At 62.8% G+C, this 57,671-nt stretch carries 47 protein-coding genes and 1 tRNA gene (2 of these 48 cut by a window edge); 11 read left to right on the top strand and 37 right to left on the bottom strand.

Features of this window, described 5'->3' with window-relative positions; genetic code table 11:
• From fliD to HU751_RS25195, 4 genes are all read right to left on the bottom strand, one after another.
• Window positions 1–156, bottom strand: the beginning of a protein-coding gene (fliD, locus tag HU751_RS25210; RefSeq protein ID WP_186734752.1) for a flagellar filament capping protein FliD. The gene continues 1,248 nt to the left of window position 1, outside the view; 156 of the gene's 1,404 nt are visible here — the first part of the coding sequence; its start codon is at window positions 154–156; the stop codon falls past the left edge of the window.
• A 78-nt stretch (window positions 157–234) separates the two neighbouring features.
• A complete protein-coding gene (locus tag HU751_RS25205) occupies window positions 235–612 on the bottom strand; it encodes a flagellar protein FlaG (RefSeq protein ID WP_139673317.1) in 378 nt (125 codons plus the stop codon).
• A gap of 72 nt (window positions 613–684) precedes the next feature.
• Complete coding sequence (locus tag HU751_RS25200) at window positions 685–1,545, bottom strand: flagellin domain-containing protein (RefSeq protein ID WP_186734753.1); 861 nt, start codon at window positions 1,543–1,545, stop codon at window positions 685–687.
• A 250-nt stretch (window positions 1,546–1,795) separates the two neighbouring features.
• Entirely contained in the window at window positions 1,796–2,731 is a 936-nt protein-coding gene (locus tag HU751_RS25195) for a ketoacyl-ACP synthase III (protein WP_186734768.1), read from the bottom strand.
• A gap of 299 nt (window positions 2,732–3,030) precedes the next feature.
• Here HU751_RS25195 and HU751_RS25190 point away from each other — a divergent pair, with 299 nt between their 5' ends.
• Window positions 3,031–3,810, top strand: coding sequence for a class I SAM-dependent methyltransferase (locus HU751_RS25190; protein WP_094012439.1), 780 nt, complete (start codon window positions 3,031–3,033; stop codon window positions 3,808–3,810).
• Window positions 3,811–3,904: 94 nt separating this feature from the next.
• Here HU751_RS25190 and HU751_RS25185 read toward each other — a convergent pair whose 3' ends face one another.
• From HU751_RS25185 to HU751_RS25060, 26 genes are all read right to left on the bottom strand, one after another.
• Entirely contained in the window at window positions 3,905–7,372 is a 3,468-nt protein-coding gene (locus HU751_RS25185; RefSeq protein WP_186734754.1) for a glycosyltransferase, read from the bottom strand.
• Between the two features lie 88 nt (window positions 7,373–7,460).
• Window positions 7,461–8,615, bottom strand: a complete 1,155-nt coding sequence (gene rffA, locus HU751_RS25180; protein ID WP_217862554.1) for a dTDP-4-amino-4,6-dideoxygalactose transaminase — start codon at window positions 8,613–8,615, stop codon at window positions 7,461–7,463.
• A gap of 24 nt (window positions 8,616–8,639) precedes the next feature.
• On the bottom strand, window positions 8,640–10,019 hold the full coding sequence (locus HU751_RS25175) for an NAD(P)/FAD-dependent oxidoreductase (protein ID WP_186734756.1): 1,380 nt from the start codon (window positions 10,017–10,019) through the stop codon (window positions 8,640–8,642).
• 10 nt (window positions 10,020–10,029) lie between these two features.
• The gene (locus HU751_RS25170) at window positions 10,030–10,797 is read right to left on the bottom strand and encodes a hypothetical protein (RefSeq protein WP_186734757.1); all 768 of its coding nucleotides are present in this window, start codon (window positions 10,795–10,797) and stop codon (window positions 10,030–10,032) included.
• 36 nt (window positions 10,798–10,833) lie between these two features.
• Entirely contained in the window at window positions 10,834–11,469 is a 636-nt protein-coding gene (locus HU751_RS25165; protein WP_186734758.1) for a class I SAM-dependent methyltransferase, read from the bottom strand.
• Window positions 11,466–12,167, bottom strand: a complete 702-nt coding sequence (locus HU751_RS25160) for a WbqC family protein (protein ID WP_186734759.1) — start codon at window positions 12,165–12,167, stop codon at window positions 11,466–11,468. Before HU751_RS25160 ends, HU751_RS25165 begins: the two co-directional genes overlap by 4 nt.
• A gap of 373 nt (window positions 12,168–12,540) precedes the next feature.
• Entirely contained in the window at window positions 12,541–12,966 is a 426-nt protein-coding gene (locus HU751_RS25155; protein ID WP_186734760.1) for a hypothetical protein, read from the bottom strand.
• 354 nt (window positions 12,967–13,320) lie between these two features.
• Complete coding sequence (locus HU751_RS25150) at window positions 13,321–16,059, bottom strand: glycosyltransferase (protein WP_186734761.1); 2,739 nt, start codon at window positions 16,057–16,059, stop codon at window positions 13,321–13,323.
• Window positions 16,060–16,109: 50 nt separating this feature from the next.
• Entirely contained in the window at window positions 16,110–19,685 is a 3,576-nt protein-coding gene (locus HU751_RS25145) for a glycosyltransferase (protein WP_186734762.1), read from the bottom strand.
• Between the two features lie 126 nt (window positions 19,686–19,811).
• Window positions 19,812–21,380 carry a flagellar hook-associated protein 3 gene (locus HU751_RS25140; RefSeq protein ID WP_186734763.1) on the bottom strand — a complete coding sequence of 523 codons (1,569 nt, stop codon included), beginning with the start codon at window positions 21,378–21,380 and terminating at the stop codon, window positions 19,812–19,814.
• Window positions 21,381–21,393: 13 nt separating this feature from the next.
• Window positions 21,394–23,442, bottom strand: coding sequence for a flagellar hook-associated protein FlgK (gene flgK, locus HU751_RS25135; protein WP_186734764.1), 2,049 nt, complete (start codon window positions 23,440–23,442; stop codon window positions 21,394–21,396).
• A gap of 12 nt (window positions 23,443–23,454) precedes the next feature.
• Entirely contained in the window at window positions 23,455–24,648 is a 1,194-nt protein-coding gene (flgJ, locus tag HU751_RS25130) for a flagellar assembly peptidoglycan hydrolase FlgJ (RefSeq protein WP_186734766.1), read from the bottom strand.
• An 11-nt stretch (window positions 24,649–24,659) separates the two neighbouring features.
• Window positions 24,660–25,769: a flagellar basal body P-ring protein FlgI gene (locus HU751_RS25125; RefSeq protein WP_028691033.1), complete on the bottom strand. Its 1,110-nt coding sequence runs from the start codon at window positions 25,767–25,769 to the stop codon at window positions 24,660–24,662.
• Window positions 25,770–25,781: 12 nt separating this feature from the next.
• Window positions 25,782–26,477, bottom strand: coding sequence for a flagellar basal body L-ring protein FlgH (flgH, locus tag HU751_RS25120; protein ID WP_050706703.1), 696 nt, complete (start codon window positions 26,475–26,477; stop codon window positions 25,782–25,784).
• A 79-nt stretch (window positions 26,478–26,556) separates the two neighbouring features.
• On the bottom strand, window positions 26,557–27,342 hold the full coding sequence (gene flgG, locus HU751_RS25115; RefSeq protein WP_050706704.1) for a flagellar basal-body rod protein FlgG: 786 nt from the start codon (window positions 27,340–27,342) through the stop codon (window positions 26,557–26,559).
• Between the two features lie 48 nt (window positions 27,343–27,390).
• A complete protein-coding gene (locus HU751_RS25110) occupies window positions 27,391–28,131 on the bottom strand; it encodes a flagellar basal body rod protein FlgF (RefSeq protein WP_186714861.1) in 741 nt (246 codons plus the stop codon).
• 217 nt (window positions 28,132–28,348) lie between these two features.
• Window positions 28,349–32,752, bottom strand: coding sequence for a beta strand repeat-containing protein (locus tag HU751_RS25105; protein WP_217862553.1), 4,404 nt, complete (start codon window positions 32,750–32,752; stop codon window positions 28,349–28,351).
• 66 nt (window positions 32,753–32,818) lie between these two features.
• Complete coding sequence (locus HU751_RS25100; protein WP_186735509.1) at window positions 32,819–34,132, bottom strand: HlyD family type I secretion periplasmic adaptor subunit; 1,314 nt, start codon at window positions 34,130–34,132, stop codon at window positions 32,819–32,821.
• Window positions 34,129–35,859, bottom strand: a complete 1,731-nt coding sequence (locus tag HU751_RS25095; RefSeq protein WP_186735511.1) for a type I secretion system permease/ATPase — start codon at window positions 35,857–35,859, stop codon at window positions 34,129–34,131. The genes HU751_RS25100 and HU751_RS25095 overlap by 4 nt, the downstream gene beginning before the upstream one ends.
• Before the next feature lie 118 nt (window positions 35,860–35,977).
• Window positions 35,978–36,163, bottom strand: coding sequence for a hypothetical protein (locus HU751_RS25090; RefSeq protein WP_050706708.1), 186 nt, complete (start codon window positions 36,161–36,163; stop codon window positions 35,978–35,980).
• A gap of 72 nt (window positions 36,164–36,235) precedes the next feature.
• Window positions 36,236–37,609 carry a flagellar hook protein FlgE gene (flgE, locus tag HU751_RS25085; RefSeq protein ID WP_186735513.1) on the bottom strand — a complete coding sequence of 458 codons (1,374 nt, stop codon included), beginning with the start codon at window positions 37,607–37,609 and terminating at the stop codon, window positions 36,236–36,238.
• Between the two features lie 30 nt (window positions 37,610–37,639).
• Entirely contained in the window at window positions 37,640–38,338 is a 699-nt protein-coding gene (gene flgD, locus HU751_RS25080) for a flagellar hook assembly protein FlgD (protein ID WP_186735515.1), read from the bottom strand.
• A 15-nt stretch (window positions 38,339–38,353) separates the two neighbouring features.
• The gene (flgC, locus tag HU751_RS25075; protein ID WP_050706711.1) at window positions 38,354–38,797 is read right to left on the bottom strand and encodes a flagellar basal body rod protein FlgC; all 444 of its coding nucleotides are present in this window, start codon (window positions 38,795–38,797) and stop codon (window positions 38,354–38,356) included.
• 2 nt (window positions 38,798–38,799) lie between these two features.
• Entirely contained in the window at window positions 38,800–39,207 is a 408-nt protein-coding gene (gene flgB, locus HU751_RS25070; protein WP_050706712.1) for a flagellar basal body rod protein FlgB, read from the bottom strand.
• 314 nt (window positions 39,208–39,521) lie between these two features.
• The gene (cheR, locus tag HU751_RS25065; protein WP_050706713.1) at window positions 39,522–40,349 is read right to left on the bottom strand and encodes a protein-glutamate O-methyltransferase CheR; all 828 of its coding nucleotides are present in this window, start codon (window positions 40,347–40,349) and stop codon (window positions 39,522–39,524) included.
• 51 nt (window positions 40,350–40,400) lie between these two features.
• A complete protein-coding gene (locus tag HU751_RS25060; RefSeq protein ID WP_050706714.1) occupies window positions 40,401–41,330 on the bottom strand; it encodes a chemotaxis protein CheV in 930 nt (309 codons plus the stop codon).
• 63 nt (window positions 41,331–41,393) lie between these two features.
• On the opposite strand from HU751_RS25060, the gene flgA reads away from it, so the two are divergent.
• The 4 genes from flgA (at window position 41,394) to HU751_RS25040 (ending at window position 43,975) form a co-directional block, all read left to right on the top strand.
• Window positions 41,394–42,143, top strand: a complete 750-nt coding sequence (flgA, locus tag HU751_RS25055; protein ID WP_186735517.1) for a flagellar basal body P-ring formation chaperone FlgA — start codon at window positions 41,394–41,396, stop codon at window positions 42,141–42,143.
• 177 nt (window positions 42,144–42,320) lie between these two features.
• Window positions 42,321–42,635: a flagellar biosynthesis anti-sigma factor FlgM gene (gene flgM / locus HU751_RS25050; protein ID WP_050706715.1), complete on the top strand. Its 315-nt coding sequence runs from the start codon at window positions 42,321–42,323 to the stop codon at window positions 42,633–42,635.
• 47 nt (window positions 42,636–42,682) lie between these two features.
• Complete coding sequence (locus tag HU751_RS25045) at window positions 42,683–43,150, top strand: flagella synthesis protein FlgN (protein WP_186735519.1); 468 nt, start codon at window positions 42,683–42,685, stop codon at window positions 43,148–43,150.
• Between the two features lie 81 nt (window positions 43,151–43,231).
• Window positions 43,232–43,975 carry a flagellar brake protein gene (locus HU751_RS25040; RefSeq protein WP_186735522.1) on the top strand — a complete coding sequence of 248 codons (744 nt, stop codon included), beginning with the start codon at window positions 43,232–43,234 and terminating at the stop codon, window positions 43,973–43,975.
• A gap of 67 nt (window positions 43,976–44,042) precedes the next feature.
• On the opposite strand, the gene HU751_RS25035 is transcribed toward HU751_RS25040, so the two are convergent.
• The 3 genes from HU751_RS25035 to bkdR form a co-directional block, all read right to left on the bottom strand.
• Complete coding sequence (locus HU751_RS25035) at window positions 44,043–45,365, bottom strand: MFS transporter (protein ID WP_186714870.1); 1,323 nt, start codon at window positions 45,363–45,365, stop codon at window positions 44,043–44,045.
• A gap of 129 nt (window positions 45,366–45,494) precedes the next feature.
• On the bottom strand, window positions 45,495–46,736 hold the full coding sequence (locus HU751_RS25030) for a glutamine synthetase family protein (RefSeq protein WP_186735544.1): 1,242 nt from the start codon (window positions 46,734–46,736) through the stop codon (window positions 45,495–45,497).
• 204 nt (window positions 46,737–46,940) lie between these two features.
• Window positions 46,941–47,429, bottom strand: a complete 489-nt coding sequence (gene bkdR, locus HU751_RS25025; RefSeq protein ID WP_028691050.1) for a Bkd operon transcriptional regulator BkdR — start codon at window positions 47,427–47,429, stop codon at window positions 46,941–46,943.
• Window positions 47,430–47,627: 198 nt separating this feature from the next.
• Here bkdR and HU751_RS25020 point away from each other — a divergent pair, with 198 nt between their 5' ends.
• Genes HU751_RS25020 through lpdA form a run of 4 tightly spaced genes read left to right on the top strand, consistent with a single transcriptional unit; the run spans window position 47,628 to window position 52,571 of the window.
• Window positions 47,628–48,860 carry a 3-methyl-2-oxobutanoate dehydrogenase (2-methylpropanoyl-transferring) subunit alpha gene (locus HU751_RS25020; RefSeq protein ID WP_050706720.1) on the top strand — a complete coding sequence of 411 codons (1,233 nt, stop codon included), beginning with the start codon at window positions 47,628–47,630 and terminating at the stop codon, window positions 48,858–48,860.
• Window position 48,861: 1 nt separating this feature from the next.
• A complete protein-coding gene (locus HU751_RS25015; RefSeq protein WP_186714872.1) occupies window positions 48,862–49,920 on the top strand; it encodes an alpha-ketoacid dehydrogenase subunit beta in 1,059 nt (352 codons plus the stop codon).
• Window positions 49,921–51,189 (top strand): dihydrolipoamide acetyltransferase family protein, encoded by a 1,269-nt coding sequence (locus HU751_RS25010; protein WP_186735524.1) that lies wholly within the window; start codon window positions 49,921–49,923, stop codon window positions 51,187–51,189. It abuts the gene before it with no gap.
• Window positions 51,190–51,191: 2 nt separating this feature from the next.
• Window positions 51,192–52,571: a dihydrolipoyl dehydrogenase gene (gene lpdA, locus HU751_RS25005; RefSeq protein WP_186735526.1), complete on the top strand. Its 1,380-nt coding sequence runs from the start codon at window positions 51,192–51,194 to the stop codon at window positions 52,569–52,571.
• Window positions 52,572–52,634: 63 nt separating this feature from the next.
• Here lpdA and HU751_RS25000 read toward each other — a convergent pair whose 3' ends face one another.
• On the bottom strand, window positions 52,635–53,633 hold the full coding sequence (locus HU751_RS25000; RefSeq protein WP_186735534.1) for a diguanylate cyclase domain-containing protein: 999 nt from the start codon (window positions 53,631–53,633) through the stop codon (window positions 52,635–52,637).
• Between the two features lie 219 nt (window positions 53,634–53,852).
• Here HU751_RS25000 and HU751_RS24995 point away from each other — a divergent pair, with 219 nt between their 5' ends.
• The gene (locus HU751_RS24995) at window positions 53,853–54,395 is read left to right on the top strand and encodes a hypothetical protein (protein WP_186735536.1); all 543 of its coding nucleotides are present in this window, start codon (window positions 53,853–53,855) and stop codon (window positions 54,393–54,395) included.
• Window positions 54,396–54,570: 175 nt separating this feature from the next.
• Here HU751_RS24995 and HU751_RS24990 read toward each other — a convergent pair whose 3' ends face one another.
• Window positions 54,571–55,962: an aminotransferase-like domain-containing protein gene (locus HU751_RS24990; protein WP_186735538.1), complete on the bottom strand. Its 1,392-nt coding sequence runs from the start codon at window positions 55,960–55,962 to the stop codon at window positions 54,571–54,573.
• Window positions 55,963–56,149: 187 nt separating this feature from the next.
• Between HU751_RS24990 and HU751_RS24985 the strand changes: the two genes are divergently transcribed.
• Window positions 56,150–57,352 (top strand): benzoate/H(+) symporter BenE family transporter, encoded by a 1,203-nt coding sequence (locus HU751_RS24985; protein ID WP_186735540.1) that lies wholly within the window; start codon window positions 56,150–56,152, stop codon window positions 57,350–57,352.
• A gap of 27 nt (window positions 57,353–57,379) precedes the next feature.
• Here the strand turns inward: HU751_RS24985 and HU751_RS24980 are convergent.
• Together HU751_RS24980 and phnN are read right to left on the bottom strand one after the other, a co-directional pair.
• Window positions 57,380–57,456: transfer RNA gene (locus HU751_RS24980), tRNA-Arg, on the bottom strand.
• Window positions 57,457–57,530: 74 nt separating this feature from the next.
• Window positions 57,531–57,671 carry the end of a phosphonate metabolism protein/1,5-bisphosphokinase (PRPP-forming) PhnN gene (gene phnN / locus HU751_RS24975; protein ID WP_186735542.1) on the bottom strand. It continues 483 nt past the right edge of the window, so 141 of the gene's 624 nt are visible here — the last part of the coding sequence; its start codon lies beyond the right edge, outside the window; the stop codon is at window positions 57,531–57,533.

The following is a 57,671-nucleotide window of genomic DNA, read 5'->3' as shown; positions in this document are numbered from 1 at the left end:
GGAACCGATACCGGAGATCATCGCGGAGTTGTTGCTCGTCTGCCGAGCAATCTGGTTGGCCTTGGCCGAGGTGTCGGCATTCACCAACACGCTGACGATGTTCTTGATATCGAGCCCGTAGCCCGCACCCGTGTTGGTAGTAATCGGGCTTGCCATGCTGTCGCTCCTCTCTTCGATGGGCCAGCCCCGCTCCTGCAAGACTGACTTGAATCACATATTTGCGCTCGCCGCCAATCAGACCTTGGCGTCGAACAGAATACTTTTGACATCGCTCAGGCTATGGGCGATCCGCAGGGCCTCTTCCGAGGGCAACTGACGAATCAACTCACCGGTTTCACTGGCGATGACCTTGACCACGATCTTACCGGACTCTTCGTCTGTGACGAACTCCAGATTGCGTCGTGTTTCCTTCAGGAACTTCTCGATCTCCGAGACAGCGCCTTTGACATCATTTGCAGCCTGCACCTTGTCGGCGCTCTGCACCTTGCCCGGATCCTGCTGCTTCTCGCCGTCACCGGAAGTGCCTGTCGACCGCGCAACCGGTTTTTCAGCAACCTGCTCGGCCGTGCGCGCAGCCGGGTAAGACAGGTTCAGCTTGACGCTCATGTCCATGTCCAGCACCTCACAATGAAAAGGCGGGGAAGCGCCTGGAGAGCACTCCCCCGCCATCAGCTATCAGGCAGATTAGCCCAGCAGCTTCAGGACTGCCGATGGCAGCTGGTTGGCCTGGGCCAGAACCGAGGTCGAAGCTTGCTGCAGGGTCTGCTGCTTGGTCAGCTGGGCAGTTTCAGCAGCGAAGTCGGTGTCCTGTACACGGCCACGGGCGGCTTCGGCGTTCTCGTTGATGTTCTGCAGGTTGTTGATGGTGCTGGTCAGACGGTTCTGCGAAGCACCCAGGTCGGCACGCGAGGTGTTGATTGCCTGCAGGGCGGAGTCGATAGCGCTGACAGCGGCGCTGAAGGTGGCCTGGGCGGAGGTGCTATCGGCACCAGTGATGCTCTTGCCGGCCAGGGCAGTCAGGGCTGCGCCAGCACCAGTGGTTTTCATCGCAGCGCTCAGGCTGATGGTGATCTGGTTGGCAGCACCAACGTTCGAACCAACCTGGAAGACCATCTGGCCACCAGTACCGTCCAGCAGGTTCTTGCCGTTCAGCTGGGTGGAGTCAGCGATACGGTCGATCTCTTGCAGCATCGACTGGAACTCTTTGTCCAGTGCGTCACGGTCTTGCGAGCTGTTCGAGTCGTTACGCGATTGCAGTGCCAGTTCGCGCATACGCTGCAGGATGTTGGTCTGCTCTTGCATCGCGCCTTCAGCGGTCTGGGCGATGGAGATACCGTCGTTGGCGTTTTTGATGGCCATGGTCTGACCACGGATCTGCGAGGTCATGCGGGTAGCGATCTGCAGGCCGGCGGCGTCGTCTTTGGCGCTGTTGATTTTCAGGCCGGAGGACAGACGGGTCATCGAAGTGCTCAGTGCGTCGGAAGCACGGTTCAGGTTCTTCTGAACGCCCAGAGAGGTGGTGTTAGTGTTTACAGTCAAAGCCATGACGAATTCCTCGTTGGATTGGGTACTACGGCTTCCGGCCTTGGCAATTCGCCGGGTAGGTGGCCTAGAGAACCTTCGTAATGTTTATCGTCGCCAGGGCAGTTTGCTTTAGGGCGATTTCCCTTTTTTTTTACTGGCATCCTGCCACCCCAATGAAATCAGGGGTTTGACGCCAAATTACCAACAGCCAAAAAACAAAAAAGCGCTGACCGATAACGGGCAGCGCCTCTTCTATATAGACACGCGGAGCTTAGCCATTGCGCTCGATGATTGCCGAGCCCCATGACAGACCGACGCCGAAACCACTGAGCGCGACACGCCTGCACTGCGAGCCGATCACATGCTTTTCCAATAGCAGCGGAATGCTCGAAGACACGGTATTGCCAGTCTCGACCATGTCCTTGACGAACTTCTCGCGCTGACGCCCCTCGTCGAAGCGCTGCGAAACCGCATCGACGATCGCCGCACTCCCCTGATGCAGGCAGTACAAGTCAATATCCTCAGCCTTCAACTGACTGGCCTCGAGCAACTGCTGCAGGTGCGCCGGCACCTTGACCAGGGCAAAATTATAGACCTGACGACCATTCATGAAGAACGTGCCTTCGGTGGTGCGCAAGTGCTCGGCACCCGCCCCATCACTGCCAAACAGCGACTTGCCCAGCTGCCAGGCAGCGCCCTCTCCCATCCAGGTGGCCGTTGCAGCATCGCCGAACAGCATGGTGGTGTTGCGGTCCTCAGGGTCGACAATCTTCGAATAGGGATCTGCGGTGATCAACAAGCCATTCTTCAGCCCCGCGGCATCCATGAAGCCCTTCATGGCATACAGGCCATAGACATAGCCGGAGCAGCCCAGCGAGATATCGAAGGCAGCGATGGCGGTAGACAAGCCCAGCTTGTTCTGGACGATCGCCGCGGTATGCGGCAGGCCTTCGGCATCGCCGTTCTGGGTAACGACGATCACCACATCGATGGACGCCGGATCTAGCGCCGGGTTGCCAGCAAACAGTGCCCGAGCGGCCTCGACGCACAGGTCGGAGGTTTCCTGGTCGACACCCTTGCGCGGCAGGAAGGTCGAACCGATCTTGCCGAAGATGAAATCCTGATCCTTGCCGAATTTCGCACCCTGGGCGTAATTGTCGACACCCTCTACAGGTACGTAACTGGCGATGCTTTTGATGCCAATCATTGTGGCTTCCCGATGGAAATGGCGAAAATTCGCGGGCTTCGCGACCAAGATCATGCACCCTGCCTACCGCATCGACGAGGCTGCCCGCTGACTCAATAGATTAAAGATGCACGTTTCGACTGCCAAGTCACGCAATGATGCATTTCTCCCACCTATACAGCCACATGGAAGGCACGCCAGCGGCACATATCTTGCGTTAGCTAACCCAGATCCAGAATGCCGGGGCGAGCCGAAGCGAATTGAACCTGTGCGGATTCGGCCTCTGCAAGCAAGACCACCCAACGATAAAGGACAGCGCAATGAAGGTCTGCCACACCCATCGGGAAAATCTGTACACGCTGCTGGGCGCACTTTTCCAAATAATGGAAAAGCGTCCGATCGTCGCCGAGCTTGGGGTTCTGCGCGGAGAAAACGCACTTAAAATCCACTCGGCGCTGTCGCCGGAAAAGATGGTTCTCATCGACAGCTGGAGCAAGGCGGCCAACGATGCGTACAGCCCTTTCGATCAACTGCCGCCCTGGGTCGCTCCCGTCGATACCTACGCCTATTACTACGGGGGCTCCCTTCACGACCAGCAGACCTGGGACAAACTGTACGAAGAATGCCGGGAACGCTTCACCCACCTGCCGGAAGTGACAATTATCCGTTCCGAGACCATCGGCGCCATCGAAAAAATCCGACAGGAAACCGACATCAGCAAGTTCGACCTGGTGTACATCGATGCCAACCACCAGTACGAATATATCCTGCGCGACCTGATGTACTACCAGGACCTGGTCGCCGAAGACGGCTTCATCATGCTCAATGACTGCTGCCACAGCCCGAATGGCACCAAACAGAACCTGGGCGTGCTCGAAGCACTGGGTAGCTTCATCAAACGCTCTGATTTCATCCCGGTCGCCATGACCAATACCGACTGGTCGGATGTAATCCTGGTCAGGAAGAACTCCATGCTCGTTCAACTGATGGATATGGCCCTGACCAACTCCGACGTCCCCTACGTCGAAATCCCCTACCAATTGATCACCGCAGCGCGTGTGGTTTACGGAAGCCAGCAGCACAATATCAGTTTCTGCTGACACCTCCCCGCATGGGTCACTCCAGCCCATGCGGGCCCATACAAACAACAAGGGCGCCACTCCTGGCGCCCTTGTTGTGAATTCACCGACTCGATCAACCCGCGAGCACGGCGCGCCGCCAGGCTTCCAGCCTCTGCCCCTCGAGCAGCCAATCACTGCGCACCATCGCCTGCTGGGCGCTGCCAAGGGCCGCAGATGCATCACGATCTTCAAGATGCAGACGTATCGCCCGAATCCAGTCGCAGGCCTGGTTGCTCACCCGGGACAATGGCAAGGTATCGCCACCGGCGAAGCCAGCTACCCGACTGCAGATTACCGACTGACCGCACGCCGCATGCTGGAGCACGCGTACATCACCGGAAAATGCGTTGACCTCAGACTCGGCCATCGGCACAAGGGCGATGTCCAGATCCAAGGCAGCCAGGTTGGCGCCAAGGGATTGCGCATCCACAGCATGATGATGCTCTTTGAGATAGGGCAACAAGCTGGCAGGACAATCCCCCAGCACAACCCAGTCGACCTCGCCCGCCAGCACCGGCACTACTTCGGCGAGCAGGTGCGCATCACGACACCCGAGCCATCCCACGCGGGGCTTCTCCCCTGCGCGCCGCCCCCCTTGCAAGCGTCCCCACGAAGCCGGCAGCACATTTTCGAGCACCTGGACATCGTCATGCCAACCCTGCAGCCTCTCGGCTGCGGCAGCCGTTGCAACCAGCACCCTGTCAGCCTGCATCACTGCGGGCCGGATACGCCGCTCCAGATCTTCGGCATGAAGCAACTGCGCACCGCCCAGGTCCTGCGGATAACGATCCAGATCGTAGACCTTGAACGCCTGCGAGAAAGCTCGCAGCCTACGCAAGGTCAATAACCCAGCCTCATCCAGCGCCCCCTGCAGGACAACACTTGAGGGATTGAAGCGTTCTATTTCCACGGCAGACAATGTCCCGGCGACCACTGCACCCTCCAGACGACCTGCCTCACGCAAGGACTCCATGGGTTCCAGCAGCCGCGAGGGTACTGCCTGCTCCTGATCGACCACAAAGGCCAGCACGCTTGGCACCACCCCCTGCAACGGTCGCCAACTCATTTCATAGCCCTGGACGGCGAACTCCTCACCGGTACTCAGCGAAAAGTTGACGTTGTACGCCGCATCATGCGCCAACTGCGGCAACCAGCGCGCATATAGCGCTTCCTCCTGCTCGGCACTGGCCGGCGCAGGCGGCGGAGCATCCAGCAATACCCTGGCGTGAGGCGTCCAGACATTCAGATAACCCGCCTGAGCCAACCGCAGGCACAGGTCCACAGCCGCCCAGCGGGAATACAACGGATCGGTATCGAAGCCACCAAGCTCGACAAACAGCGAGCGGCGTACCATGAGACACTCACCACCGACAGCCGAACAATCCTGCTCCAGCCCAAGGCGCCCCATGTAACCCGGATCCTGCACCGACCGCCCCTCGAAGGCACGCCCAACCCCGCCCCCCAACCCCAGCACCAGGGCTGCCTGATGGATAGCACCATCGCGGGACAACAGCTTGCAACCAACCGCCCCCACCTCAGGACGCTGGGCATGATTGAGCAACGTGGGCAGCCAATCATCATCGAGCACCACGCTATCAGCATCCAGCCATAGCAGATAATCGCCACGAGCCTGCTCGGCTGCCGCATTGCACATGGCCGCGCGTGCATGGCCGGGCTCGAAGCGAAGGACCTTGAAGCGCCCCTCCCCCATTTGCCCGACCATCGCCAACCAGTCCAGCAGCACCTCATCGTCGCTGCCCGGCTCAACCAGCAATACTTCGTACCCGACATGAGTCGTCTGCGCCAGCAAGCCCTCCAGACAACGCTGGAAGTTCACCAACTGCCCTTCAAGGAAAATGATGATGCTGACCGAGGCCGACTGTTGATGCGCGTACTCGATTCGATAGCGACCAGGAGCAGTGGTCAATGGCAACGCCCGAGCGCCGAGATATCCTCGCCCCTGCAGGTGCGCCTCAATGACCGCGCAGACGTCTTCACACGGCTGTAGCAGCAACGCATTGCCAATCAGCAACGGCTCACTGACATGACCAACGCATCCCAACCCGTGCTCACTGATCAAACGCAACTGATAATCCAGCTCGAGCGCACGACCAGCAGCCTCGCTGAAACCACCTAGCTGACGCCAGGCATCGCATCGGTACAGCCAATGTCGCGACAGGCTCTCCGGGAAAGCCAGCAACATATCCAGATTCAGATCAGGGCGTAAGGCGGTCTCGACTACGCCCTGCGCCTGACACAAGGCTTCGTCAGCGTAGACAGCCAGGCAGTCCGACGAGACCCGAACCAACTCGAGCGCCGTCACCAGCAAACCACTGGCGGTAAACTCGGTGCCTGCATCGACCAGCATGAACCATTCATCGGAGCTCCCATTCAGGCAGGCATCAATGGCCGTGGCCGACCCCGCCCGGGAACCCTCCCTATCCAACACACAGGTCCGCACCTCCCGATACAGGCCGCGAGCCAGGCTATCCAAGGTAACCGCCAGCGCTGCATCGTCTCCATGGTCCTTTACCAGCACGACAAAGCGCACAGCGGCAGCCCTGGCCAGATGCTCATCAATCACCTGCATCTGCCGCGGCCGGGGATAACGTTGACGCAGCCAGCCACGCCCTCCCAACCTATCACCCACGGCTTCACGACGGGCGGCAGCCTGCGTCTTGGCGATGAACACTTCAAGCTGAGTCCAGAACGGTGCCGTTCGCTCGACATAACGCTGCAAAGCGCCATCCAGGCCGCCACGGGCATGTGCCAACGCATCTTCGCGATCCAGCATGGCGAAGCCGGCACTGCCGACAAAGCTGGCATCAAGGAAGGCCTGGTCGATGCCGTGTCCAGGTATGAAAATGACCGGGCACCCGCAAAGCACCGCGATTACGCAGGTCATCGACCATTCATGGGTATACATCACCTCCGCCCGGCGAAGCAGCTGCGCCAGCTCCGACAACGTCAGAGCGTTCGCCATGCTCAGTAGGCGGATATCCTCTGGCAGTATCGAATAGTCAATGGCATCGAGCGGATGGCGATTCTGATACAGATACCGGCCTTCACGCCGATCAACTGGCTCTCCGGCACAGAACAGGTCCACATCGATGGTAGGCAGGCACAACAGGTCACCCTCCGGACGACCATGGTCTTGCGCGATCAGCTTGCCTGAGTAGAAACACAGGTCACTGGGAGCCGCCTCCATTCCTCGCCCACTGATGAAACCTTCGAAGTTCAACAGAAAGCGTGCCACGACCGAACAATGGAAGGGATTGCCCACCGTGACCTCGGGGTAGACCGCGATTGGCACCCGCCCAGCAAGCCTGTGACGCTCGCTGGCCTCATCATCGAGCAACGGCGTCTTAAGCTCGGGGTTCACCACTTTGCCGCCCAGGATGTAGGCCTCTCGCCCGTTGAGGTTGAGCAGGTGACAGAGGTAGTGAAGCGAGGCAATCCCCGATGAGGTTTCCCGGTAGTCCGGCGCCATGATGTAGTACGGGTGCTCCGGCCGGGCATACATCAACCGAAGACGCTTCATGGCCTGCTCAAGGCCCGCGCCCACCTGCACGGAATTCGACATGGGAAAAACTCCAGAAATCAGCTGAACAATCGCCGAACCAAGGCCGTTACGCCTTCTGCGTACCTGCGAAGAATTGGAAGATCGCCTCGCACACCTCAGTGACCTGCTCGATGGTCATGTCGGAATAGAGCGGCAGGCGCAGCAGGCTTGCAGAAACTTCCTGAGTGACAGGCAACTGACCGACACTGCGCGCGTAGCGCAGGCCTGCCGGGGAATCATGCAAGGGCACGTAGTGGAACACAGCATGGATACCCCGCTCGCGAAGAAACGCGATCAACTCTCCACGCGCCTCGTTGCTGCGCATCAATACATAGAAGATATGTGCGTTGGCCGGCTTGCCACCCGGCGCGCAAGGCAAGGTCAAGCAACCGTCCGCTTCAAGAGGCTTTAGTTGGCGGTAATAGGACTCGTACAAAGCGCGACGATGTATATTGATGCTCTCTCCCTGCTCTAGTTGGGCATAGAGGAAAGCAGCCGTCAGCTCGCTGGGAAGAAAAGACGACCCCACATCCACCCAGGTGTACTTGCTCACCTCGCCTCGGGAAAAGGCTTTGCGATTGGTACCTTTCTGCCAGATGATTTCAGCCCGCTCAATCAACTTGGGATCGTTGATGAGTAGCGCCCCTCCTTCACCGCTGATCACATTCTTCGTTTCATGAAAACTCAGGCATCCCAGATGCCCAAAGGTCCCCAGTGCACGATCCTTTTCCCGGGCGAGGATCGCCTGGGCGGCATCTTCAATGAGAATCAGACCGTGCTTGTCGCACAGGTGCAGCAAGGCAGCCATATCGCAAGGCTGCCCCGCATAATGCACCGCGACAATCGCCTTGGTCTTCTCGGTGATGGCGGCCTCGATAAGGCGCTCGTCCAGGTTGAGGGTATCCTCGCGCACATCCACGAAAACCGGCACCGCGCCGCGAAGAACGAAAGCGTTGGCAGTGGACACGAAAGTGAACGACGGCATGATGACTTCATCTCCCGGCCCGATATCCGCCAGGATCGCCGCCATCTCGAGGGCCGCCGTGCACGAATGCGTCAGCAGCGCCCTGGGACACCCCAGGTTGACCTCGAGCCATTCCTGGCATAAGCGCGTGAACTGCCCATCGCCGGCTATACCACCATTCATCACCGCCTGGGCGATATAGAACAGCTCTTTGCCAACCACATATGGCTTATTGAAAGGAATGATCTGCTTGTTCACGTTCATGTCTCCGGTATTCACGCTTCAGGCAAAGTCCGACAGGGAAAGGTAGCCACCCAGCAGGGCATCCAGGAAGTCGACCTGAACTGTTCGCTCGAGCTCATGCTTGTCGAAGAAGGCGCGCGCCCGCTGGTAGTAATACTGCTCCAGCGCCTGATCGGCGTCGGTATGCCCCGCATCCAAGCCGTGCTGCGACAGTGCCGAGCACTTGACTGCCGCGTACTTGCGACAGCATGCCTCCACCGACTGGTCGAGCCATGCGCTACGCTGCGGCCGGGTGAATTCGAAGTAGCTGCCGGCCTGCGAGGAAATCGACTTGTCCAGCAGCAAGGCCGCCAGGTTGTCGGCCAACCATGGCGCAAAATGGTAACCATCACGGCGAGTGCCGGAAGCAATGAAGGTGTTGTCGTTAAGCTGGCCGATGACCGGGTAGCCATCGAGACTCAGCGGACGATAGCCAAAGTTGTAACGAATGAAACCACTGGTACGGTGCAGATGGTTGACCTGGTTGATCGCACCGTTTATCAGCGCGGCCACCGACTCTGCGCGAGGGAAGTGCTCGTCGGCGGTGGTCACCAGATTGGTGGCACCGACGACGAACTGATCACCCTGGTAGGGCGCGTGGTAGATTCCGCAAGCACCGCCACGATTTGGCGTGCGCAGGACATAGCGCCCCTGTATTCCCGGGTTCTTCAACACCACCGTGGCGCCGACGCCATTGATCACCCGAATGCAGCCTCCCTCCTCCCAGAGGCGCGTGGCCATGCTGCCGTTGGCCAACACAATCCGCTCGGCGCTAAGCACGCGCCCGTCTTCGAGGGTTACGCCACGGGTACGACCGCTGACCTTGTCGAGCGACTTCACCACGCCATCGACAAAGCGCACACCACGCCTTTCCAGCGTGGCCTGCAGCGCATGGATCACACCATCCGGATTGAGCACGCCCTCGCGCGGCAGGAACAAAGCCTGGCGCGTACGATAGCTCTCACCCGGCACATAGGCGGGTTCCAGCTGCGGATCGACGCGCTCATAAGGCTCGTCGAACTCGTCAAGATAACCGGCGATGGCATCGAATGCGGCATCCTCGAAACGGTTGGATGCGTTGTTGTTTATCAGCACGGTGCCCAGACGGTAGTGTTCAGCAGGAATATCGAATTCTTTTACGAAATCTCCCCACAGACGAGCAGATGCCTGGCTTAACTCGAACTTCAGACGATCACGCGGCTGATCGAGTGCGCCAGGCTCGAGCTCGGCGAAAGAGTTGAGCATTGCCGCAGCCGCCATGGAGGCGCTGTAAGGGCGTGCTGCCGGGCCCACAACCTGAATGCACTCGCCCGGAACACTACGCGACAAACCTGCGGCGATAGCCAGGGCTACCATGCCATTACCAACAATCAGAAACATGGTGACCCCCTTACAGAAGCTTGACGATGCACAGCGACGGATAGGTTTCCGATCGCTTGATCTCGTGGCGCACTTTCCCCAGTACTTCGGCTACATAGGCATAGCCTTCACCCGGCAGGAAATCGCGCTGCAACTGGAAGAACACCAGCAGCGAGCCCGGCAGGCAACGCGGCAGGATCTGCTCGAGGGCAAAGCGTGTCGGCCCTTCAAGGTTCATATCGAAGAAGGCCAGCGCCACCAGCAAGTTCCGCTGTTCTTCGATGAACTGCGGAAGGGTATCCTTGATATCACCCTCTACGACCTGATGACCGCCTGGTACCTGCGGCAGTGCGTTGATGCCTTCATGCAGGCTCAGCAAGTGACGCAGATAGTCGGCGTACCCGTTGCCGGTGGCATAGCAGCCATCCTGGAAATTGACGTTGGCGACCTTGCCGTCGCCGGCATGGGATTGGTAACCCGCAAAAGTGTCGAACGCGGCAATACGTCGCTGCTTGTTGAAGGGCTCGAAGATGGCGCGCAGGTTTTCGCAGAGTACGGCGTTCTGCCCACGCCAGGTGCCAAAGTCGAGCACCGAGCCAGGCAAGCGAACGATGTCCCGGTACAGATCGGAAATTGCCAGCATTCGCGCCAAGGACGCAGAACGAATGAACAAACCAAGATTTCGCTCTTTCTCAGCATCATCAAGAGGTGCGTTCGCGAACGCCTGCCAAAGCTGCTCGCGCGCGTCGAGCTGGCTATCGTTGGATTGGGTGACAGAAGTGGAACCGCTTTTGAGCATGATGTTCTCCAGGCAAAGAGGGATAAGGGCGGCGCGTCAGGAAGACTTGCGCACAAGCAAGGTGAACTCGTACAAGCCGTAGTCATGCAAGAGTGCCACCTCTCTGGAGTAGGTTCTTTTGCACAGATCAAAATAGAAACAAGGATCCCCGTAATACAGGTAATCACGCATGAAGGGCGGGTCCGAGTACGAGGTAAGGCAATTGAAGGCAAAGCCTTTGCGGCTGCAGGCATCCATCGCACGCAATACGTCGGCGATGTACCTTTCCCACGCGTCGCGAGCGGTGTTCTGACAAACGTTGAATATGCCACTGGCCACTGCATAGTCCGCCTGTCGCGACGCACTTTCGGCCACTTCGAAGCGCACTGCGTCATCAGCCGGATGCTGCTGCCTGGCTGCGGCAATCATCTGCTCGGACAGGTCATAACCGTGATAATCCACAGCCATTCCCTGCTCACGCATCCAGGTCAGCAACGCGCCGTAGCCACACCCGACATCGATAAGACTGAAGCCCGCACGCTGCTCTTCGACAGGCACCAGCTTAAGCAACTGGGCAAAACGCTGTTGCTGGGAAGCGCTGCCATTCCAGTCGACCCCTTCTGGAGTTGCGCCATGCGCACGAATACGCGACGAATAGTAATCCGCCACACCCTGCAAGATATCTGTGCTCATGGATGACGCTCCAGAAAGGTGGATGCTTCACTACCGGTATTGAACAGCAGGTCGAGGACACTGACCGCGTGCTCAAACCCACCGAACAACTGCGGATACTCCGGATAGCCGGCATAGCTCATGTACGAGACCTCAAGGCCGCCTGCGGCGAACGCAGCCTCGTCCAGATAGCTGCTGGCTGCCGGTCCCGATAGGTACTCGGTCGCTCCAAGGGCCTGGCAAAGATGTATCAACCGCTCGTTCTTGCCTTCACTGCCACGCCCCAGCTCCTCGGAGCGATACAGCGGCGTATCGATACCGAGCAGAGTGCAAAGGCCGGTGATGAAAAGCTGGTTGATGGAGGACAGACGAGTGACCTCGGAGGCTTGCTCGTAAAGCGTGCGAACTGGGAGCTCCATCTGATCGAAGCAGGCGGCTCGCCGATAGTTCATCTCGATAGTCTTCCAATGCTTGGCCGCCCAATCCGCCTCGCTGACCTCGACTTCGTTGATCAGTTGCTCGTATCGACCGCGGTTCTTTACCGGAACACTGAGCCAGTGCTCACCTTGGGCGGTCTTGATCTTATTGCGATTACGCCAGTCGCGACGCGTATACTGGACATCGTCATACAGAACGAACGCATCGACACTGCGAATCAGGTCGAAGTACCCCTTCCACGGGATGTAGTTCGATTGCACCACCGCCACTTTCTTTTGCATCCCGAACCTCATAGGCACAGCACAGGCACTGCATTCAGCCTGTCAATAAATCGCCGCCAGGCAAGAAAAAGCCGGGCTTGTAGCCCGGCTTTTGCAAATCCCGCGCCAGCTCGTGCCCCGCTGGAAGCAGGGAGCACCTTGCTCCCTTGATGACGCTCATGGAGACAGTCGCGGAATGGATTTCGACAGGGGCCGCAGCCCTCCCGGCCTTACCCGACAGCTATCAAAGCGGTTTCGGACGGATAGCGAAACCCCCGCCGGCCAGCCCCGGGATGCCAGGCATGACCAGACGCACCCAATGCGCCAAGCACTGAAACCCGCGATACTGGTTGGCGCGCTTTCTTGATAGCACCTGGCCTTTACGGATTTCGATTTACAGTTTTGGCGGCGGGCAGTCAGCCTGCTGATAAATCAGCGCATAGGTGTAATGCCTGTCAAAACTGTACGGTGTCGCCCCCGGTGCCGACCACTCGGCATACTTCCCCGACATGCTGGTTGGCGTCGACATCTCACCGATACCAATAGTCGCGACATTGCCGTAATGGGCGAGCGGCACATTGCCATACCACTGGATTTCACTGCCGTTGGCAAACCATGCACCATTCCATTTGGCTTCAGTAGTGGAATACCAGGTCTTGTCGGGCTTGAAACAGACCATTTGAATAGTGGCAACAGCACCGCTGGACACATGATATGTGGTCAGCTTCCAGTATCCCAATGGAGCTTCGCCTGCCTGCACGGTGAGGGCCGCACCAAAAGCAATGGCCAAGATCGAAATCCGGCTCAACATTTTTTTCATCGTTTAATTTCCTTGAGTTTTCTGCGCGAGCTCCGTGCCAATCACAGATGATTGATCGCGCCCCGGCACCCGTAGGTGCCAACCAGGAAATTCTATGCATTTACGCATTCAAAAACAATGCATTTATGCAATTTTAATTCAGCGCACTATTTCTTGGGTATGCACAGCCCCCCCCCAATTCCTGTTACCTGTAATTTGTGCAATGGGCACGGACTCAAGACGCTCCGCCGCCCCTCGAAACGACACATGGCCGCCTTGGAGAACTGCACTCCCCGTAGGCGGCCATGCTTGGCAAGTCGGTTGCCAGGAACAGTCCACAACCATGCATCTACCACTAGATGCAATAGCGTTGAATTATCCCAACTGAGCGATCCAGTTGCTGGACGGTGACGCTTCACCCGCGCCAAGGGAATCCAGTTGCACATCCCCCTGGAAAGCCTCAGGCCAATGCGCCGCCAATTGCGAAGACGCCTCATCACCCAGGACCGGCAGGTCCGTGGCAAGCAACTGCGCGCGAGGCGTCCAGACCACCATCAACCCAACCTGGGCGACCGCCAGGCTCAAGCCGACGCCGACATCCCCTGCGACCGGCAGGCCACCGCAGTGCACGAAGGCTTCACGGTCCACCATCAGGCAACCATCCGAGACTGCGGAACAACTGCGCACCGACAGCGGCCAGCGGGCCTTGGCGGCACCCTCGAGCGACAGTTGCCGCCAGGGGGCATGAACGTTGGGGCCGGCCAGCAGCTGATAGCCTGCGTGCGCCAACGTACCGTCAGCCGCCCACAGGCTGGCACCGACAACCCCTACTTCAGGCCTCTGCGCCTCGTTCAACAGCGATTCGATCCAGGCCGGGGTAATGACCTGGCAATGCGGCGACAGCAACACCAGGTAATCGCCACGTGCCTCGCCGGCCGCCAGGCCGAGCAGTTGCCGATGCGTTGCCCCGACTTCGCCGGTTACGACCCGCAGTCGGCCACCCAATGCCTGGAACGCTTCGACCTGGGCCGCTGAAGGTTGCCCGGGAAGCGCCAGTACCACTTCATAGCGCGGGTAGCGGGTTCGCTGGAAAATGCCGGCCAGCCACGCAGGCTCGACCTCGCCCGCCAGCACGATGCTGACCAGCGGTGTGGCGCTATGGCGGAACTCGATCGCCAGCCCTCCCGCCCCTTGCTCACTGATCTGCGGGCGATAGCCCAGCTGGGTGAGGTGGCGATTGAGGATCTTGCGCGCCTCCTCGGTGGATGCCGAGGAAGGTTGCTGGCTGACCACCAGGTAGTCATCCATATGCGCCAGGCTGGCTGCACCGTGATGCTCGACCAGGCGCAACAGCAAGTCATAATCCAGGGTCTGCGGGTCGGTACCGTTGTAGCCGTCCAGGTCGAGCACGGCCTGGCGACGCACCAGCCAGTGCCGCGCCATGAGCCCCGGTTGGCTACGCAACAGGTCCAGATCGCTGCCAGGCCGGCGCACGGCGAACAGGCGCCCATCACTGTCACGCTGGACTTCGTCGGCGGCGATGGCCTGGCAAGCCGGGGCCTGGGCAAGCTCTACCGCCAGGCGCATGAGCCCGCCAGCAAGAAGCACATCGCCGGCCTCGAGCAACAGCAGCCACTCGCTGGGCAACTGGCGCACCAATTGGTTCAGATGCGAGACCCAGTTGCCCTCTGCGACCTGGATGAAGTGCAAGGTGTCCCGCGCGGTGGTAATCGCCGGCGGCTTGCCGGCCTTGAGCACCACCAGCTTGAAATTGCGCACGCCGCTGGCCAACAGGCTGTCGAAGGTTGCCTGCAAGGCCAGGTCATCGTTGTTCAGGTCAAGCACGACGAAGGCGATCTGCGGCGCCGGGTGTTCGGCCAGATGGGCCAGCACCCGCTTGCGCGCAGCTTCATCCGGAGTGGCCGCATCGATCGCCGCGAGCACCTGCCCCGATGGCGTGTCGAGCAGGGAATGGCGTGTCTCGCTGTCCGGCACCCCGAGCAGCCGCGCCATCCAGTCCCCCATCTCGCGGGCATGGTGCGTGTTGTCCTCACCGGTCAGCACCTGGTTGAGGGAGCGGCACACCTGGACATTGAAAAGGCCCAGGCCCAGCGCCTTCCAGTAACGCTCCTGAAGGCTCTCACGGGTGTCATTGGGGTGCGTCAGCAGCAGGTCGCGCTGACGGACCCAGGCCCCCTCGAGGGCATGCCGATGACTCTTGCCGGTCGGCCAGGCATGACAGAGGAACTCCACCTCGGTCAACCGATCGAACAACGGGCGATTGTAATAAGGCAGTTCCACATGCTGCTCGGGCTCGAACGAACGCACCGGGTCATCGATCACGCTGGTCCAGCGCGAGGTGAAGAGCAGCGGCTGCTCGCCCTGGCACCAGGTTTTGCGCACGAAACGATTGAGCGCCTCGAAGCCGTCATCAGCGGACAGGACGCTCGCGTCATGCCCGCCGCCCCACTGACGCAAAGCCCGCACAGTCTGGACCATACGCTCCTCGCGCACGGCAGAGGACAGTTTCTCAGGCTGCGATTCGCAGATCACATCGGTCTGCTCCAGATGGGCGACTGCCACGCGCAGCAGGATTGCGCAGGACAAAGCCACCCGCCAGCCTGCAGCATCGAGCCCTTCCGGCAGCGACACCAGTGCGGCCCGTAGCGCCTGCGTACGAATTACCGCACGCCAGGCTTGCTGTTCGGCGTCCGCGTAGTGTCGCAAGCGATCCAGCACACTCTCCCCGGGATGTGCAGCGAAAGCTTCCCCCACCTTGTGGTAGGTCAGCTGGCTATTACCGGGCGCATAGGCCAGGGCGTGGCCTTGCACGGCCATTACCTCCGGCTGGGCACGCAGGTACCGCACCGCATTGTCCAGCGCGGCACCCAGGACGAAATCGGCATCCAGCGCCAGGCAAACGAACGGCGTCGCCACCTGTGCCAGCAATTCTCCCAGGGCGGCAGCATCGACCACCGCTGCCGGCGTCAGGCCCTGGCACGGCACGCCAGCCCGCTGATAGTAGTGCGCCGCACGAGCACGGTGATCCGCCTGCTCATGCCCGAGCAGGACGACGGTCACTTCATCACGCGATCCGAGTGTTGTTTCGTTCATAGGGCACCTGTTCAAGGGGTTCGGCACCTGGCTTGGCCAGGCGCCAGGATTCAGTCAGCCAGCCAGGCGTTGGCCCAGTGCTGCAGATGGTGTTCGTTCAGTACGTAGTCTCGCAGGACCGCCTCGCGCAACGCATCGCCCTGGCGGTAGCTGGCCATCGGGTCGGCAAGGTGCATGCGGATCGCGTCCAGCCACTGCTCGGTGGTGTTCTCGCGGACCCTCGTGCAGGGAAGGTAGCCTGCGTATGCCTTGGTATCGGTGCAGATGACCGGGAAGCCGCAAGCGCCATATTCCAGCAGACGCAGGTTGCTCTTGCAGTCGTTGAACAGGTTCTGCTCCAACGGCGCCACCGCCAGGTCCAGGTTGAGACTGGCCAGCTTGCGTGGATAGTCCGCGAACGAGATCCCCGGGTGAAACTCCTTGACATAGGGCAGCAGCGCCTCTGGACACATGCCGAAGAACACCCAGTCGACTTCGCTGGCCAAGGTCTTGATTACATCCAGCATCAACTCCAGATCACCGCGGTGACTGGTACCCCCTGCCCACCCCACACGCGGGCGCACGCTGGTCTGGCGCTGACTGGTCAGCTCGCTCCACAGCGATGCGGCGAGCATGTTGGGGACGACACGGATGTCCTGGTGCATGCTGGACAGCGCATCGGCCAATGGCTCGGTGGAGACCACCACCCGGTCGCACAGGGAAATCGCCTTGCTGACCAGCTCGCGCATGTTGCTCGGCATGTTGCGCGCATGGTCGTTCTTCTTCGGTGGATCAATGATGTAGTCGTCCAGCTCGTAGATCCGCCGCGCACCGGAAAAGCGCTTGTACTGTTCGATATCCCGGACATTCGCCGGCAGGTAGCGGCACTGCAGGATCACCACATCGGGCTTTTCCCGCTCAAGGTCGATCAGCCCCGGCGCGCTGTAGTCGATACGTCCCTGGATCCAGCCAGACTGCTCCAGCTCATTGAACGGCTGGACCACCCGATAGTGTCCGATCGCCGAGGTACTGCTCGGCAGCGCCAGGACAGACGGCATGGCCCGCGCGATGAACGGATCCCACCCGCCCCGCAATCCGGGGTCGAAGTTGAAGTTCGGCAACTTGAGGCTGAGGTTGCGGTTGTAGGCCGGATCATTCGCCACCCAGGCCAGCCAGCGCGCATACAAGGCATCGCGATCATCCTGCCAGCTTCGTGGCGAGCTTTCCTCGACCGCCTGGGCGCCCAGCTTGGCCACCCGCGCGAACGGCGTCCACACCGACAGATAACCCGCGGCCCGCGCCCGCAGGCACAGGTCGGCGTCGTGCAGCGATACCTGCAGCGCGGCCGTATCCAGCCCCCCCAGCTCGGCGAACAGCTCACGCCGCACCAACAGGCAGTCCAGGCTCAGCGCGCTCCAGTTCTGTACCAGGCTCAGCCTATTCATGTAGCCGCCTTCGTTCACCGGGCAGCCCAGGAATGGACTGGCCGCCGTGGCCTGCATCCCCAGGACCAGGCCTGCCGAGACCACGGTCCCACTGTTGTCGAACAACTTGGGCCCGACCATCCCCACTTCGGGACGCTGGCCAAGCTGCAAGAGCTCGGACAACCACTGCGGTTCGAACAGCACGCAGCCGGCATCCAGCAGTAGCAGATAGTCGCCCCGAGCGTGCACGCTGCCTTCGTTGAAGCTCTGCGCTCGGCCATGGGCGGCACTCTCGAGCACCCGCAATTGCTCGCTCCCCAGATTCCGCAAACTGTCGAGCCAGGCAAGAACATCGTCCGACGTCCCTGCGCCGGCGACCAGCACCACCTCGAAATCGGGATGCTCGGTACTGGCCAGCACAGACTCGACGCAACGCACCAGTACCGCCAGGTCGCCAACGGCAGGAATGATGATCGAAACGCTCGCAACCTGAGGGTGCAGGTAGGTGACCCGAGTCATCAGGCTGCCAGCAATACCCTGCACCTGCGCCTCCACACCCAGGCGCCGCAGGTGCGCCTCCAGAACCCGCGGCGCCTGGACATGGCCCGCACGATCGGCCAGCCATTCGGCATAGCCGTGTCGGCACTGCACCAACACCTCAGGGATGTGCTCGACCACCTGCAGGCCGTGAGCCTCGATCATTCGCCACAGCAGGTCGTGAGGCGCCAGGGCTTCGAAGCCGGCGTCAAAGCCCCCAAGCTCACGCACCGCCGCAGTATTGAATGCCAACAGGCGCCCGACGTAGGGCAGGCTGCGCATCAGGTCGAGGTTGAAGTCCGGCTTGAAGATTGGTGCCGACGCGGCGAGGCTGTCGTTGGCCCCCTCATCGATGTACAGGCACAGGCTGTCACCACGCAGCGCCATGCGCTCGGCCATGATCACCAGCGCATGGGTATGCAGGCAGTCGCCAGCACGCAGCAGGAACAACCAGTCAAGTGCCGGACCGTCAGCCAGCCAATGGTTGAGCGAGATGAACTCGGCATCGCCGCGCACCAGGTAACGAACACGCTCTTCCACCGGCCGCTCGAAACCCTCAGGCGCCACTACCAGAACTTGTCGGGCCGGGTAGGATTGCTTCCAGAGACTGTCCAGCGTCGCACGCAGCACCTTTTCGTCGCCCGCCTCACAGAACACCACCACCGCGATTCCCGGCTGGCTTGGCCATTGCTCCACACGCTTGGGCAAGAGCCGCTCCTGCCCGGCGGACAGCCGGCGATACTCGAGCCATTCAGCGTACAGCTCGGCAAAACTCAGGCTGTGGGTACCGATCTGCTGGTTGAAGTTGGCCATCTGCGCCCCGAAGAAGCGCCGCAGGTCGAGCTCGTCCCACTTCTGCTGCGGGTTTTCCAGGTAGTCCGCCAACGGCATGTAGCGCACCCAACCGTGGGCAGGCGCCGGCTCGGCATTGCGTTCGGCAAGCATTTGCAGCAGCCACTGGGTTTCGCTCTTGTAGGCCTCGACCATGGTGCCTTGATGGCTAAGACGCCCCGGATGCACCCGCTCCATGCTCAGCACCTGCTCCAGGCTGGCCAGCTGTCCCCGGCGCAGAACGCAAGCGTAGAGCGCCAGGTCCAGGCGAGCGGAAAAACCCTGCCCATCCTGCACCAGGGTGGGCAGATACGCTTCGACCTGGGCACGGCGCAGCAAGGCATGGCTCAAGCCACCGAACAGGTTGGGTGCATCATCGGCGACGCTTTCCAGCAGGTCGGTGCCATGCAGCACTGCACTGTGCATGGAAATAACGAAGTTCAGTGCGCGTGAAGGCAACAGCACGTCATCGGCGGCGCACAACAGGCGCTGGCAAATGACCATGCTGATCTGCTGCGACTCGCCGAGCACACTGGCCTGCTGGCTGATACAGCCGGCAAACAGCGTGTCATCGTCACAGAGGAACTTGATCAGCTCGCCCGAGGCGTGCGTCAGGCAAGCCAGCAGGTTGCGGGCGAAACCAAGGCGCACCGGGTTGCGCACATAACGCAAGGGAGCGGGCGAAGTGACACGCAGCTCATCGCAGATCGCCTCGATCTCGCCCCCGGGGCTGTCGTCGCATACGACGATCTCCAGATTCGGGTAATCCTGGGCGATCGCGCTGGCCAACGTGCTGCGGAAAAACTCAGGATTGAACGCGGGAATGGCAATGCTGACGAGGGGTTGTGCGCTCACGGGGACTCACTCAAGGCAAAGGTTCGCTGACAGGGCTGGATGCCCTGCCGGGCGTCTGGTCAGGCCCATGGCACCTTCGAGGAGCCGCCTCACCCTGCCGAAGGGCGGACGAGACGGCTTCGTGGATCAGATGTAGTTGACCAGCGACAGGCCGGCGATCTTGGCAAAGGACTGCATCGAGGCCTGCAGCATGTTCTTCTGCATTTCAAGGCGCAGCATCACTTCGGCCGGATCGCTCTCGCGGATCGAACTTTGTGTCTTGGTGTTCTCTCCAGCAAGTGCCTCGTTGGTTTCAGCCTGCACGTCCAGCGCCTGGCCACGACCACCGATGGCCGAGATCGACGACGACACCTGGTTCATGCCGCTGGCGATATTGCCCAGCGCCGCGTCCTGCGCGGCGAGGAAGTTCTGCCGCGCCACCGGATCATTGTCCTGCGGGGTGCTCAACGCGGTCCGCAGTTGGCTGATGGTGTTGAGGATGTTCTGGTTCTGATGGGTGTCCGCCTTGACCGCGAACGAGTCGCCGGCATTCGGAGCGCCTGCCAGGTCGAACGTCACACCGGCAGCGGTGGCCGTGGTGCCGCTGAGCGTGCCGCTGGAGATCGGACGGCTGTCGGCGGTCATCGGCGAGGCATACAGCTCGAAATCGGTGGCGCTGGTGAACTTCAGCACCGCGCCGCCACTCGGGAACGCAGCCTTGTAGGCGGTCGGGTCGCTGATGGTCGCATCGGTGATCTGCGCCGACGAGGTATTGCCCGGGCTGCGGGTACCGGCGATCGAATCGGCCTTGGAGCTCAGGTTGAAGCTGTGACCGGCGATGGCCGCATCCGGGTTGGCTTCATCACCCGGCTGGAAGCTGATCTTCAGGCGCAGGTCGACGCCACGGAAGCTGATGGTGGTGTTGGTGCCCTTGGGATCGAACTTGCCGCCCTGACTGGCTTCCAGGGTCACATCGTTGCCGCCGGCATCGAGGATCTTGTACTCGGTGCTGCTGGTGAACTGGACGCTGTAGGGTTCGCCACTGCGGAAGCGGTCGTTGTAGGTGGTGTTGCCGGACACCTGGCCGTTGGACAGGCTGACCCGACCGTCATCGGTGGCCGGAGCGGTCAGGCGGGTCTCGCTGCGGCTGGTGTTGAGCGCCTGCTCGAAGGCGCTGTAGCCAGTCTCGTTGGCAGCCAGGCTGAGCATGTCGCCGACCTGCAGCATCAGGCTGCTCTGGTCGCCCTGGTAGCTGTAGGTGCCGTCGGAGTTGCGCACGTAAGGCTGGGTATCGCCCTTGGAGCCGGAGAACAGGTACTTGCCGTTCTCGTCCTTGCTGTTCATCAACGAGAACAGCTGGTCTTCCAGCGAGGCCAGTTCGGAGGCGTTGGCCTTGCGATCGGCGTCGGTGAAACTGGCGTTGCCGGAGCTGACAGCCAGTTCGTTGACGCGCTGCAGGATCGAGCCGATGGCGTTGAGCGTGCTTTCGCTGCTGCCCAGCGCGTTGCGCACGTTGGTGATGTTGCCCTTGTACTGGTCGAGCATGTTCTGCTGCTGCTCGAGCTGCAGCAGGCGCGCGGCGCCGACCGGATCGTCGGCGGCGGTGCGCACGCGAATGAAGTCGCTGGCTTCCTGCGTCGTCTTGTTGACGTTGCCGAAGGTGCGCTCGTAGTTGGCGCTGCTGCTGTTGTAGAACTGCGGGGTGGAGATGCGCACGGTCTACGGCTCCTTAAAGGCTGTTGATCAAAGTGGCGAAGGTTTCCTGGGCCGCCTTGATGATTTGCGACGACGCGGTGTAGTACTGCTGGAACTTGACCAGGTTGCCGACCTCTTCGTCCACGGACACGCCGGAGCTCGAGTTGCGGCTGGTCAGGGCGGAGGATTGCAGCGCCTGGGTGGCGTTGCTGTCCATCTCGGCCTGGTTGGTCTTGCCACCGACGTTGGACACCAGCTTGGCGTAGGCATCGGTGAAGCTGATGCCCTTGCCGTCGGCACCGGTATCGACGGTGGGCTTGGTCTGCAGGTTGATCACCGACTGGGCGTTGCGGTTGTCGGCCGAGCCGGCACCGGTCAGCGAGACGGTGTAGTTGTCGCCACCCTTCGGGGCGCCGGAGATGCTCATCTCGAAAGTGAACTTCTTCTGCGTGCCGCTGGCGTCGTTGATCGGGTTGCCGCTGCCATCGACCATCGGCACGGACAGCTGCAGCTTGTTCTCCTGGCCGGGGATGATCGTGCCGCTGCCGATGGGGCTGCCCTTGGCATCGAACATGGTGTAGGTCTGCGGCGAGGTCTTCTCGTCACCGAATACCAGCTTGACCGGCGTCGAATACTTGAGCCCCGTCTGCAGGTCGGCGCGCTGGGCGGCATCGTAGATGTCCAGCTCGGAGGTCAGCGTGGGCTGGCCGATCTGCCCGGTGCCCTTGTTGCCCGAGCCGCTGGTAGCGGTCAGCGGGCTGGCCATCGCCAGGCGTTTGGGATCGGTGAGCACCGTCTCGATGCTGGCCGCGGCATTGCGGGTGGGGGTGATCTTGAAGCTGTCACCGGCGATCGGCGCGCCACCGCGCAGGTTGAGGCTGAAGCCATCGATCACCGGTGGTGGATTGGCGGTGATGTCGAACTTGCCCATCTCGGTGTTGTCGGGCAACCGGCGTACGGTGAACTCGTTGGCGCTGGTGAACGTCACCTGGTAGTCGTTGGTGGTCAGCTTGCCGGTGTCCTTGATGTTCACATCGAGGTTGCCGGAGCCAGGGCTGTTGCCCAGCTTGGCCACGCTGCGCCCGGCCATGGCGGCGGCGCTGTTGATGTCGCCGAACAGGATCGCGCCGAACTCGCCGTTTTTGTCGATGCCCTGGGCCAGCTGGCTGTTGATCGCATCGGCCACAGCCAGGGCCACGCGGCCCAGTTCGTTGAGCGCAGGGTCCAGGGTGTCCTTGCGGTAGCGCAGCAGACCGCCCAGCTCGCCGCCGGTGGTGCTGTCGGTGATGTCCATCTTGGTCGAGCCGCGATTGAGCACCAGGTTCATGCGCGACGGGTCGGTCGCCGCGGGCTCCACGCCCAAGGTCTGGGTGGTGTTGCCCAGCACCAGCGACTGGCCGTTCTTCAGGTAGATGTCGTAGTTGCCGTCACGCTCGACCACGTCCACGCCGATCAGCTTGTTCAACTCGCGCACCGCGCCGTCGCGCTGGTCGAGCAGGTCGTTGGGCTTGCCGGTGATGGCGGTCATCTTGACGATCTGCTGGTTGTACTCGGAGATCGTCGCGGTCAGCTTGTTGATCTGGTCGGCCGTCGCCGCCATGTTGCTGTTGATGTTGCTGTTCTGCTGGTTGAACTGCGCCGACAGGCTGTTGAAGCGCTTGGCAAGCGATTGGGCGCTGGTCAGCAGCAATTGCCGCGAGGCATCCTCGGTGGGCTTGGCCGAGGCGTCCTGCATCGCGCTGAAGAAGCTCTTGAGCGCCGCTGTGATACCGGTATCGGCGCTGGACAGGGCATTGTTCAGCGGGCCGATCTGGTTGAGGTAGCTGTTCGCGTCGCTGGACAGCGACGTGGTGGAACGCAGCTGGTTCTCGAGGAAGGCGTTGTACACCCGGCGCACATCGGACAGCGTGGTGCCGGTGCCGATGAACACCTGGCCGACCTGCTGGCCACCCTTGGTCTTCTGGACGATCTGCTGGCGAGAGTAACTTTCCACATCGGCGTTGGCGATGTTGTTACCCAGGGTGTACATCCCGGACTGGGCGGCGCCCAGGCCAGACATACCGATATTGATCAAACTCGCCATGGTTTCCTGCCCTTAAAGTTTCGTGGTGGTACCGAGCATTGCGTAGCTCTGCTGCGACTTCATCTGTTTTGCGATCTGCGAGATCTTGCTGGCGTAGTTGGGGTCGGTGGCGTAACCGGCCTTCTGCAACTCCCGCACAAACTGTTCTGGTTTATCGGCCGCCCGCACCGCATCTTGATAGCGCGAATTGTTCTGCAACAGGCTCACCAGGTCGTGGAAGCTGTCCTGGTAGCTGTCGTAGGAACGGAACGCCGCAGTCTCCTTGACGAACTGGCCGTTGCGGAACTCGCTGGTGATCGCCCGCGCCTCACCGCCCTGCCAGCTGCCGGTGGCCTTGATGCCGAACAGGTTGTGACTGCTGCTGCCATCGGGGTTGCGCATGACCGACTTGCCCCAGCCGGTTTCCAGCGCGGCCTGGGCCACCAGGTAGCGCGGATCGATACCGATGCGCTTGGCGGCCTGTTCGGCCATCGGCAGCATGGTGGCGACGAAGGCGTCGCTGTCGGCGAAGGCCTTTTTCGGTGCCAGCGGCGGCTGGGCCACGGCCCGACCGAGAATCTGCAGGTTGCCACCTGGCGCCGCGAAGCTGCGCGCCGGCTCCCAGTCGCCGACGGCCACGCCACCGGGCGGGATATCGCCACGCCCAGGCAGCGCCGTGGCGTTGGCGGCGGCATTGCCAGCGGACGGCACGATGCCGGACAGCAAGCGATCGGTGAGCTTGCCAGGCAGCGCCAGGCGCCGCGCGTTGAGCGCAGCCACATCGTTACGCGTAGCGGCGCTCTCGACCATGTGCGCGGGCTCGGCCACTTTCGAGGCCCACAATGCCGGCGCCTGCCCTTCGATCCGGGGAAACGGACTGGTGTTCGGACGCGCGGCCTTGTTCTTCGACAGCTGGCGCACCAGCACGTCCTGCAGGCCGATACCGCCCCCTTCGCGCGACATGCTCACCGCCATCTGCTGGTCGTACATGTCGCGGTACTGCTTGACCGTGTCGCTGTTCATCGGGCTGTCTTCGTCAGCCATCACATCGCTGGCCTTGCGCGACGCCTTGAGCATCTCGCTGATGAACAACGACTCGAACTCCTGGGCCACCTTGCGGATGTTGCCCTCGCTGTCGCGATCCCCGCGCTTGAGCGAACCCAGGCGGTTGAGGTCGGTGTAGGCGCCGCTGTCGGCCTGACTGGAAACAAGACTCTTCGAATTCATCCCTGGCGTCCTCAGATCACGATCAGGTCGGCTTGCAACGCACCGGCCTGCTTCAGCGCTTCGAGGATGGCCATCAGGTCGCTCGGCGCCGCGCCGACCTGGTTCACCGCACGGACGATCTCATCCAGCGTGGTGCCCGGGCCGAACTTGAACATCGGCTTGGCTTCCTGTTCGGCGTTGACCCGCGAGCGCGGCACCACCGCGGTCTGGCCATTGGAGAACGGCCCCGGCTGGCTGACGATCGGATCTTCGGTGATGGTCACGGTCAGGCTGCCGTGGGTTACCGCTGCCGGCGACACCTTGACGTTCTGGCCGATGACGATGGTGCCGGTACGCGAGTTGATGATGACCTTGGCCACCGCCTGGCCCGGATCGATCTCGAGGTTCTCGAGAATGGACAGGTAGTCCACGCGCTGGCTCGGGTCCATCGGCGCGGTGACCCGCACCGAACCGCCATCGACGGCCTGGGCCACGCCCGGCCCGAGCAGCTCGTTGACCTTGTCGACGATGCGCTTGGCGGTGGTGAAGTCCGGACGATTGAGATTGAGCGTCAGGCTATTGCCCTGGTTGAATCCGCTCGGCACCGCGCGCTCGACCGAGGCACCGCCGGGAATGCGACCGGCCGACGGAACGTTGACGGTGATCTTCGAGCCGTCGCGACCTTCGGCATCGAAGCCGCCCACCACCAGATTGCCCTGGGCGATGGCATAGACGTTGCCGTCGATACCCTTGAGCGGCGTCATCAACAGGCTGCCGCCACGCAGGCTCTTGGAGTTGCCGATGGAAGAAACGGTAATGTCGATCACCTGGCCGGGCTTGGCGAATGCCGGCAAGTCGGCATGCACCGACACGGCGGCAACGTTCTTCAACTGCACGTTGCCCGACCCCGGCGGCACCTTGATACCAAACTGCGACAACATGTTGTTGAAGGTCTGCAGGGTGAACGGTGTCTGGGTGGTCTGGTCACCCGTGCCGTTGAGGCCCACCACCAGGCCATAGCCGATCAGCTGGTTGGCGCGCACGCCGGAGATGCTGGCGATATCCTTCAGGCGCTCGGCGTGAGCACCGAACGCACAGGACAGAAGCAGGGTCGCGGCAATCAACCGCCTAGCGTTGAACATGGTCATCCGTACTCAGAAGGGCCAGAGCGGGCTGATGAAGAAACGGTCCAGCCAACCGGGCTGGCTGGCATCGGCGAACGAGCCGGTGCCCGAATAGGTGATGCGCGCGTCGGCCACGCGAGTGGACGGCACGGTGTTGTCGGTGGCGATGTCGTCGGCACGGATCAGGCCGGCAATGCGCACCAGTTCCTCGCCGGTGTTCAGCGTCATCCACTTCTCGCCGCGCACGGCGATGATGCCGTTGGGCAGCACCTCGGCCACGGTCACCGTGATGGAACCGGTCAGGGTGTTGCCTTGGGTGGCCTTGCTGTCGCCCTTGGTGGAGCGGTCGCCGCTGTAACCGGCTTCGAGCGTGAGGTCGCCGCTACCCAGCGGGTTGTTGGTGTTGGGCACGGTGCCGAACAGCGAGGTCAGGCCGATATCGGCCTTGCTGTTCTTCTGGATCTGGGAACCGGCGTTCTTGCTCGCCGAGGTACGCTCGTTGAGGGTGATGGTGATGATGTCACCGACCCGGAACGCCTTGCGATCAGTGTACAGGCCCTGCTCGAAGCCGGCCTGGTAGATCGAGCCGTTGTTGGCCGCTGCCGGCAACGGGGTGCGCGGCAAGACCGGCGCATAATACGGGTCGTTTGGCTTGGGCGTCGGCGCAACGCAACCAGCCAGCAACACCACCCCCCCCAGGGCGAATACGGACAACAGACGGCTCATGACACTTACCTCATGGTGAAACAGGCGCTGCAACAGCGAGCGGATGATCAGCGGCCCGCCTTGATCGGACCGCCAGGGCTTACAGCTGCTGGGTGACGAACGACAGCATCTTGTCGGCGGCGGAGATGACCTTGGAGTTCATCTCGTAGGCACGCTGGGTGGTGATCATGTTGACCATCTCTTCCACGGTGCTGACGTTGGACGCCTCCAGGGTTTTCTGCAGGGTGGGGCCGAAGCCGTTCAGGCCTGGCGTGCCAATCTGCGGCGCACCGCTGGCGGCGGTCTCGAGGAACAGGTTGCCGCCGATGGCCTGCAGGCCCGCCGGGTTGATGAAGTCGGCGGTCTGGATGTTGCCGATGACCTGCGCGGCCGGGTTGCCGGGGGTAGTGATCGACACAGTGCCGTCCTGGCCGACGGTGAAGGTCTGGGCATCCGGCGGTACGACGACCGCAGGTTCCAGGGCGAAGCCGTTGGCGGTGACGACCTGGCCGTCGGAGTTCAGGTGGAAGGTACCGTCGCGGGTATAGGAGACGGTGCCGTCAGGCTGCAGCACCTGGAAGAAGCCACGACCGTTGACTGCCATGTCCAGCGGATTCTCGGTCGTCTGCAGGCTGCCGGTCTGGAAGTTCTTCTGGGTGCCGACGATACGTACACCGGTACCGACCTGCAGGCCCGAAGGCAGCTCGCTGTCCTGGGTGGACTGCGCACCGGGCTGACGCTTGATCTGGTACAGCAGGTCCTGAAACTCGGCGCGATCACGCTTGAAACCCGTGGTCGAGACGTTGGCCAGGTTGTTCGAGATGACCGCCAGGTTGGTATCCTGGGCGGACAGGCCGGTTTTAGCGACCCAAAGAGCCGGAAGCATTTAGTGTTCTCCTCGTGCGCCTGTTTTACGGCACCCGTTCAAATGTGATTAACCGATCTGCAAAACCCGAGCCATGGCTTGATCGCCTTCCTCGGCCGCTTTCATCATCTTGACGTGCAACTCGAACTGTCGGGACAGCGCCAGCACCGATGTCATCTCCTCCACGGCATTGACGTTACTGCCCTCGAGGAAGCCCGACACCACGCGCACGTTCACGTCCATGTCGGCCGGCTGGCCGCTGGCGGTACGGATCAGCCCGTCCTGGCCCTTGGTCATGCCCTTGATATCAGGGTTGACCAGCTTGATCCGGTCGACCTCGGCCATCACCCGCGGGTCTTCGCCCATGGCGCGGATGCTGATGGTGCCGTCATCGCCGATCTCGACCTTCTGCTCCGGTGGTATGGCGATCGGACCGCCATTGCCGATTACCGCCATGCCGTTGCCGGCGCGCAACACACCAAGGGCGTCAATGTTCAGGCCGCCAGTGCGCACGTAGGCCTCGCTACCATCGGGGGCCTGCACGGCGATAAAGCCGTTGCCGCTGACCGCCACATCCAGCTCGCGACCGGTTTCCACCAGCGGACCGGCACTGAAATCGGTGGCCGGCCGTTCGCTCATGGCGAATGCACGCGCCGGAAAGCTGTCGCCGAACACCGGCATCGAACGGGCCTGTTCCAGGTCACGCTGGAAGCCGTTGGTGGAAACGTTCGCCAGGTTGTTGGCATGGGCCTTCTGCGCCAGCGCGTTCTGGCTGGCGCCGGTCATGGCCACGTAAAGCATCTTGTCCACAGTCATCCTCCGCTGCACGGGCGATCGATTGCCGGTCGCCGTGGCTGTGCGATGCTTCGAGCAAGTTTCGCGCCAATTGCCACAGAAACGACAAAGACCCCGGTTTACGGGGCCTTTGCCGAAAGTCACGCTGTCAGAGAGACAAAATCTCGGCGGCGGGTGCCTGACAGCGGCAAGGCTTGGCCGCCTGCGGACGCTGTCAGACGCCGCTTGCCTGTCAGGTGATGGTGAAGGTGTCACCATTGTTGGTCTGGAACGACTCGATGGTGTTCGAGCCGGCGTACCAGTTGCTGAGCATCACCCCCGAATCGAGGTTGCCGGCATTCCAGTCAGCCTTGGAAAAAATGAAGGCATTGACGCCATCATTCTGCACCACGACATCCTGGAAGGTCTGGATGTTCTTCAGCACCACCACGTCGACACCTGCGCTACCGGTATCCTGGATCACCACCCCCGCCTTGGAGTAGATCGTGTAGACATCGCTGCCCTCGCCACCAAAGGCGTAGCCGGCCGACATCATGTCCAGGCGGTCTGCGCCGGCGCCACCATAGAGTTCGTAGGCAAAGCCGTTACCGACCAGGCGATCGTTGCCATCATCACCATATGCCTTGCCGTTGGTGGTCTGGATGGTGTCGTTGCCGGCATCACCATGGTAGACGGAACCCGTGTCGTTCAGCGCACCGGTGATGGTGTCGTCGCCGTCACCGCCATTGACGACATCCGCCTGGGCGACCTGGGTGTTCGCCGGGCGCGCCAGGGCACCGAATTCGGTGGAGTAGATGCCATCCCCGTAGAGGATGTCATTGCCCGCGCCGCCATTGATGACATCATCGCCTTCGGCGCCATGGAGCGTGTTCGCACCGGCATCGCCATTGAGCACATCGGCGAACGCGGAGCCCGCCAGCCCTTCGATTCCACTCAGTACATCACCCTCGGCATGCCCACCCGCCACGGTGCCTGCGGCAAGATCGATCGACACGCCGGCATTGCTCGAGATGTACCAGGCCGAATCCCGACCGGCCCCACCATTGATCACATCCGCACCCGCACCGCCAATGAAGTTCTCGTTCGCAGTGGTCCCCACGAAGGTATCGTTGAATGCAGTGCCCTCGAAGCTCTCGATGCTGGTAAAGAGGTCGCTGCCAGTGGCATTCAGGTCGAGCGTGACGCCCGCGCCCTCACCTGCGAACGTCAACAGATCGACACCTAGCGAGCCATTGAAGTCGTTGGGCTGGTCGTTGGCCACGAAAACGTCGCCCAACGACGAGCCGACGAACTTCTCGATGCCCTCGAAGGTATCGCCCTCGGCGATACCGCCATGCACGCCGGTCTTGAGATTCAGGAGAATGCCGGCCGCGCTGTCGCCATACGAAACGGTGTCGATACCCGCGCCACCGACGAATCGGTCGGCACCGGCACCGCCAAACAAGGTGTCATTGCCAGCGCCACCGACAATCACATTGTTGCTGGCATTGCCATATCCGACGAAATTGCCAGAGCCGATGTAGGTGAGGTTTTCCACCTCGCTGGTCAGGGTATAGCTGGCCAGCGTCGTGCGCACCTCATCGATGCCGCCACCGGCACGCTCGACCACACCGGCCGAGCCGTACAGGTAGTACACGTCGTTGCCGGCACCGCCATTGAAGGACTTGCTGAAGCCATTGGCCTGCATGATGAAGGTGTCGTCCTTGCTGGAACCGACAACACCCAGCATCCCCGTGAACGTATCACCCTCGGCGTCACCGCCCTGGCCCTTGCCACCGGTGTTGTCGATGGTGATGGTCACCGCCTGCTCGGACAGCGAGTAGTCCATCATATCGTCCAGACCACCACTGAAGGTCTGCGCGCGGGCATCGCTGATGAAGGTATCGGCGAAGTTCGAGCCCTGGAACACCTCGATGCTGTCGAAGGTGTCGCCGGCGGCAATGCCGGTGTGCACGCCAGTCTTGAAGTTCAGCGTGATGCCGGCGCCGGCATCGGTGTACGACACCGTGTCGTTGCCCGCGCCGCCGATGAAGCGGTCGGCACCCGCGCCGCCACGCATCACGTCGTTGCCGCTGCCGCCGGTGATGATGTTGTCGCTGGCGTTGCCGACACCGGTGAAGTTGCCGGTGCCGAGGTAGGTGAGGTTTTCCACCTCGCTGGTCAGGGTATAGCTGGCCAGCGTCGTGCGCACCTCATCGATGCCGCCACCGGCACGCTCGACCACACCGGCCGCACCGTACAGGTAGTACACGTCGTTGCCGGCACCGCCATTGAAGGACTTGCTGAAGCCATTGGCCTGCATGATGAAGGTGTCGTCCTTGCTGGAACCGACAACACCCAGCATCCCCGTGAACGTATCACCCTCGGCGTCACCGCCCTGGCCCTTGCCACCGGTGTTGTCGATGGTGATGGTCACCGCCTGCTCGGACAGCGAGTAGTCCATCATATCGTCCAGACCACCACTGAAGGTCTGCGCGCGGGCATCGCTGATGAAGGTATCGGCGAAGTTCGAGCCCTGGAACACCTCGATGCTGTCGAAGGTGTCGCCGGCGGCAATGCCGGTGTGCACGCCAGTCTTGAAGTTCAGCGTGATGCCGGCGCCGGCATCGGTGTACGACACCGTGTCGTTGCCCGCGCCGCCGATGAAGCGGTCGGCACCCGCGCCGCCACGCATCACGTCGTTGCCGCTGCCGCCGGTGATGATGTTGTCGCTGGCGTTGCCGACACCGGTGAAGTTGCCGGTGCCGAGGTAGGTGAGGTTTTCCACCTCGCTGGTCAGGGTATAGCTGGCCAGCGTCGTGCGCACCTCATCAATGCCGCCGCCAGTCTGCTCGGCCACGCCTGCCGCTGCATACAAGTAATAGACATCATTGCCTGCACCACCATTGAACGACTTGCTTGATCCGTTAGCCTGCATGATGAACGTGTCGTTCAGACTGGAACCAATGATGCCCCCCATGCCTGTGAAGGTATCACCTTCCGCATCGCCACCTTGCCCCTTGCCACCGGTGTTGTCGATGGTGATGGTCACCGCCTGCTCGGACAGCGAGTAGTCCATCATATCGTCCAGACCACCACTGAAGGTCTGCGCGCGGGCATCGCTGATGAAGGTATCGGCGAAGTTCGAGCCCTGGAACACCTCGATGCTGTCGAAGGTGTCGCCGGCGGCAATGCCGGTGTGCACGCCGGTCTTGAAGTTCAGCGTGATGCCGGCGCCGGCATCGGTGTACGACACCGTGTCGTTGCCCGCGCCGCCGATGAAGCGGTCGGCACCCGCGCCGCCACGCATCACGTCGTTGCCGCTGCCGCCGGTGATGATGTTGTCGCTGGCGTTGCCGACACCGGTGAAGTTGCCGGTGCCGAGGTAGGTGAGGTTTTCCACCTCGCTGGTCAGGGTATAGCTGGCCAGCGTCGTGCGCACCTCATCGATGCCGCCACCGGCACGCTCGACCACACCGGCCGAGCCGTACAGGTAGTACACGTCGTTGCCGGCACCGCCATTGAAGGACTTGCTGAAGCCATTGGCCTGCATGATGAAGGTGTCGTCCTTGCTGGAACCGACAACACCCAGCATCCCCGTGAACGTATCACCCTCGGCGTCACCGCCCTGGCCCTTGCCACCGGTGTTGTCGATGGTGATGGTCACCGCCTGCTCGGACAGCGAGTAGTCCATCATATCGTCCAGACCACCACTGAAGGTCTGCGCGCGGGCATCGCTGATGAAGGTATCGGCGAAGTTCGAGCCCTGGAACACCTCGATGCTGTCGAAGGTGTCGCCGGCGGCAATGCCGGTGTGCACGCCAGTCTTGAAGTTCAGCGTGATGCCGGCGCCGGCATCGGTGTACGACACCGTGTCGTTGCCCGCGCCGCCGATGAAGCGGTCGGCACCCGCGCCGCCACGCATCACGTCGTTGCCGCTGCCGCCGGTGATGATGTTGTCGCTGGCGTTGCCGACACCGGTGAAGTTGCCGGTGCCGAGGTAGGTGAGGTTTTCCACCTCGCTGGTCAGGGTATAGCTGGCCAGCGTCGTGCGCACCTCATCAATGCCGCCGCCAGTCTGCTCGGCCACGCCTGCCGCTGCATACAAGTAATAGACATCATTGCCTGCACCACCATTGAACGACTTGCTTGATCCGTTAGCCTGCATGATGAACGTGTCGTTCAGACTGGAACCAATGATGCCCCCCATGCCTGTGAAGGTATCACCTTCCGCATCGCCACCTTGCCCCTTGCCACCGGTGTTGTCGATGGTGATGGTCACCGCCTGGCCAGACAGCGAGTAGTCCATCACATCGTTGAGACCGCCACTGAACTTCTGGGCGCGGGCATCGCTGATGAAGGTATCGGCGAAGTTCGAGCCCTGGAACACCTCGATGCTTTCAAAGGTGTCGCCGGCGGCAATGCCAGTATGCACGCCGGTCTTGAAGTTCAGCGTGATGCCGGCGCCGGCATCGGTGTACGACACTGTGTCGTTGCCCGCACCACCGATAAAGCGATCGGCACCCGCGCCACCGTATAGCGTGTCGTTGCCATCACCGCCATTGATGATGTCATCGCCACCCTTGCCAAAAATCTGATCGTCCGCACTGGTGCCGACCAGATTATCGGCGCCTTCGGTTCCCTGGATAACAGCCATGTCTACTCATTCCTTGCCAATGGTTGAACAATCCCTGCATGACTACGCCCACCCTCCGGTCGGCGCTCATCCTTCCCTGAATGCCCGTTGCGCATGGTCGCCTACTGGCTTGAGCAGATAGGACAGCACGGTGCGACGACCCGTCTGGATCATCGATTCCACCGGCATGCCCGGCACCAGCGTGAGGCCGTCCAGCTTGCGCTGCTCGGCCTTGTCGATATGAATGCCGGCGCGGTAGAAGCCGAGCCCGCTCTGCGGGTCGGTTACCAGGTCGGCGGAAAGACGCACCACCCGCCCGAGCACTTCGGGGGTGGTCGCGCGATTGAACGCACTGAAGCGCAGCAACGCCTCCTGGCCGAGCACGACCTGGTCGATGTCCTGCGGGCTGATGCGTGCCTCGACCAACAGTTCGTCGTCCAGCGGGACGATCTGCATCAAGGTCTCGGCCGGCGAGATCACACCGCCCACGGTGTGTACCGCCAACTGCTGGACCCGTCCGGTACTGGGCGCCAGCACTTCTACGCGCTTGAGCTGATCGGCCGCAGCAACCTCGCGCTCCACCCATTCGCCCTGCTGCGCCATCAGGTCACGCAGCTCGCCGGAGACCTGCTCGCGGAACCGCTGGTCCACCTGCAACAGCTCCAGACGCGTTTCGGCAATGCGCGCCCGCGCCTCGGCGATGGCCGCGACCAACTGGCCACGCTCACCCTGCAGGCGAGCGATGCCGCGGGCCAGGGCATTGACCCGGTCGAGGGTCATCAGGCCCTTCTTCTGCAAGATCTTGACGGCCTGGTATTCCTCGTCGATCAGACGAATCTCCTCGCCCTTTGTGCGCTGCTGCAGGTCATGACCGGCGATGGTCTGGGTCAGTTGCTCGATGCGCTCGCGCAACTGCTGCTTCTGCCCCTCCCGCGACTGGCGACGGTCGACGAACAACTGCCGCTCACTGGCCAACACCGCCTGCACCTGCGCCTCACCCTCGCGCGCGACAAGCCGCGACGGCGTGTCCACCCGCGCCAGGCCATCGCGCTCCGCCTCAAGCCGAGCCTGGCGCGCCAAGGCCTGGTCAAGGGCCTTGGCGACAATGGCATGACTGGCCTCCTGCAAGGTCGCGTCCAGTCGCAGCAGCACGTCACCGGCCTGCACCGATTGCCCCTCGCCAACCAGCAACTGCGCCACCACGCCACCACTGGGATGCTGGACTTTCTTCACGCTGTCCTGCACCGCCACCGCCCCCGGCGCAATCACCGCACCGGCCAGTTCAGTGACGGCCGACCACGACAGCGCGCCGCCCAGCAACACCACCACGACCCCGGCACCGGCCCACAGGTGGCCACGCAGCGAACGCAGCAGCCCCTGCTCATCATCGATCCGCATCATGCCTGCACACCTCCCTTGGCCACTCGCGGCTCGGCGAGCGCCACCGGTCGCGCCAGCACGGTATCGCGCGGGCCAAATGCCGCCTGCGCCCCCTGCTCAAGCACCAGCACCTGGTCCATCACCGCCAGCAGCCCGGAACGGTGGGCGATGGCCACCACCACCCCACCGCGCGCCTTGACACCCTCGATCGCCCGGGCCAACGCCCGTTCACCCTCGGCATCGAGGTTGGCATTGGGCTCGTCGAGCACCACCAGGAACGGCTCGCCATACAACGCGCGGGCAAGACCGATACGCTGCCGCTGCCCTGCCGAAAGATTGACACCGCCCTCACCGACCGGCGTGTCATAGCCCTGTGGGAGTTGCAGGATCAACTCGTGGACACCGGCCTGACACGCCGCCGCGACAATCGCTGCGGCGTCGGCTTGCGGATCCAGACGCGCGATGTTCTGCCCCACGCTCGCCTCGAACAGATCGACACTCTGCGGCAGGTAGCCGGTCATGGCCGCCCGCGCCGCATCCGGCCAGAGCTCCAGCGCCGCGCCATCCAGGCAGACCTGGCCACGCAGCGCCGGCCACGCACCGACCAAGGCCCGCGCCAGCGACGACTTACCCGAGGCGCTGGGGCCGATCACCGCCAGCGAGCTGCCGGCAACCAGGCTGAAATTCACCCCTTGCAGCACCAGACGCTGCACGCCCGGCGGCGCCACGCACAGGCCGCTCACCTGGACCTGGCTGCGAGCACCAGGCAACGCGGTCCGATGCGCGGAGGGCGGAAAGATCGCCAGCACCCCGCGCAACTGCTGCCAGGCCAGCCGCGCGGACACCAGGCTGCGCCAGGTGCCGATGATCTGCTCGGCCGGGGCCAGGGTGCGGGCGACGATGATCGAGGCGGCGACAATCGCACCGCCGCTGAGATCGCCCCCGATCACCAACCAGGCCCCCACCCCCAGGGACGCCGATTGCACCAACTGGCGCAGGGCCTTGGTGATACCGCCATAGAAGCTGCCGACATCGGCGCTGCGCCGCTGCAACGTGGCGTACTGCTCCTGCAGCGCCTGCCAACGGTCGGCGGCACGCTCGGTCATGCCCATCGCGGCGAGCACTTCGGCGCCGCCATGGGCCTGTTGGCCCAGGCGATTGCGCTGGCTGGCCAGTGCCGCGCTATCGCGCATGGCCTGGCGTGTACCCCGGTCGGTGAGCCAGGTCAGCAGCACCATCAGCACGATCATGCCCAGCGCCAGCCAGCCCAGGGATGGATGGATATAGAAGCTGACCGCGAGGTACACCGGCATCCACGGCAAGTCGAAGAACGCCATGAGCCCGGGACCGGCGATAAAAGCGCGGATCTGTTCAAGCTCCTGGGCGGGCTTGAGCGGGTCCTGGTCCAGGGCGATCTTCAGCGGCGTGCCGGCGATGATCCTGAACACCTGCGTCGAAAGCGCCCCATCCACCATGCCGGCGATCCGCGACATGACCCGCGAGCGAATGATGTCGAGCACGGCGAACACCAGGTACGCACCCGCCACCAGCAGCCCCAGCGCCACCAGGGTGGGCAGGCTGCGACTGGGGATGACCCGGTCATAGACCTCGAGCATGAACAGGGGGCCGATCAACGCCAGCAGGTTGATCACGCCGGAGAACAGGGCCGCACCGACCAGGCCCTTTTTCAAGGCCACGCGAAGCGCTGCCGGCAGCACGCTCGCGCCAGTATCCTTACTGCTTTTCAAGAGTTCCGATCCTTGGAAAATGACGCTTGCCAGTCACCCGAACGGGTGGGATGGCGCGGATCATACCTGAAGCAAATCCGCCAATCGATGGCCTCAAGCCATCATTTTTTGCCTTGGGTCAAAGCGACCGGCAACCGGCATTGTCGAACGGCCCGGCAAAGCGTTTCCAGCCCTCGCCTGGCGACCATTGCGAACATACCAGGCGCCCGTCGGCCTGGCTTTCCCAGCGCCACCAGGGCGCCATCGCGGCCTGCGCCTGGAGCAGGCAGAGCGCCGCAACAGCGGCAGCGACCAGCTTTTTCATGGAGCCTCTCCTCGAAAATGACGAACCCCTTCGTGCAAAGGGGTTCGTCGACAAACGCTCAGCCAGCGACCATCAGGTCATCTGGATGGTGGTCTGCATGAGGGTGCTTTCAGTGGAGATGGTCTTGGCGTTGGCTTGGTAGAAGCTCTGCGCCTTGATCAGCTCGACCAGCTCCTTGGTCAGGTTGACGTTGGAAGCCTCCAGCGAGTTGGACTCCACCGAGCCCAGGGTGCCAGTTTTTGGCGCGTCGATACCTGGAATACCCGAGGCGAAGGTCTCCTTCCAGCGGGTACCGCCGACCTGCTGCAGGCCCTGCTCGTTGGCGAAGCTGGCAATGGCTACCTGGCCGATGGCGCGGGACTGCTGGTTGCTGAAACTGGCGAACATCACGCCGGTGGAGTCGATCGACAGGTTCGACAGGACACCGGTGGCATAACCGTCCTGGGACTGCGAGCTGCGCGCCGTCTCGAGGTTGTAGGAGGTGGTGCTGTTCATCGACAGGCGCATACCGCTGGCGTTACCCACCGAGCCGTTGGAGCCCCAGTTGCCCGCGGCGTCCTTGGCGGCCGGGATCCAGCCCTTCATGGTGAAGGTGTTGTTGACCACGCTCCAGTCGAACGTCCCCACCGGCGTGGTCGGCACGTTGTCAGGGCTGGCGGTCATGGCCTTGACGCTGCCGTCGGGGTTGAAGTCGATGTTGCCAATGAGCGGCGTGGTCTTGCTCGGGTCGTAGGGGTTGCGGCCATCCACCAGGGTGTACATGGTCCACTCGTTCTCGCCGGTCTTGCGGTAGAACTGCTCCATGACATGTTCGTTGCCCTGGCTGTCGTACACCTTGGTCGGGAACGACTTGGTATAGGTTGCCTGATCCTTCGGGTCGAACGGCTTGTTCGGCACCATTGCGGGCGGCGTGGAATTGTCCAGGACCTCCAGCGGAATGTCGGGGGCCGAGGAGTTCAGGTTGATGCCCTGGTCGATCAGGGTGGTCGCCTTCGGCGCCATTGCCGAGGTATCGATCCGCAGGTCGGTCAGCACGCCCTTCATGATCTTGCCATTGGCATCGACCCCATAGCCTTGCAGACCCAGGCCATCGGAGGTGACGACATAGCCATCCTTGTTGGTCTGGAACGCACCGGCACGGGTATAGCTCAGCGAACCGTTGTCGGACAGGACGAAGAAGCCCTGGCCCTGGATGCCCATGTCCAGTACGTTGCCGGTGTTGTTGACGTCGCCCTGGCCGAACTGCTGGGAAACCGTGGCCAGGCGCACGCCGTTGCCGACCTGGTTCTTGCCCACGCCCAGGCGGTTGGCGCCGGCGTAGACGTCGGCGAACTCGGCGCGCGACGACTTGAAGCCGACGGTCTCGGAGTTGGCGATGTTGTTGCCGGTGACATCAAGCTGCTTGTTGGCTGCGTAAAGACCGCTAAGGCCGATATTGAAAGACATGCATTCACTCCTTATGCCGTGCTAGCGGCCTTAGATTCCGATGGTTTGTACTTTGGAGATGCCCAGCTTGCCGATCCCGGCAAGGTTGAGCATCATCTCGCCGCCGTTCTGGAAGCTGACACTGGTGACCTTGGCCGGCAGCATCGTGTACATCTCCTGCGACTTGCCGTCGACAGTGGTGGTGGCGGTGAAGGTATAGGTACCCGCCTCGACTTTTTCGCCCTTGTCGTTGGTGCCGTCCCAGATGAAATCGGCGGTGCCTTTCTTCTGCTCGCCCAACTGGATGGTCTTGACCACGTTGCCATCCTTGTCCTTGATGGTCACCTTGCCGTCGGTGATGTTCTGCGGCACGACCACCTGGCCATTGAGGCTTTCCTTCGGATCGAAGAGGGCCTTGTCGTTCTGCACGATCACCGAACGCCCTACCAGGGAGGAGGCTTGCAGCGCCTGGGACGAGCCCATGCCGCTGATGATCGAGTTGACCGAGCTGTTCAGGGTCTGGATGCCTTCCAGACTGCTGAACTGCGCCAGCTGGGCGATGAACTGACCGTTGTCCTGGGGATCCAGCGGGTTCTGGTGCTGCATCTGGGTGACCAGCAGCTTGAGAAACGCATCCTTGCCCAGCGCGTTCTTGTCGACAGGCTCGGTGGTGGTTTTCTTGGTGCCGGTGCTGACCCCGGATTTTGTCAGCACATCATTGAGATTCACGCTGGGGTTTTCGACTGCCATGATCGGGATTCCTTATCACTGACCCAGGGTCAGCACTTTCTGCATCATGTTCTTGGCGGTGTTCATCAGCTCGGCGTTGGTCTGGAATGCACGGCTGGCAGAGATCATGTCGGCCATCTCCTCGACCACGTTGACATTCGGGTAGTAGACGTAGCCATCCTTGTTCGCCGACGGATGATTCGGCTCGTAGCGCGCCTCGAGGTTGCTCTGGTCCTCGATGATGCCCTTGACCTGGACGCCCTGTCCGGCCTCGCCCTGCTCCTCGAACAGCGACTGGCCCATGCCGTTCTGCGCGTTCTGGAAGGTGGTGGCGAACACCGGATGGCGGGCGCGGTAGGTCTGGTCGATGCTCGAGGACACCGTCTCGGCGTTGGCGATGTTCGAGGCAACGGTGTTCAGGCGCGTGTTCTGCGCGCTCATGCCGCTACCGGCGATGTTGAAGACACTGGCAAGGGACATGGTCACTCTCCACGCAGGGCCGATACCAGCCCTTTGAATTTACTGTTGAGCAGGGTGAAGCTGGCCTGGAAGCCAACGGCGTTTTCCGCGTAGTTCGACTGCTCGATCTGCGCATCCACGGTGTTCTGGTCGATCGACGGCTGCATCGGCGTGCGGTACTGCAGGGTGTCGTCCATCATCGCCAGGCCTTCGGCCTCGATGTGGCGGCTGTTGGTGCGGTCCAGGGCGATGCGCCCCTTCTGCTGCTTGTCGGCCTCGGCGGCGAGCACCGACGAGAAGTCCATGTCACGCGCCTTGTAGTTGGGCGTGTCGGCGTTGGCGATGTTGTTGGCCAGCACCTCGGCACGCTGGGCGCGGAAGCCCAATGCCTTTTCGTGGATGCCAAGCGCCTTGTCGAAGCTGATGCTCATATCGGGGAAACCTTCAAAGGTTGACCAGAGTTTCGTTGGCTTAGGCTTTAGCAAGGGCTGTGCCAATCATCAAAACCCTTGTAAACAGGGGGTCAGCCGATCAGATGAGCGATGTCGATGCCAGAAAAGCGGCAAGGCGCTTCCGCTTCGGGCGCATCAAGCGGCAATTGCCAGGCGGCAAAAGCGGCAAAACAAAAAATTGACGTCAAGGGCGACCCCCCCCCCCGACCGGCAACCTCGGGCTCAGGACCACGTCCTGACAACAGGAACAAAAAGGCCGGTGTCGCGAGACACCGGCCTTGTTTTGCCTGGCCTTACTTGGCCTGGTAAATGATCCCCGGACTGCACTGGACCATCTGGTAATGGTCAGGCAGCCCGTTGAGCGCCTCGGACGCCCCCAGGAACAGATAGCCACCGGGCTTGAGGGTGCCGTGAATGCGCATGAGGATGTCCTTCTTGACCTGGGCCGAGAAGTAGATCAGCACGTTGCGGCAGAACACGATGTCGAACTTGCCCAGCGGCGCATAGCTGTCGAGCAGGTTGTACGAACGGAACTCGACGCGGCTGCGGATCGGCGACTTGATCGCCCAGCGCCCCGGGCCCTTTGGGTCGAAGTAGCGCTGCAGGCGCTCCTGCGACAAGCCGCGGGCAATGGCCAGGCTATCGTACTCGCCGGTCTTGCAGTTGTTGAGCATGGCGCCCGACAGGTCGGTGGCGACGATCTGCGCCCCCATCTTCAGCTGGCCGAGGTTGGTGCGCTCGAACTCGTCGATCGACATCGAGATCGAGTACGGCTCCTGACCGGACGAACAGGCCGCCGACCAGATGCGCAGGCGCTGGCCCGGGTTGTTCTTGATGAACTCCGGGATCACCTTGCTCTTGAGCACCTCGAACGGGTAGGTGTCGCGAAACCACAGCGTCTCGTTGGTGGTCATGGCATCGACCACCTGCTCGCGCAGACCACTGCGTGGCTGGGTCTGGATGCGCTGTACCAGTTCGCCCAGCGACTTGATGCCCTGTTGCTCCATCAGCTTGTTGAGACGGCTGGAGACCAGGTACTGCTTATTCTCGCCCAGCAGGATGCCACAGGCTTTCTCCAGGAAGACCCGGAACTGTTCGAAATCCAAATTACCCGTAGACAATGCTGCCGCCTCTTCTTAAATCGCTAGCGCCGGGGACGGGCCCCGGCCGTTTCAATGACTTGCCTTGATCCGATCGACCACGCGCTGGGCGAGGTCATCCGGCCTGAACTTGGCCAGGAAGTCATCGGCACCGACTTTCTTGACCATCGCCTGGTTGAATACCCCGGACAGCGAAGTATGCAGGCAGATGTGCAGCTTTTGCATGCGCGGATCGCTGCGGATCTCCGCCGTGAGGGTATAGCCGTCCATTTCCGGCATTTCAATATCCGAGATCATCATGAGGAACTCTTCCTCCGGACGCTTGCCCTCGTCCACCAGCTTGCGCAGGTAATCCAGGGCCTGGCGACCGTCGTTGAGCGCCACCACCTCGACCCCCACGGTCTGCAGGCAACGGCTCACCTGCTTGCGTGCCACCGACGAGTCATCGACCGTCAGCACCCGCAGCATCACTGCCTTGTCCTGCACTTCGGCATCGATCACGCCATCGGACACCGACTCGGACGACGGCGCCACCTCGGCCAGCACCTTCTCCACATCGATGATCTCGACCATGCGGTTGTCGACCCGGGTCACGGCTGTCAGGTAGTGATCGCGTCCGGTACCCTTGGGTGGCGGATGGATCTCTTCCCAGTTCATGTTGACGATGCGCTCGACCGAATGCACCAGGAAGCCCTGGGTCTTGGTGTTGTACTCGGTGATGATCACGAAACTGTTGCGCGTTTCTTCCTTCAACTGCGGAAGGCCGGTGGCCATCGACAGGTCCAGGATCGGGATGGTCGCCCCCCGAATGTTGGCCACGCCGCGCACCACCGGATGGGACCTGGGCAGCAGCGTCAGGTCCGGGCACTGCAGCACCTCCCGCACCTTGAACACATTGATGCCGTAGAGCTGATCGCCATTGAGGCGAAACAACAGCAGCTCCAGGCGATTCTGCCCCACCAGTTGCGTGCGCTGGTTGACCGAATCCATCACTCCAGCCATGCCAGACTCCTTCAACGATTGCCTATGTACCGAATCGGCACGGGCTTTGCTTTTTTGAACGCCATGTACACGAAAACGACAAATTTCCGACGACTGACGCGCCTGTTGACCGGCTCACTGGCCGCCCTGTGCCTGCTGGCACCCGGCATTCGTACGCTGGCGGACTCTTTTACCTTGCCTGAACAGCTTATCGGTGTCACTCAGGGGTTTCTTGAGTTCACCGTAGAGGATTATCTGGCGACGACTCAAACCCCGGGCCGCTACGAAATCCAGGTCAACACCCTGGACCCGCGCTTGCGCATGCCCCAGTGCAGCCAGCAGCTGGACGCCTCGCTGGAAGGTTCGACGCCCCTGGGACGGGTCACGGTACGGGTCCGCTGCGACGGCACCGCGCCCTGGACGGTATTCGTCCCCGCCCAGGTGCGCCTGATGCGCGACGTGGTGGTCATGACTCGCCCCCTGAAACGTGAAAGCGTGGTGGGTGAAGGCGATGTGGCCCTGCGCGAACGCGATGTGGGCACCCTCGGCGTCGGCTACCTGACCCAGCTAGACCAGGCCGTGGGCTTGAAGCTGTTGCGACCCACGGTGCTCGACCAGGTGCTGACGCAACAGCACCTGGAGCAGGCCGATGTGGTGCGCAAGGGTGATCACGTGGTGATCATCGCCCGCAGCGGCAGCCTGAGCGTACGCATGCCCGGCGAGGCCCTGGACAAAGGTGGCCTGCAGACGCAGATCCGGGTACGCAACCTGAATTCAAAACGCGTGGTCAAGGCCCGCGTCACGGGCCCGGGGCAGGTCGAGGTGGCCATGTAGGGCTGCACTGCGTCGGGATAGTGACGCAACGCTGGCGATGTGGAACCGCGCCCCCTAAACTGTGTCACAGATCGGGTTGCGCACGTGTGCCGAGAGGCGGTGATGCATTCACGCCTAAAGTTTTGCTCGGGTAGGCCGAAAGCAAGGCATGCGTCCTAATTCCCAGGGGTTCTGAACATGGTCATCGACTTCAGTCGTCTCAACAATTCTCCGTCCGTCACGGGCGGCGTTCGCGGCAATGCCGCGCCGGGCAACGCCGACAAATCCGGCGAGGCCAGCGCAGCACCCAAGCACGCCAGTGCCAGCGGAGAAGCGGTACACCTGAGCCCAGAGGCCCAGCAATTGCAGAAGATCAGCGACAAGCTGCGCGATCAGCCGACCGTCAACAGCGCCCGCGTGGCCGAGTTGAAACAGGCCATCGCAGATGGCAGCTACAAGGTCGATGCCGACCGGGTCGCCAGCAAACTGCTTGATTTCGAAGCCCAGCGCTGACCTCCAGGGGCGCTGACTTCAAGGACGCAAAACGCCAAGAGTTAGCCATGCACGACATCACCCTGCTGCAACTGATCGAAGACGACATCGCGCCGACCCAGGAACTGCTCGACCTTCTGCAAAAGGAGGCAGTTTCCCTGCATGGCCGGGAAATCATGGCGCTGGAGCATATCCTTGCGCGCAAGCAGTCGCTGGTCGTGCTGCTCGAGCAGCAGGGACAACGGCGCAACCAGTTGCTCATCGATCTCGGCCTCAGCGCCGACCGCGCGGGCGTGCAGGCGGTGGCCGACCAGTCGCCCAACGGCGAACTCATCATGCAGCAGCTCAATGAGCTCACCCAGCTGATGGATGCCTGCCAGAAGGTCAACGAGAACAATGGCCGGATCATCCAGATGCAGCAGTACGCCACGGCCAACCAGATCAGAATCCTCATGGGCGGCGACTCTCCGTCGCTCTATGACAGCCGCGGCGCCACCTCGCCAATGGACAAGCCCAGGGCCATCGGCCAAGTCTGATTGACCCTGATCAAGGCACGGAACATACTGGCATAATGCCGTTACTTGCGTGTGCCGTATTTGCCTGGAGATTGATTACCCGTGTTCAATGAATCCGATGCTCCCCAGCCACCAAAGGTGCTGACCACCCCTTTGGAGATCACGGCGAACTTGCGCCAGCTGCTGGAGAGCCACGACCCGCTGATCATCAGCTTCCATGAGCGCAGCCAGCGGTTTCAGAGCTACGTGGTGCATGTCGACCGGGACAGCGGCGTCCTGGCGCTGGATGAAATGATCCCCCGCGACGGCGAGAAGTACATCGAGAACGGCGAACCGTTCCGTGTCGAAGGCTTCCATGACGGTGTGCGCATCGCCTGGGAATCCAACACCGCACTGACCATCGGCGAGATCGACGGCAACCGCTGCTACCGTGGCCCGCTGCCCGAGGAAGTGACTTACCACCAGCGCCGCAACGCCTTCCGCGCCGCGCTGAAGCTGTCGCAACTGGTCGACATCGTCCTCGATGGCGCCCACCTCAAGGGCAATGGCGCCCTGCGTGGCAAGCTGCTGGACATCTCCGCCACCGGCTGCAAGCTGCGTTTCGACGGCAACGTCGAGGACCGCCTGCAACTGGGCCAGGTCTATGAACGCTTCAAGGCCAGCACCCCACTGGGGCTGACCGACACCCTGGTCGAACTGCGCCACCTGCACTTCGAGGAACGCATCAACACCACCTTCGCCGGGGTGCGCTTCCATAACCTCAACGGTCAGGCACAGCGCAAGATCGAGAGTTTCGTCTATCAGCTGCAGCGCGAAGCGCGTCGGTTCGACAAAGACGACTATTGAGCGTCGCCAGGACATGAAAACGCCACCCCATGGGTGGCGTTTTTCATTCAGGCCCAACACCAACAGGCTAGGATTTGCTCACCTCGCCTTCGCGCTCCGCGCCGGCCTCCTCTTCGGTATCCTCCGCCGCCACCGGTGCCTGCATCACCTCCTGCACGGTCTGCTCGTCCACCCGTGGATCAAGGGCCGCCGACAAGGGCGAGCCCGCCGCCGGCATGGCCACGTGCCCCAGCGGCGCATCCTGGACCTGGTGCAACCCGGTGACCGCCTTGGGCCGAATGCGCCAGACCAGCACCAGGGCGAAGAACACGAAGAAGGCGTACAGCATTTGTGCGCCTAGCAGCTTCATCAGCACCCCCGCCGCCAGCGGCCCGATACAGGCGCCCACGCCATAGGTGACCAGCAGCATGGCCGTCAACGAGACCCGCCGCTCGCTTTCCACATGGTCGTTGGAAAACGCCACTGCCAGCGGATACAGGCAGAACTGCAGCAGCGATATGACGAAACCGATACCGAACAACAGCGCCAACGGCACGCCTGGCAGGATCGCCAGCGGTGCCGAGGCCAGTGCCAGACCGATCGCCACGCTGCGGATCAGCACGGCGCGATCATAGCGGTCGGACAACCAGCCCAGCGGCCACTGCACCAGCAGGCCGGCAAAAATACAACTGCCCATGAACAGACCGATCTGCTCGGTGGACAGCCCCTGGCTGGACGCATACAGCGGCGCCAGGCCATAGAACGAACCGACGATCAGGCCCGAGCCAAGCACCGTGGACAGCGACTGCGGCACGCGCTTGATGAAGAACTTCGGCTCCATCGGCGCCGGCCGCAACGGCGCGGGGTGGATGCGCCGGGTCATGGCCACCGGCACCAGGCACAGGGCAAAGCACATCGCCACCAGCATCAGCAACTCAGGCCCCAGCTGCGGATGCACCACCAGGATCAACTGGCCAAGCACCAGCCCAAGATACGAGGCGATCATGTAGCCGCTGAACACCGCGCCACGATGCTTGGCATCGGCCTGCTCGTTGAGCCAGCTCTCGATGACCATGTACTGGCACATCATCCCCAGGCCGACGATCATGCGCAGCCCGATCCACACCGGCAGCCAGCTGGTCAGCCCGTGCCCGAGCACCGCCGCGCCGACGATGCCGGCGCAGGTGGCATAGGCGCGAATATGCCCGACCCGGCCGATCAGCCGGTGCCCGACCTTGCCGCCCACCGCCAGGCCGAAGTAGTTGGCCGCCATCAGCGCACCGATCCACAGGCTGTCGACATGGTCGGCGGCCAGGCGCAGGGCCAGGTAGGTACTGAGCAGGCCTGAACCGATCAGCATCATCAGGGCGGCGAAGTACAACGACTGAAACGGCTTCCAGATATTTCGCATACGTCCCGTCAAGCTCCTTGATCTGGTGGCGCGGGTTGCTGCCAAGCATAAAAGCAAATCCACCGCGGCGCAGGCCCCCGACGGCGAAATCAGTCGCCGGGGGCGCATCCAGTAGCGGTCGTGTCGCGCTCAGGCTTGCGCAGCCAACACGCGGCGCTCCCAGGGCGTGATCTCATCGAAGAAATCGCTCAGCTCCAGGGTCTTGGTAGCGATGTAGCCTTCGATGAACTCACTGCCGAACAGTTCCCGCGCCAGGTTGCTGCGCTTGAGGCGCTCCAGCGCGGCGTGCAGGGTGCAAGGCAGGCTCAGGTGCTCGGGCACCTCGAACTCGCCCTGGATCGCCGGCGTCGGCGCAAGCTGCCGCTCGATGCCATGCAGGCCGGCGGCAAGGCTCGCGGCGATGGCCAGGTAGGGGTTGGCGTCGGCACCCGGCAGGCGGTTCTCCACCCGCCGCGCCGCAGGTGAGCTGGCCGGGATGCGCAGGCCCGCGGCGCGGTTGTCCTCGGACCAGCAGGCATTGTTCGGCGACGCGTAGGGGTGGCACAGGCGCTGGTAGGAATTGACGTTCGGCGCGAACAGCACGGTGAAGTCGGCCATGCAGGCCTGCAGGCCACCGATGAAATGGTGGAAGGTGTCGGTCGCCCTGCCCTGCTCGTCGCTGAACACGTTGCGCCCGCTGGCGCTGTCGACCAGGCTCTGGTGGATATGCATGGAGCTGCCAGGGGTGCGCGCCAGCGGCTTGGCCATGCACACAACGGTCAGGCCATGCTTGAGCGCGACCTCCTTGAGCAGGTGCTTGAACAGGAAGGTCTGGTCGGCCAGCAGCAAGGGATCGCCGTGCAGCAGGTTGATCTCGAACTGGCTGACGCCCATCTCGTGCATGAAGGTGTCGCGCGGCAGGCCCAGTGCCGCCATGCAGCGGTACACCTCGTTGAAGAACGGGCGCAGGCCGTTGTTGGAGCTGACACTGAAGGCCGAGTGGCCCATTTCCCGGCGTCCGTCCTTGCCCAGCGGCGGCTGGAACGGCTGGCTCGGGTCGCTGTTGGCGGCGAAGACGAAGAACTCCAGTTCCGTCGCCACCACCGGCGCCAGCCCACGCTCGGCGTAGCGGGCGATCACCGCCTTGAGCTGGCCACGGCTGGACAACCCCGAGGGCGTGCCATCGAGCTCCACCGCGTCGCAGATGGCCAGTGCCCGAGGCTCGTCGCTCCAGGGCAGGCGGTGGATCTGCGAAGGCTCGGCCACCAACGCCAGGTCGCCGTCGTCACTGCCGTAGTACTTGGCCGCCGGGTAGCCGCCCATGATGCACTGCAGCAGGACGCCGCGGGCCATCTGCAGGCGGCGGCCTTCGAGGAAGCCCTCGGCGGTCATCACCTTGCCGCGGGGCACGCCGTTGAGGTCGGGGGTGACACACTCGATTTCATCGATGCCCTTGAGGAACGCTGCCTGGTTGCTCGGGCCTTCGGTCGTCATGACGCTGTCCTTCTTGTTGTGTTCGCATGCCGGGAATGGCGACGCACACAACATAGGCCGGGGGTGTTTAAAATATCAAGCACCCCAGGCACCACGCCCGGATCATTGCTCACGCAACGTCATGCCATTGGCCGGCAACGGCAGCGCAGTCTTGTAGCGCACCTGTTTCAAGGCAAAGCTGGAGCGAATGTTCGCCACCCCGGGCAAGCGCGTGAGGTAATCGAGGAAGCGCTCCAGTGCCTGGATGCTCGGCAGCAGCACCCGCAGCAGGTAATCCGGATCCCCGGTCATCAGGTAGCACTCCATCACCTCCGGGCGCTCGGCAATCTCCTCCTCGAAGCGATGCAGCGACTGCTCGACCTGCTTCTCCAGGCTGACGTGGATGAACACATTCACATCCAGCCCCAGCGCCTCGGGCGACAGCAGCGTGACCTGCTGGCGGATCACCCCCAGCTCCTCCATGGCCTTGACCCGGTTGAAGCACGGCGTGGGCGACAGGTTGACCGAGCGCGCCAGCTCCGCGTTGGTGATGCGGGCGTTTTCCTGCAGGCTGTTGAGGATGCCGATATCCGTTCGATCCAGTTTACGCATGAGAGAAATTGACCTGGTTTTTGTGTTTGTACGGAATGTTTATCTGCGCCGCCGGACAAAGGCAATGAACTTGAGAGAAAAATTCTCCTGCCGTCCCCCTATGATGTAAAAAGACGCTGACCTGCCAGTCACGAGCCGGCAGTCAGCAGCGGCCGCTTCAAAGCTCACAAAAACAACATTCGAGCGAGCGTAAAAAGCATGAACGAGTACGCCCCCCTGCGTCTGCATGTGCCCGAGCCTACAGGCCGGCCAGGCTGCCAGACCGATTTCTCCTACCTGCGCCTGAACGACGCCGGTCAAGTCCGTAAACCCCCTATCGATGTGGAGCCTGCCGACACGGCGGACCTCTCCTACAGCCTCGTGCGCGTGCTCAACGAGCATGGCGACGCCGTCGGCCCCTGGGCCGAGGGCATCGAGCCGCAGGTACTGCGCCAGGGCATGCGCGCCATGCTCAAGACGCGCATCTTCGACAGCCGCATGGTGGTCGCCCAGCGCCAGAAGAAGATGTCCTTCTACATGCAGAGCCTGGGCGAGGAAGCCATCGGCAGCGGCCAGGCCCTGGCCCTGAACCGCAGCGACATGTGCTTCCCCACCTACCGCCAGCAGAGCATCCTGATGGCCCGCGAGGTGTCGCTGGTGGACATGATCTGCCAGCTGCTGTCCAACACCCGTGACCCGCTCAAGGGCCGCCAGCTGCCGATCATGTACTCGGTGCGCGAAGCCGGCTTCTTCACCATCAGCGGCAACCTGGCGACCCAGTTCGTCCAGGCGGTCGGCTGGGCCATGGCCTCGGCGATCAAGGGCGATACCAAGATTGCCTCGGCATGGATCGGTGACGGCGCCACCGCCGAGTCCGACTTCCACACCGCCCTGACCTTCGCCCACGTCTACCGCGCCCCGGTGATCCTCAACGTGGTCAACAACCAGTGGGCGATCTCGACCTTCCAGGCCATCGCCGGTGGCGAGTCGACCACCTTCGCCGGTCGTGGCGTGGGTTGCGGCATCGCTTCGCTGCGGGTCGACGGCAACGATTTCATCGCTGTCTACGCCGCCTCGCGCTGGGCCGCCGAACGCGCCCGCCGTGGCCTGGGCCCGACGCTGATCGAGTGGGTCACCTACCGTGCCGGTCCGCACTCGACCTCGGACGACCCGTCCAAGTACCGCCCGGCCGACGACTGGAGCCACTTCCCGCTGGGCGACCCGATCGCCCGCCTCAAGCAGCACCTGATCAAGCTCGGCCACTGGTCCGAGGAAGAGCACCAGGCGGTCACCGCCGAGCTCGAGGCCGAGGTGATCAAGGCGCAGAAGGACGCCGAGCAGTTCGGCACCCTGAGCAATGGCCATATCCCCAGCGCTGCCTCTATGTTCGAGGACGTGTACAAGGAAATGCCCGACCACCTGCGCCGTCAGCGCCAGGAACTGGGGGTCTGAGATGAACGATCACAACAACAGCATCCATCTGGAAAACGCCATGTCCACCACCACCATGACCATGATCCAGGCCCTGCGCTCGGCCATGGATGTCATGCTCGAGCGCGATGACAACGTGGTGGTCTATGGCCAGGACGTTGGCTACTTCGGCGGCGTGTTCCGCTGCACCGAAGGTCTGCAGACCAAGTACGGCAAGTCCCGCGTGTTCGACGCGCCGATCTCCGAGAGCGGCATCGTCGGCACCGCCGTGGGCATGGGCGCCTATGGCCTGCGCCCGGTGGTCGAGATCCAGTTCGCCGACTACTTCTACCCCGCTTCCGACCAGATCGTCTCGGAGATGGCCCGCCTGCGCTATCGCTCGGCCGGCGAGTTCATCTCGCCGCTGACCCTGCGCATGCCCTGCGGCGGCGGCATCTACGGCGGCCAGACCCACAGCCAGAGCCCCGAGGCGATGTTCACCCAGGTCTGCGGCCTGCGCACCGTGATGCCGTCCAACCCATACGACGCCAAGGGGCTGCTGATCGCCTCGATCGAATGCGATGACCCGGTGATCTTCCTCGAGCCCAAGCGCCTGTACAACGGCCCGTTCGACGGCCACCACGACCGCCCGGTAACCCCGTGGTCCAAGCACCCGCACAGCGCCGTGCCTGATGGCTACTACAGCGTGCCGCTGGACAAGGCGGTGATCACCCGCCCGGGCAACGACGTCACCGTGCTGACCTACGGCACCACCGTGTATGTCTCGCAGGTGGCCGCCGAGGAGAGCGGCGTCGACGCCGAAGTCATCGACCTGCGCAGCCTGTGGCCGCTGGACCTGGAGACCATCGTCGCGTCGGTGAAAAAGACCGGTCGCTGCGTGGTCGTGCACGAGGCCACCCGTACCTGTGGCTTCGGCGCCGAACTGGTGTCGCTGGTCCAGGAGCACTGCTTCCATCACCTCGAGGCGCCCATCGAGCGCGTCACCGGCTGGGACACCCCCTACCCCCACGCACAGGAATGGGCCTATTTCCCCGGCCCTTCGCGGGTAGGCGCGGCACTGAAACGGGTCATGGAGGTCTGAATGGGCACGCACGTCATCAAGATGCCGGATATCGGTGAAGGCATCGCGCAAGTCGAGTTGGTGGAATGGTTCGTCAAGGTCGGCGATGTGATCGCCGAGGACCAGGTGGTGGCCGATGTCATGACCGACAAGGCCACCGTGGAAATCCCTTCGCCGGTCAGCGGCAAGGTGCTGGCCCTGGGCGGCCAGCCCGGTGAGGTGATGGCGGTCGGCAGCGAGCTGATCCGCATCGAGGTCGAAGGCAGCGGCAACCATGTCGATGTGCCCCAGGCCAAGCCGGCGGAGCCGGAACCTGCGCCGGTCAAGGCCGTGGCCCAACCCGAGCCACGCCTCGAAGCACAACTCCAGGTTGCCGCGACCCACGCCGCCGCGCCTATCGTGCCGCGCGAAGCCCACGACAAGCCACTGGCCTCCCCGGCCGTGCGCAAGCGCGCCCTGGACGCCGGGATCGAGTTGCGCTACGTGCATGGCAGCGGCCCGGCCGGGCGCATCCTGCATGAAGACCTCGACGCCTTCATCAGCAAACCGCAGACCGGCGCCGGTCAGGCACCAGGGGGCTACGGCAAGCGCACAGACAGCGAGCAGGTACCGGTGATCGGCCTGCGCCGCAAGATTGCCCAGCGCATGCAGGACGCCAAGCGCCGCGTCGCCCACTTCAGCTACGTCGAGGAAATCGACGTCACCAACCTGGAAGCCTTGCGCCAGCAACTCAACGCCAAGTACGGCGACAGCCGCGGCAAGCTGACCCTGCTGCCGTTCCTGGTGCGCGCCATGGTCGTCGCCCTGCGCGACTTCCCGCAGATCAACGCCACCTACGACGACGAAGCCCAGGTCATCACCCGTCACGGCGCGGTACACGTCGGCATTGCCACCCAGGGTGACAACGGCCTGATGGTGCCGGTACTGCGTCACGCCGAGGCCGGCAACCTGTGGAGCAATGCCGGCGAGATCGCCCGCGTGGCCCACGCCGCGCGCAACAACAAGGCCACTCGCGAGGAGCTTTCCGGCTCGACCATCACCCTGACCAGCCTCGGCGCGCTGGGCGGCATCGTCAGCACCCCGGTGGTCAACACACCGGAAGTGGCGATCGTCGGCGTCAACCGCATGGTCGAACGGCCGGTGGTGATCGACGGCCAGATCGTCGTGCGCAAGATGATGAACCTGTCCAGCTCGTTCGACCATCGCGTGGTCGACGGCATGGATGCCGCCCTGTTCATCCAGGCCGTGCGCGGCCTGCTGGAACAGCCCGCCTGCCTGTTCGTGGAGTGATCATGCAAGAGCTCATCAACACCACCCTGCTGATCATCGGCGGCGGCCCCGGCGGCTACGTGGCCGCCATCCGCGCCGGGCAGCTGGGCATCCCCACCGTGCTGGTCGAAGGCCAGGCCCTGGGCGGCACCTGCCTGAACATCGGCTGCATTCCCTCGAAGGCGCTGATCCATGTGGCCGAGCAGTTCCACCAGGCCAGCCGCTACACCGAGCCTTCGCCGCTGGGCATCAGCGTGGCCTCGCCGCGCCTGGACATCAGCCGCAGCGTCGAGTGGAAGGACGGCATCGTCGACCGCCTCACCAGCGGCGTCGCCGCCCTGCTGAAAAAGCACGGCGTGAAGGTGATCCATGGCTGGGCAAAGATCCTCGACGGCAAGAGCGTCGAGGTCGACGGTCAGCGCATCCAGTGCGAGCACCTGCTGCTGGCCACCGGCTCGAACAGCGTCGAACTGCCGATGCTGCCGATCGGCGGGCCGATCATCTCGTCCACCGAGGCCTTGGCGCCCAAGGCGCTGCCCCAGCACCTGGTGGTGGTTGGTGGCGGCTACATCGGCCTGGAACTGGGTATCGCCTACCGCAAGCTCGGCGCCAAGGTCAGCGTGGTGGAAGCCCGCGAACGCATACTGCCGACCTACGACGCGGAGCTCACCGCGCCGGTGGCCGACTCGATCAGGAAACTCGGCATCGCCTTGTACCTGGGCCACAGTGTCGAAGGCTATGCCGACGGCTGCCTGTTGGCCAGCGACGGCCAGGGTGGCCAGCTGCGCCTGGAGGCTGACCAGGTGCTGGTGGCCGTGGGCCGCCGCCCACGCACCAAGGGCTTCGGCCTGGAAAGCCTGGACCTGAAGATGAACGGCGCGGCCATCGCCATCGACGAGCGCTGCCAGACCAGCATGCGCAACGTCTGGGCCATCGGCGACGTGGCCGGAGAGCCGATGCTGGCGCACCGGGCCATGGCCCAGGGCGAGATGGTCGCCGAGATCATCGCCGGCAAGAGCCGACGCTTCGAACCCAGCGCAATCGCCGCGGTGTGCTTCACCGATCCGGAAGTGGTGGTGGTCGGCCAGACTCCGGAACAAGCCAGCCAGCAGGGCGTGGACTGCATCGTCGCGCAGTTCCCCTTCGCCGCCAACGGCCGGGCCATGAGCCTGGAATCGAAGACCGGCTTCGTGCGCGTGGTGGCCCGCCGTGACAACCACCTGATCCTCGGCTGGCAGGCCGTGGGCGTGGCGGTGTCGGAACTGTCCACCGCCTTCGCCCAGTCGCTGGAGATGGGCGCTCGCCTGGAAGACATCGCCGGCACCATCCACGCCCACCCGACCCTGGGCGAGGCGGTGCAGGAAGCGGCGCTGCGCGCCCTGGGCCACGCCCTGCACATCTGACCTGACACTGAAGCGGCAATCGCCGATTTGGCCCGCTGCGCCCCTGGCGCCGCGGGTCTTTTTTCATTCGGCGACAGCGTTCTTGCCGGCTGCCTTGGCCCGGTACAGCGCCTTGTCGGCACGGGCCAGAAGCCCCTGACGGTCCTCCCCTTCCCGCCACTGCACCACGCCATAGCTCATGGTCAGCTGGCACTGGCCAATCGGCGCCACTTCGGCCAAGGCCCCCTGAATCCGCTGCGCCGCTTCGCGTGCCTGTTCCTGCGAGGTCCGTGGCAAGACCACCACGAATTCATCGCCGCCCCAGCGTGCCAACAAGTCCTGCTCTCCCAGACACTGGCGGATCCGCTCGGTGACCTCGACCAACGCCGCATCGCCACGGGCATGGCCGTGCAGGTCGTTGATCGGCTTGAAGTCGTCCAGGTCCATGGCGATCAACGCCAGCGGTTCACGGAAGCGCCGGGCACGCTCGCACGCCTGCTCCAGGGTCTTTTCCAGGCGATAGCGATTGGCGGTACGGGTCAGGGCGTCGCGCTCGGCCAACTCGCGATTCTCGTCGAGCTGGCGCTGCAACTGCTGGTTGACCCACGACAGTTCGCGGGTGCGCTCGGCCACCAGGCCTTCCAGGGACAGGTTGCGCTGCTCGAGCTCCGCTACCAGGCGCTTGCCCGCGTCGATATTGCGGTGGGCGCCGAGCATGCGCGCCACCGAACCGTCGGCGTTGCGGGCGATGACATGGCCGCTGTCCTCGATCCACAGGTAGCTGCCATCCTGGCAGCGGCAACGGTACTCGATGAGATAACGCTCGTTGCGCTGGTTGATGTAAGCCTCGAAATGCGCCATCACCCGTGGGTAATCCTCGGGGTGAATCACGCTTTCCCAGGTCAGCACGGAATTGTCCAGCGAATGGCTGGCGTAGCCCAGCATCGCGTACCAGCCCGGATTGCGGTAGACATAGCCGTTGTTGGCATCCCAGTCCCAGATACCGTCGCTGATCAGATCGAACAAGGTGTGCAATTGCTGCTCGCTGAAGCCAGCCGGTAACGGCTTTGTTGCCTGACTCATGGACGCGCTCCCTGTTGTCCAGCAACTGCGCCCCGCACCCGGTGCTGCCGACACATGCTTGTATTTGCCGCAAGCGGCAATCCTGTTCCTCTGCCGGCCAAGCATATTCCGAGCAACAGGCTGTCGGAATAGTCCTAACGGCCTATTTCGCCCCGGTGCCCCTGCTGGCACAGCTTTTGCCCCTTTCGTCGTGTCTTCAGATCCGTCCAAGGAGGAATCATGTTTATTACCGCGAACGGCCTGGGTTGGCAGGCCGTGCAACAACAACAGCGCACCGGCAACGATCAGTCCGCGGCCTCGCTGGTCCCGTTCCAACAGGTCATCGCCAGCGGCAAGGCTTCGGCGCAACAGGACAGCCAAGGCAGCACGTCCGAGCAGCAGGCCGAAGACAACCGCAAGGAAGCCTTCGCCAAGCTGATGGTCATGTTGCAGAACCCGGACGCGGCAAAACGTGAGCAGGTCAGCGTAGGCAAACAGGAAGGCACCGGCGCCTTGCAGGAATTTCGCGACTACATGGCCAAGTCACCAGCGGAGAAGATCAAGGAAAAGCTGCTCGCGGAGCTTGGCCTGACCGAGGAGGAATACGACGCCCTACCGCCAGAAAGGAAAATGATAATCGATCAACAGATCGCCCAACGCATGCAGGAAGAGGCCGAGATGAAGACCCAGGCCAAGCTCGAGCAGCAGGCGCAGCGCGCCCAGGGCAGCCTGACCTCGGCGGATGACCGCGACATCGAGCGAAAGTATACCGCCGAGCTCTAGTGTCCTGTCTCGGAAATAAGCTGTTCACTTTTGGCGGCGTCTTGGGCGCCCGGCCTGCGTTGTCACTCCTCGCCATAGCCCTGCTATGACTCGTCGCGGCGCCTTGCCCGAACACCCAAGCCACTCGCCAAAAGAGAACGTATTTCCGAGACAGGACACTAGCGCCGGGCATACGTCAGTAAAAGCGCTTCGGATCCCCTGACTCGAGCAGGCTGGCCAGCTGGGTCAGGGCGAAGCGCAACTCCTCCCGACTGGTCGGCGACATCAGCACGACCCGCACGCCACGTGGATCACCCGTGCGCTCCACCTGGAACTGGCTGGCACTCATGACCACCACGCCATTGGCCCGCGCCAGCAGGGCGAACTCGTCGCTGCGCCACGGCTCGGGCAGGTTGAGCCAGAGGTGATAGCTGTGCGGCTGGCTCTGCAGCGACGCACTGCCGAAGACGTCACGGGCGATGGCCTGACGTGCCGCCGCCTCGGCGCGGTGCATGCGGATCAACTGGCTGTCCAACCCTTCGCCGATCACATGGCTGGCCAGTTGCGCGGTCAACGGCGAAGGCATCCACACCGTGCTGCGCACCATGGCGGTCAGGCGTGACAGCAGCTTCGGCGGGCTATACAGGTAGCCGATGCGCAGCGCCGGCATGACCGACTTGGACAGGCTGGTGAGGTAGATCGAACGCTCCGGGGCGAAGGTCGCCAGCGGCCGGATCTGCGGGTCGGAGGCGAGGAAGCCGTAGATGTCATCGTCCAGCAACAGGAAATCGAACTCCTCCGCCAGCGCCGCGATCTGGGCGCGGCGCTCGTTGGACATGATCGCCGTGGTCGGGTTCTGGCAGGTCGCCACGCACACCAGCATGGCGGGCCGCTCGCGCTGGCAGATCTCGCGCAAGGCCTCGGGGAGGATGCCCTGCTCGTCCATCGGTACGCCATGCAGACGGCGGCCCAGGCCATGGGCCACGGAAATGATGCCCGGATAGCACAGCGACTCGCACAGCACCAGGTCGCCCGCCCCGGTCAGGGCACTGATCGCCACCATCAACCCATGCTGGGCGCCACTGGTGATGACCAGCTGCTGCCACTGCGCACCCGGCAGCCACTGCCGCAACCATTGCGCGCCCGCCTCGCGATGCGCCGGATGGCCGCCGTCGGGGGCGTAGTCCAGCACCTGCTCCAGCCGTGAGGTATTGGCCAGCTCGGTCAAGGCGTTGCGCAACCAGTACTGCAGGGTTTCGCCGTAGGGCTTGATGATCGACAGGTCGAGTGCTTCGCCGCGGGCTGCAGGTGCAGCTCGGGCGACCACGGGGGCCTCGCCCGTCTCGGCGATCCGGTCGAGGACGTAGGTGCCACGCCCCACCTCGCCCTGGGTCAGGCCACGGCGCGACGCCTCGGTGTAGGCGCGACTGATGGTGCCTGGCGTGACATCCAGCGCCTGCGCCAGTTCGCGCAGCGTCGGCAAGCGCTCGCCACGCCGTAGCGCGCCGCTGGCGATATCGTGCGCCAGCGCATCGGCAATGGACAGGTAGACAGGCTGATTGCTTTCGCTGATCCGTGGAACCCACATGAGACGGCTACCGGGCTGAAAATGATTGAAATTTGAACACACAGGCCAACTTGAGTCGATCCTCCGAGCGATTCAAGTTGTAAGCATCACCCGCGTGGGAGCTGCACCACTTGAATTCAGGTCTCGTTACCGTATAGATTCAATTTGAATCGACTCAATCGAATCAATCAACTCACCTGGACTCGCCATGGACAACCTCAGAAAGGATTTTTCCCTCTCCGCCCTGGTCGCCGGCCTGATCGCCGTGATCATCTCCTACGCAGGCCCCTTGATCATCGTGTTCCAGGCCGCTGACCAGGCAGGCCTGGACAGCGCCGCGACCGCCTCTTGGATCTGGGCCATCTCCATCGGCAGCGGCCTGACCGGCCTGCTGCTGAGCTGGAAACTGCGGGTGCCGGTGATCACCGCCTGGTCCACGCCCGGCGCGGCGCTACTGGTGTCGATGCTACCGAGTGTGTCACTGGCCCAGGCGGTGGGCGCCTACATCGTCGCCTCGCTGCTGATTGCCGTGATCGCCCTGAGCGGCGCTTTCGACAAGCTGATGAATCGCCTGCCCAAGGCCATTGCCGCGGCGATGCTGGCCGGCATCCTGTTCCGCTTCGGCGCCGAGCTGTTCAGCTCGATCCGCCTGCAGCCCGTGCTGGTACTGTCGATGCTGGCGAGCTACCTGCTGTTCAAGCGCTTGTCGCCGCGCTACGCGATTCTTTCGGTGCTGATCGTCGGTTGCGGCCTCGCTGCCGGCCTGGGCCAGCTGGACACCCAGGCCCTGGTGCTGGAAATGACCGTCCCGACCTGGACCAGCCCGCAGTGGAGTTGGCAGGCCATCGTCAATATCGCCCTGCCCCTGGCCCTGGTGTCACTCACCGGCCAGTCGGTGCCCGGTATCGCGGTGCTGCGCACCTCCGGCTACCAGGTACCGGCACGCCCGATCGTCTCGGTCACCGCCCTGGGTTCGCTGCTGCTGGCGCCGTTCGGCTGCCACGGCGTCAACCTGGCGGCGATCACCGCCGCCATCTGCACCGGCCGCGAGGCCCACGAGAACCCGGATAAGCGCTATATCGCCGGCATGGCCTGCGGCGTCTTCTACCTGCTGATGGGCAGCTTCGGCGCCACGCTGGCCTCGGTGTTCGCCGCCCTGCCGAGGGAACTGATCGCCGCCCTCGCCGGCCTGGCACTGTTCGGTGCCATTGCCAACGGCCTGGCGGGCGCCATGAGTGACGAAAAACAGCGGGAGCCAGCGCTGATCACCTTCCTGGTCACCGCATCGGGCATGAGCCTGCTCGGTCTTGGCGCCGCGTTCTGGGGGCTGATCTTCGGGCTGGCGGCACACTTCGCCCTGAGCTACAGCCGCACGACGCGGCAGCCGCAGGCAAGCGCTCAGGTTCGTTGAACGAAGACAAGGGGAATGGGGGGGAAATGGCGTCCCAGGGCAGGTTCGAACTGCCAACCTTCCCCTTAGGAGGGGGATGCTCTATCCAATTGAGCTACTGAGACACTGGAGCCGACAACAGACGCTGTGCGGCGGGGACGGCGAGCATGTTAACCAGCGTGTGGGCATTTGTCATGTATCAATCGGGCATTTTGCACGTCGGCTTTTTCCCCGCCGCGTCGGCGATCACGCCTTCGCTGCGCAACAGCGCGAGCAACGCCTCGACCGCGCTGGCCAGCGAAGCGGAGTTGTCCACGACATGCACGCCGGGATCATAGGC

Origin of the sequence: Pseudomonas peradeniyensis, assembly GCF_014268935.2 — a bacterium.
Classification (GTDB): domain Bacteria; phylum Pseudomonadota; class Gammaproteobacteria; order Pseudomonadales; family Pseudomonadaceae; genus Aquipseudomonas; species Aquipseudomonas peradeniyensis.
Note: the sequence above shows the minus strand (reverse complement) of the source record. Positions and strands in the feature narration are given on the sequence as shown.

Coding starts and splice junctions, on each gene's coding strand:
- HU751_RS25035 (WP_186714870.1), bottom strand. CDS start 45,365: ATGCGAAATATCTGGAAGCCGTTTCAGTCGTTGTACTTCGCCGCCCTG.
- HU751_RS25020 (WP_050706720.1), top strand. CDS start 47,628: ATGAACGAGTACGCCCCCCTGCGTCTGCATGTGCCCGAGCCTACAGGC.
- flgC (WP_050706711.1), bottom strand. CDS start 38,797: ATGTCCCTTGCCAGTGTCTTCAACATCGCCGGTAGCGGCATGAGCGCG.
- HU751_RS25185 (WP_186734754.1), bottom strand. CDS start 7,372: ATGAAGCGTCTTCGGTTGATGTATGCCCGGCCGGAGCACCCGTACTAC.
- HU751_RS25045 (WP_186735519.1), top strand. CDS start 42,683: ATGCACGACATCACCCTGCTGCAACTGATCGAAGACGACATCGCGCCG.
- HU751_RS25190 (WP_094012439.1), top strand. CDS start 3,031: ATGAAGGTCTGCCACACCCATCGGGAAAATCTGTACACGCTGCTGGGC.
- HU751_RS25015 (WP_186714872.1), top strand. CDS start 48,862: ATGAACGATCACAACAACAGCATCCATCTGGAAAACGCCATGTCCACC.
- HU751_RS25125 (WP_028691033.1), bottom strand. CDS start 25,769: ATGTTCAACGCTAGGCGGTTGATTGCCGCGACCCTGCTTCTGTCCTGT.
- flgB (WP_050706712.1), bottom strand. CDS start 39,207: ATGAGCATCAGCTTCGACAAGGCGCTTGGCATCCACGAAAAGGCATTG.
- HU751_RS25060 (WP_050706714.1), bottom strand. CDS start 41,330: ATGGCTGGAGTGATGGATTCGGTCAACCAGCGCACGCAACTGGTGGGG.
- lpdA (WP_186735526.1), top strand. CDS start 51,192: ATGCAAGAGCTCATCAACACCACCCTGCTGATCATCGGCGGCGGCCCC.
- HU751_RS25205 (WP_139673317.1), bottom strand. CDS start 612: ATGGACATGAGCGTCAAGCTGAACCTGTCTTACCCGGCTGCGCGCACG.
- HU751_RS24985 (WP_186735540.1), top strand. CDS start 56,150: ATGGACAACCTCAGAAAGGATTTTTCCCTCTCCGCCCTGGTCGCCGGC.
- HU751_RS25090 (WP_050706708.1), bottom strand. CDS start 36,163: ATGAAAAAGCTGGTCGCTGCCGCTGTTGCGGCGCTCTGCCTGCTCCAG.
- flgM (WP_050706715.1), top strand. CDS start 42,321: ATGGTCATCGACTTCAGTCGTCTCAACAATTCTCCGTCCGTCACGGGC.
- HU751_RS24990 (WP_186735538.1), bottom strand. CDS start 55,962: ATGTGGGTTCCACGGATCAGCGAAAGCAATCAGCCTGTCTACCTGTCC.
- flgD (WP_186735515.1), bottom strand. CDS start 38,338: ATGGCAGTCGAAAACCCCAGCGTGAATCTCAATGATGTGCTGACAAAA.
- HU751_RS25175 (WP_186734756.1), bottom strand. CDS start 10,019: ATGTTTCTGATTGTTGGTAATGGCATGGTAGCCCTGGCTATCGCCGCA.
- HU751_RS25150 (WP_186734761.1), bottom strand. CDS start 16,059: ATGAACGAAACAACACTCGGATCGCGTGATGAAGTGACCGTCGTCCTG.
- HU751_RS25030 (WP_186735544.1), bottom strand. CDS start 46,736: ATGACCGCCGAGGGCTTCCTCGAAGGCCGCCGCCTGCAGATGGCCCGC.
- HU751_RS25100 (WP_186735509.1), bottom strand. CDS start 34,132: ATGATGCGGATCGATGATGAGCAGGGGCTGCTGCGTTCGCTGCGTGGC.
- HU751_RS25195 (WP_186734768.1), bottom strand. CDS start 2,731: ATGATTGGCATCAAAAGCATCGCCAGTTACGTACCTGTAGAGGGTGTC.
- flgE (WP_186735513.1), bottom strand. CDS start 37,609: ATGTCTTTCAATATCGGCCTTAGCGGTCTTTACGCAGCCAACAAGCAG.
- flgG (WP_050706704.1), bottom strand. CDS start 27,342: ATGCTTCCGGCTCTTTGGGTCGCTAAAACCGGCCTGTCCGCCCAGGAT.
- HU751_RS24995 (WP_186735536.1), top strand. CDS start 53,853: ATGTTTATTACCGCGAACGGCCTGGGTTGGCAGGCCGTGCAACAACAA.
- HU751_RS25200 (WP_186734753.1), bottom strand. CDS start 1,545: ATGGCTTTGACTGTAAACACTAACACCACCTCTCTGGGCGTTCAGAAG.
- bkdR (WP_028691050.1), bottom strand. CDS start 47,429: ATGCGTAAACTGGATCGAACGGATATCGGCATCCTCAACAGCCTGCAG.
- flgJ (WP_186734766.1), bottom strand. CDS start 24,648: ATGAATTCGAAGAGTCTTGTTTCCAGTCAGGCCGACAGCGGCGCCTAC.
- HU751_RS25165 (WP_186734758.1), bottom strand. CDS start 11,469: ATGAGCACAGATATCTTGCAGGGTGTGGCGGATTACTATTCGTCGCGT.
- flgK (WP_186734764.1), bottom strand. CDS start 23,442: ATGGCGAGTTTGATCAATATCGGTATGTCTGGCCTGGGCGCCGCCCAG.
- flgH (WP_050706703.1), bottom strand. CDS start 26,477: ATGAGCCGTCTGTTGTCCGTATTCGCCCTGGGGGGGGTGGTGTTGCTG.
- HU751_RS25010 (WP_186735524.1), top strand. CDS start 49,921: ATGGGCACGCACGTCATCAAGATGCCGGATATCGGTGAAGGCATCGCG.
- flgA (WP_186735517.1), top strand. CDS start 41,394: ATGTACACGAAAACGACAAATTTCCGACGACTGACGCGCCTGTTGACC.
- HU751_RS25170 (WP_186734757.1), bottom strand. CDS start 10,797: ATGCTCAAAAGCGGTTCCACTTCTGTCACCCAATCCAACGATAGCCAG.
- HU751_RS25000 (WP_186735534.1), bottom strand. CDS start 53,633: ATGAGTCAGGCAACAAAGCCGTTACCGGCTGGCTTCAGCGAGCAGCAA.
- HU751_RS25105 (WP_217862553.1), bottom strand. CDS start 32,752: ATGGCTGTTATCCAGGGAACCGAAGGCGCCGATAATCTGGTCGGCACC.
- HU751_RS25160 (WP_186734759.1), bottom strand. CDS start 12,167: ATGCAAAAGAAAGTGGCGGTGGTGCAATCGAACTACATCCCGTGGAAG.
- HU751_RS25155 (WP_186734760.1), bottom strand. CDS start 12,966: ATGAAAAAAATGTTGAGCCGGATTTCGATCTTGGCCATTGCTTTTGGT.